Annotated in this window: 51 protein-coding genes, 2 tRNA genes, 1 pseudogene, 1 CRISPR repeat array and 1 riboswitch; of the genes and pseudogenes, 20 read left to right on the top strand and 34 right to left on the bottom strand. The window is 69.1% G+C overall.

The features are described 5' to 3' along the window. Positions 1-120: 120 nt before the first annotated feature. Positions 121-1644 carry a peptide deformylase gene (locus KIK05_RS49185; protein ID WP_308250282.1) on the top strand — a complete coding sequence of 508 codons (1524 nt, stop codon included), beginning with the start codon at positions 121-123 and terminating at the stop codon, positions 1642-1644. 379 nt (positions 1645-2023) lie between these two features. Further along, positions 2024-2351: a CRISPR direct-repeat array (repeat unit 37 nt; unit sequence CCCGCAATGAGGCCCAGCGGTGGAGCTGGGATGAAGC). Positions 2352-2561: 210 nt separating this feature from the next. Here the strand turns inward: KIK05_RS49185 and KIK05_RS47575 are convergent. The 4 genes from KIK05_RS47575 to cas7g are packed head-to-tail and all read right to left on the bottom strand — an operon-like array spanning position 2562 to position 8939. Next, positions 2562-3539 carry a type I-G CRISPR-associated protein, Cas3-extension family gene (locus KIK05_RS47575; protein ID WP_250564097.1) on the bottom strand — a complete coding sequence of 326 codons (978 nt, stop codon included), beginning with the start codon at positions 3537-3539 and terminating at the stop codon, positions 2562-2564. Further along, on the bottom strand, positions 3536-6403 hold the full coding sequence (gene cas3g / locus KIK05_RS37560; protein ID WP_250564096.1) for a type I-G CRISPR-associated helicase/endonuclease Cas3g: 2868 nt from the start codon (positions 6401-6403) through the stop codon (positions 3536-3538). The genes KIK05_RS47575 and cas3g overlap by 4 nt, the downstream gene beginning before the upstream one ends. After that, positions 6400-7785 carry a type I-G CRISPR-associated protein Csb2 gene (gene csb2 / locus KIK05_RS37555; RefSeq protein ID WP_214415628.1) on the bottom strand — a complete coding sequence of 462 codons (1386 nt, stop codon included), beginning with the start codon at positions 7783-7785 and terminating at the stop codon, positions 6400-6402. The genes cas3g and csb2 overlap by 4 nt, the downstream gene beginning before the upstream one ends. A 5-nt stretch (positions 7786-7790) precedes the next feature. Further along, a complete protein-coding gene (cas7g, locus tag KIK05_RS37550; protein WP_214415627.1) occupies positions 7791-8939 on the bottom strand; it encodes a type I-G CRISPR-associated RAMP protein Csb1/Cas7g in 1149 nt (382 codons plus the stop codon). A gap of 1751 nt (positions 8940-10690) precedes the next feature. After that, positions 10691-10801, top strand: a riboswitch (TPP riboswitch). Here cas7g and KIK05_RS37545 point away from each other — a divergent pair. Further along, positions 10792-12144 carry a purine-cytosine permease family protein gene (locus KIK05_RS37545; protein ID WP_214415626.1) on the top strand — a complete coding sequence of 451 codons (1353 nt, stop codon included), beginning with the start codon at positions 10792-10794 and terminating at the stop codon, positions 12142-12144. (Overlaps the previous riboswitch by 10 nt.) On the opposite strand, the gene KIK05_RS37540 is transcribed toward KIK05_RS37545, so the two are convergent. Continuing rightward, entirely contained in the window at positions 12141-12701 is a 561-nt protein-coding gene (locus tag KIK05_RS37540) for a methylated-DNA--[protein]-cysteine S-methyltransferase (RefSeq protein ID WP_214415625.1), read from the bottom strand. The two genes, KIK05_RS37545 and KIK05_RS37540, sit on opposite strands and share 4 nt — an antisense overlap. A gap of 231 nt (positions 12702-12932) precedes the next feature. On the opposite strand from KIK05_RS37540, the gene KIK05_RS37535 reads away from it, so the two are divergent. After that, complete coding sequence (locus KIK05_RS37535) at positions 12933-14828, top strand: PAS domain-containing sensor histidine kinase (RefSeq protein WP_214415624.1); 1896 nt, start codon at positions 12933-12935, stop codon at positions 14826-14828. 152 nt (positions 14829-14980) lie between these two features. After that, positions 14981-15415 carry an ATP-binding protein gene (locus KIK05_RS37530; RefSeq protein ID WP_308250281.1) on the top strand — a complete coding sequence of 145 codons (435 nt, stop codon included), beginning with the start codon at positions 14981-14983 and terminating at the stop codon, positions 15413-15415. Here KIK05_RS37530 and KIK05_RS37525 read toward each other — a convergent pair. The 4 genes from KIK05_RS37525 to KIK05_RS37510 form a co-directional block, all read right to left on the bottom strand. After that, positions 15398-16600, bottom strand: a complete 1203-nt coding sequence (locus tag KIK05_RS37525; protein WP_214415622.1) for an arginine deiminase — start codon at positions 16598-16600, stop codon at positions 15398-15400. The genes KIK05_RS37530 and KIK05_RS37525 overlap by 18 nt on opposite strands. A gap of 96 nt (positions 16601-16696) precedes the next feature. Next, the gene (locus tag KIK05_RS37520; protein WP_214415621.1) at positions 16697-17389 is read right to left on the bottom strand and encodes a YidC/Oxa1 family membrane protein insertase; all 693 of its coding nucleotides are present in this window, start codon (positions 17387-17389) and stop codon (positions 16697-16699) included. Positions 17390-17475: 86 nt separating this feature from the next. Continuing rightward, entirely contained in the window at positions 17476-17739 is a 264-nt protein-coding gene (locus KIK05_RS37515) for a DUF6412 domain-containing protein (protein ID WP_214415620.1), read from the bottom strand. Between the two features lie 2 nt (positions 17740-17741). Further along, positions 17742-17909 (bottom strand): hypothetical protein, encoded by a 168-nt coding sequence (locus KIK05_RS37510; RefSeq protein ID WP_214415619.1) that lies wholly within the window; start codon positions 17907-17909, stop codon positions 17742-17744. Between the two features lie 244 nt (positions 17910-18153). On the opposite strand from KIK05_RS37510, the gene KIK05_RS49180 reads away from it, so the two are divergent. Together KIK05_RS49180 and KIK05_RS37500 are read left to right on the top strand one after the other, a co-directional pair. Beyond that, positions 18154-18861, top strand: coding sequence for a response regulator transcription factor (locus tag KIK05_RS49180; protein WP_214415618.1), 708 nt, complete (start codon positions 18154-18156; stop codon positions 18859-18861). Between the two features lie 19 nt (positions 18862-18880). Then, on the top strand, positions 18881-20008 hold the full coding sequence (locus KIK05_RS37500) for a sensor histidine kinase (RefSeq protein ID WP_308250280.1): 1128 nt from the start codon (positions 18881-18883) through the stop codon (positions 20006-20008). On the opposite strand, the gene KIK05_RS47560 is transcribed toward KIK05_RS37500, so the two are convergent. Further along, positions 19924-20511, bottom strand: coding sequence for a hypothetical protein (locus KIK05_RS47560; RefSeq protein ID WP_250564094.1), 588 nt, complete (start codon positions 20509-20511; stop codon positions 19924-19926). The genes KIK05_RS37500 and KIK05_RS47560 overlap by 85 nt on opposite strands. Before the next feature lie 229 nt (positions 20512-20740). Here KIK05_RS47560 and KIK05_RS37490 point away from each other — a divergent pair, with 229 nt between their 5' ends. From KIK05_RS37490 to mptB, 3 genes and pseudogenes are all read left to right on the top strand, one after another. Then, positions 20741-21091 carry an STAS domain-containing protein gene (locus KIK05_RS37490; protein ID WP_214415617.1) on the top strand — a complete coding sequence of 117 codons (351 nt, stop codon included), beginning with the start codon at positions 20741-20743 and terminating at the stop codon, positions 21089-21091. 42 nt (positions 21092-21133) lie between these two features. Next, positions 21134-21868: a glycosyltransferase family 2 protein gene (locus KIK05_RS37485; protein WP_214415616.1), complete on the top strand. Its 735-nt coding sequence runs from the start codon at positions 21134-21136 to the stop codon at positions 21866-21868. Positions 21869-21922: 54 nt separating this feature from the next. Further along, a pseudogene (mptB, locus tag KIK05_RS37480) lies at positions 21923-23080 on the top strand (polyprenol phosphomannose-dependent alpha 1,6 mannosyltransferase MptB); the annotation flags it as partial. A 295-nt stretch (positions 23081-23375) separates the two neighbouring features. Here mptB and KIK05_RS49725 read toward each other — a convergent pair. Beyond that, on the bottom strand, positions 23376-25739 hold the full coding sequence (locus tag KIK05_RS49725) for a hypothetical protein (protein WP_443729134.1): 2364 nt from the start codon (positions 25737-25739) through the stop codon (positions 23376-23378). 184 nt (positions 25740-25923) lie between these two features. Here KIK05_RS49725 and KIK05_RS37475 point away from each other — a divergent pair, with 184 nt between their 5' ends. The 3 genes from KIK05_RS37475 to serS all read left to right on the top strand — a co-directional run bounded on the left by KIK05_RS37475 (position 25924) and on the right by serS (position 29569). Further along, positions 25924-27237: a glycosyltransferase 87 family protein gene (locus KIK05_RS37475; protein ID WP_308250278.1), complete on the top strand. Its 1314-nt coding sequence runs from the start codon at positions 25924-25926 to the stop codon at positions 27235-27237. An 87-nt stretch (positions 27238-27324) separates the two neighbouring features. Continuing rightward, entirely contained in the window at positions 27325-28245 is a 921-nt protein-coding gene (pheA, locus tag KIK05_RS37470; protein ID WP_214415613.1) for a prephenate dehydratase, read from the top strand. Between the two features lie 61 nt (positions 28246-28306). Beyond that, on the top strand, positions 28307-29569 hold the full coding sequence (gene serS, locus KIK05_RS37465; protein WP_214415612.1) for a serine--tRNA ligase: 1263 nt from the start codon (positions 28307-28309) through the stop codon (positions 29567-29569). Positions 29570-29727: 158 nt separating this feature from the next. Here the strand turns inward: serS and KIK05_RS37460 are convergent, their stop codons facing one another. Next, a complete protein-coding gene (locus KIK05_RS37460) occupies positions 29728-29931 on the bottom strand; it encodes a cold-shock protein (RefSeq protein ID WP_189164413.1) in 204 nt (67 codons plus the stop codon). Positions 29932-30168: 237 nt separating this feature from the next. On the opposite strand from KIK05_RS37460, the gene KIK05_RS37455 reads away from it, so the two are divergent. Continuing rightward, a complete protein-coding gene (locus KIK05_RS37455) occupies positions 30169-30981 on the top strand; it encodes an HAD family hydrolase (RefSeq protein ID WP_214415611.1) in 813 nt (270 codons plus the stop codon). On the opposite strand, the gene KIK05_RS37450 is transcribed toward KIK05_RS37455, so the two are convergent. Continuing rightward, positions 30972-31493, bottom strand: a complete 522-nt coding sequence (locus KIK05_RS37450) for a bacterial proteasome activator family protein (protein WP_214415610.1) — start codon at positions 31491-31493, stop codon at positions 30972-30974. The genes KIK05_RS37455 and KIK05_RS37450 overlap by 10 nt on opposite strands. A 15-nt stretch (positions 31494-31508) precedes the next feature. Further along, positions 31509-32465 carry an NAD(P)H-quinone oxidoreductase gene (locus KIK05_RS37445; RefSeq protein WP_214415609.1) on the bottom strand — a complete coding sequence of 319 codons (957 nt, stop codon included), beginning with the start codon at positions 32463-32465 and terminating at the stop codon, positions 31509-31511. Between the two features lie 114 nt (positions 32466-32579). Between KIK05_RS37445 and KIK05_RS47555 the strand changes: the two genes are divergently transcribed. Then, positions 32580-34979 (top strand): nucleotide-binding protein, encoded by a 2400-nt coding sequence (locus KIK05_RS47555; protein WP_308250277.1) that lies wholly within the window; start codon positions 32580-32582, stop codon positions 34977-34979. Positions 34980-35013: 34 nt separating this feature from the next. Here the strand turns inward: KIK05_RS47555 and KIK05_RS37435 are convergent. The 5 genes from KIK05_RS37435 to KIK05_RS37415 all read right to left on the bottom strand — a co-directional run bounded on the left by KIK05_RS37435 (position 35014) and on the right by KIK05_RS37415 (position 38687). Next, positions 35014-35103 (bottom strand) — tRNA-Ser (locus KIK05_RS37435). A 50-nt stretch (positions 35104-35153) separates the two neighbouring features. Continuing rightward, on the bottom strand, positions 35154-35888 hold the full coding sequence (locus KIK05_RS37430; protein ID WP_214415608.1) for a TIGR03943 family putative permease subunit: 735 nt from the start codon (positions 35886-35888) through the stop codon (positions 35154-35156). A 5-nt stretch (positions 35889-35893) separates the two neighbouring features. Next, positions 35894-36922, bottom strand: coding sequence for a permease (locus KIK05_RS37425; RefSeq protein ID WP_214415607.1), 1029 nt, complete (start codon positions 36920-36922; stop codon positions 35894-35896). 65 nt (positions 36923-36987) lie between these two features. Continuing rightward, positions 36988-37875, bottom strand: a complete 888-nt coding sequence (locus KIK05_RS37420) for an NUDIX hydrolase (RefSeq protein ID WP_214415606.1) — start codon at positions 37873-37875, stop codon at positions 36988-36990. 35 nt (positions 37876-37910) lie between these two features. Further along, a complete protein-coding gene (locus tag KIK05_RS37415) occupies positions 37911-38687 on the bottom strand; it encodes a M15 family metallopeptidase (protein WP_214415605.1) in 777 nt (258 codons plus the stop codon). Between the two features lie 338 nt (positions 38688-39025). Here KIK05_RS37415 and KIK05_RS37410 point away from each other — a divergent pair, with 338 nt between their 5' ends. After that, on the top strand, positions 39026-40207 hold the full coding sequence (locus tag KIK05_RS37410) for an ATP-binding protein (protein ID WP_214415604.1): 1182 nt from the start codon (positions 39026-39028) through the stop codon (positions 40205-40207). Between the two features lie 193 nt (positions 40208-40400). On the opposite strand, the gene KIK05_RS37405 is transcribed toward KIK05_RS37410, so the two are convergent. After that, positions 40401-41237 carry a MauE/DoxX family redox-associated membrane protein gene (locus KIK05_RS37405; protein ID WP_372455645.1) on the bottom strand — a complete coding sequence of 279 codons (837 nt, stop codon included), beginning with the start codon at positions 41235-41237 and terminating at the stop codon, positions 40401-40403. Positions 41238-41239: 2 nt separating this feature from the next. After that, positions 41240-42181, bottom strand: coding sequence for a hypothetical protein (locus KIK05_RS37400; RefSeq protein ID WP_214415602.1), 942 nt, complete (start codon positions 42179-42181; stop codon positions 41240-41242). 291 nt (positions 42182-42472) lie between these two features. Between KIK05_RS37400 and KIK05_RS37395 the strand changes: the two genes are divergently transcribed. Both KIK05_RS37395 and KIK05_RS37390 read left to right on the top strand, forming a co-directional pair. Then, entirely contained in the window at positions 42473-42997 is a 525-nt protein-coding gene (locus KIK05_RS37395) for a SigE family RNA polymerase sigma factor (protein WP_214415601.1), read from the top strand. Positions 42998-43066: 69 nt separating this feature from the next. Continuing rightward, positions 43067-44662 carry a long-chain fatty acid--CoA ligase gene (locus KIK05_RS37390; RefSeq protein WP_214415600.1) on the top strand — a complete coding sequence of 532 codons (1596 nt, stop codon included), beginning with the start codon at positions 43067-43069 and terminating at the stop codon, positions 44660-44662. On the opposite strand, the gene KIK05_RS37385 is transcribed toward KIK05_RS37390, so the two are convergent. Further along, positions 44643-45137 (bottom strand): MarR family winged helix-turn-helix transcriptional regulator, encoded by a 495-nt coding sequence (locus KIK05_RS37385; protein ID WP_308250276.1) that lies wholly within the window; start codon positions 45135-45137, stop codon positions 44643-44645. The genes KIK05_RS37390 and KIK05_RS37385 overlap by 20 nt on opposite strands. 104 nt (positions 45138-45241) lie before the next feature. Here KIK05_RS37385 and KIK05_RS37380 point away from each other — a divergent pair, with 104 nt between their 5' ends. Then, positions 45242-45805 (top strand): YceI family protein, encoded by a 564-nt coding sequence (locus KIK05_RS37380; protein WP_214415598.1) that lies wholly within the window; start codon positions 45242-45244, stop codon positions 45803-45805. 287 nt (positions 45806-46092) lie between these two features. Beyond that, positions 46093-46182: transfer RNA gene (locus KIK05_RS37375), tRNA-Ser, on the top strand. Positions 46183-46278: 96 nt separating this feature from the next. Here the strand turns inward: KIK05_RS37375 and KIK05_RS48470 are convergent. From KIK05_RS48470 to KIK05_RS37315, 12 genes are all read right to left on the bottom strand, one after another. After that, positions 46279-47628 carry a tyrosine-type recombinase/integrase gene (locus KIK05_RS48470; protein ID WP_214415597.1) on the bottom strand — a complete coding sequence of 450 codons (1350 nt, stop codon included), beginning with the start codon at positions 47626-47628 and terminating at the stop codon, positions 46279-46281. Further along, positions 47628-47834, bottom strand: a complete 207-nt coding sequence (locus tag KIK05_RS37365; protein WP_214415596.1) for a helix-turn-helix domain-containing protein — start codon at positions 47832-47834, stop codon at positions 47628-47630. Before KIK05_RS37365 ends, KIK05_RS48470 begins: the two co-directional genes overlap by 1 nt. Then, a complete protein-coding gene (locus tag KIK05_RS37360) occupies positions 47831-49507 on the bottom strand; it encodes a replication initiator (RefSeq protein ID WP_214415595.1) in 1677 nt (558 codons plus the stop codon). Before KIK05_RS37360 ends, KIK05_RS37365 begins: the two co-directional genes overlap by 4 nt. After that, a complete protein-coding gene (locus tag KIK05_RS37355; protein ID WP_214415594.1) occupies positions 49504-49659 on the bottom strand; it encodes a hypothetical protein in 156 nt (51 codons plus the stop codon). Before KIK05_RS37355 ends, KIK05_RS37360 begins: the two co-directional genes overlap by 4 nt. Continuing rightward, positions 49656-51098, bottom strand: a complete 1443-nt coding sequence (locus KIK05_RS37350) for an FtsK/SpoIIIE domain-containing protein (RefSeq protein ID WP_308250275.1) — start codon at positions 51096-51098, stop codon at positions 49656-49658. The genes KIK05_RS37355 and KIK05_RS37350 overlap by 4 nt, the downstream gene beginning before the upstream one ends. A gap of 73 nt (positions 51099-51171) precedes the next feature. Beyond that, positions 51172-51495: a hypothetical protein gene (locus KIK05_RS37345; RefSeq protein WP_214415593.1), complete on the bottom strand. Its 324-nt coding sequence runs from the start codon at positions 51493-51495 to the stop codon at positions 51172-51174. Then, positions 51492-51773 carry a hypothetical protein gene (locus tag KIK05_RS37340; protein WP_214415592.1) on the bottom strand — a complete coding sequence of 94 codons (282 nt, stop codon included), beginning with the start codon at positions 51771-51773 and terminating at the stop codon, positions 51492-51494. Before KIK05_RS37340 ends, KIK05_RS37345 begins: the two co-directional genes overlap by 4 nt. Next, positions 51773-52186 (bottom strand): plasmid replication, integration and excision activator, encoded by a 414-nt coding sequence (locus KIK05_RS37335; RefSeq protein ID WP_214415591.1) that lies wholly within the window; start codon positions 52184-52186, stop codon positions 51773-51775. The genes KIK05_RS37340 and KIK05_RS37335 overlap by 1 nt, the downstream gene beginning before the upstream one ends. A gap of 111 nt (positions 52187-52297) precedes the next feature. Further along, on the bottom strand, positions 52298-53029 hold the full coding sequence (locus KIK05_RS37330) for a GntR family transcriptional regulator (RefSeq protein WP_214415590.1): 732 nt from the start codon (positions 53027-53029) through the stop codon (positions 52298-52300). 348 nt (positions 53030-53377) lie between these two features. Beyond that, on the bottom strand, positions 53378-53734 hold the full coding sequence (locus KIK05_RS37325; protein WP_214415589.1) for a hypothetical protein: 357 nt from the start codon (positions 53732-53734) through the stop codon (positions 53378-53380). Next, complete coding sequence (locus KIK05_RS37320; protein ID WP_214415588.1) at positions 53731-54048, bottom strand: hypothetical protein; 318 nt, start codon at positions 54046-54048, stop codon at positions 53731-53733. Before KIK05_RS37320 ends, KIK05_RS37325 begins: the two co-directional genes overlap by 4 nt. A gap of 285 nt (positions 54049-54333) precedes the next feature. Then, on the bottom strand, positions 54334-55119 hold the full coding sequence (locus tag KIK05_RS37315; RefSeq protein ID WP_214415587.1) for a GntR family transcriptional regulator: 786 nt from the start codon (positions 55117-55119) through the stop codon (positions 54334-54336). A gap of 74 nt (positions 55120-55193) precedes the next feature. Between KIK05_RS37315 and KIK05_RS37310 the strand changes: the two genes are divergently transcribed. After that, positions 55194-55622, top strand: a complete 429-nt coding sequence (locus tag KIK05_RS37310) for an NUDIX hydrolase (protein ID WP_214415586.1) — start codon at positions 55194-55196, stop codon at positions 55620-55622. Positions 55623-55769 lie beyond the last annotated feature (147 nt).

Raw genomic sequence — 55769 nt, 5'->3', positions numbered from 1 at the left:
CGAAGCTGTCGTGGCAGTTCGTTCACGTCCACCATGAGACACGGAGGTCCAGGGTTGCCGTCAGGTTGATCTGGAATCAACCTCCATTCATTCCATTCACACCCCTGAGGACAAGAAGCCGTGAAGCGTGACGAGGATGAGGAAACACCCCAGGCCCTAAGCGCGTTCATTGCTGAACTTAGGCACTGGCGGGAAGTTACAGGCTTATCGCAAAAGGCGTTGGCGAGGCTGGTCGGATACACTCCCTCCTACATCAGCAAAGTCGAGCGGGGATCGCTCGTGCCGAGCCGAGAATTCGCTGAGAATGCGGACAGGCATTTGCGTGCAGGGAATGCGATCATCCGTCGATGGAAGGACGTTAATCAGACGCTCGGCGAGAATGCGGCCAAGGGGCACCAGCATGACACGCCGGTTCCTGTAGATGACCCACAGTCCAAGCCTAGCGCCGCGCTTGTCGTTGAGCATGAACGCGCAGAGTTGTCGTTCGACAGCGGGCTCTTCAAAACACGCATCCGGAGACAGTTGCGCAATGTCGGTGCTGAACCTGTAACGCGGTACCTAATCCGGATAGCCGTCGATCGGTACCCGGGTGATCCTGAGCGCTCGAATCAGCTTTACCGGAAGTTCCCTCTTACCTGGGAAGAGATCGGTCTATCGGCTGTCTGCGGTGACGAGCCGATGACGTGGCGCGTCCAGCATGACCGGGATGCGTTCAAAGAAGTATGGTTGCTCTTCGAAAACGCTGATGGGCGGTTTCCTCTTTATCCGGGTGAGAGCACCTGGATCGACTACGTATACACGGTGAGCGCGGACAAGTGGGGGCCCTGGTGGCAGCGCGCTATCCGCCTTCCCACGCAACGCCTGAGCTTGGCCTTGGACTTCCCGGAAGGCCTACAACCTGTCGTTTGGGGCATCGAGACCTCGATGACAGCGGAAGCTTCTCCGTTCAAGACTCCTATATACCGTGAGACGCGCGACGGTAGGGTCTATTTCACGTGGTCAACCGAAGATCCTCCGTTGCATGCGCGATATCGCATCGAATGGAAGTTCAAGAGTCCCAAAGAGGAGTCGTCACCGATGGAGACACTGAGCCCTAGTGAGCAAATGCGCTCGATCGGCATCGTGCAGGAGGGCGACCCCATCCTGACTGAGACCGCTCGTCCATTCGACCTGCCGACCGAGGCCGAGGACGCCCGCAGGGTGGTCGCCCAGCTCGTCTCCAACCTGGAGCGGGTTTCTCAAGTCCATTCTTTCGCCAAGGGAATGGGGCTTGCCGCCCCTCAGATCGGGATCGGAAGGGCTGCGGCGCTCGTGCGTACCCCAACCGGGGAGATAGTCACCCTTCTCAATCCTCGCGTCATCAATGAGTCGTCGGAGACTGATGAGCAGTACGAGGGATGCCTCAGTTTTTTCGATGTACGAGGTATGGTCCCCCGTCCGCTCTCCATTGAGGTCGAACATCAGGACATCGACGGAAACGCCAGAATCACTCTCTTTGAGGAGGGAATGGCGAGATTGGTAGGACACGAGATCGACCACCTGTACGGCCAGCTCTACCGTGTTCGGATGCGCGCAGGAGTTGAGCCGATACCAGTCTCGCAATACAAGGGAACAGGCCAGCAGTGGAACTATCCGACGCGTTGACGGTGCAGAGCCGACCAGGCCCCGCTGGAAGCACCGGCAGCTACGCCGGAATGGGGCCTGGCCGTGATCGAAACACCAGCTCTAGACCGGAGCCGTAATGAGGCCCGACGGCGGAACCGGGATAGAGCAGCAGCGGCCCATGGCGCCCGAGCGTGAGTCATACGACCCGCAATGAGGCCCAGTCGTGCAGCTGGGATGAAGCCGAAGTGCCCGCAGTGGTCCAACGCCTGCGGCAACCCGCAATGAGGCCCAGCGGTGAAGCTGGGGTGAAGCAGGCCGATGGCCACGAGGCCCCCCACGAACTTCTCCCCGCAATGAGGCCCAGGTGAAGCTGGGATGAAGCCGTTCGCCATGGAGACGCCGTGGAAACCGTCGAGCCCCCCGCAATGAGGCCCAGCGGTGAAGCTGGGATGAAGCGTGCAGGTCGCGGCAGCATGCCGGATCGGACTTGAGCCGCAATGAGGCCCAGCGGTGGAGCTGGGATGAAGCCAAGACCCACTACGGCCTCTCGATCACGCAAGCGGACCCGCAATGAGGCCCAGTGGTGGAGCTGGGATGAAGCCGGACTGTACGGGCGGGCCGTTGTACGCGTAGGTGAGCCCGCAATGAGGCCCAGCGGTGGAGCTGGGATGAAGCCGGTGGTGGCGATGATCCCTTCGTGGTACTCGCTCCCGCAATGAGGCCCAGCGGTGGAGCTGGGATGAAGCGCCTCCGAACAGGGGAAATAACTGACAGTGCTTGTGAAGGCGCATCTGAGCTGTCCGGTTTGTGGCAGGAGTGGCCTGATTGGGGTTAGGAGCCTCCCAGAGAAAGGGTGTGTGCTTGAGGTTCCGAACCTGACGCGCCAGGATGCATGAAGATCAGTGTCCGTTGTGCTGTTATCAAGGAACAAGCGTTCTGGAAGGACGGATAAGTGATCAGTTTGGCTCATTAGAGATGACTATCGGGGCAAGGACCCCAGCGCTCTTGCCGCCCTCTATCGGCTGACGTTCTGCTCCACAGACCTCGAAGACCCCCAGGGGGCGAAGGCGTCGGCGTTCGACGGTGATGGCCCTCCTCTGTCGCGCGGGCGCAGGCCGTAGGTACGGGTGGTCGAGCAGTGCTTGGACGGCGTGGATGTCGAGGGCGGGTTTCCACAGCGGCCACACCATCACCGTGCGGCGGTTGTGGCGGTGCCAGAGCGTGGCGGAGACGTTTCGGCCGTCTCCGGTGATGCGCAGTAAGGGCAGCGCCTGGGTAGCCAACCAGGTGGCACCGGGTACTCCAGCGGGGATGGATTTGCCCGATGGGTGATCGGCCGCGAGGCGTAGGGCTCGATGGTCGAGGTATTCGCCGGTGAAGCCGTCCACACGGCGCCATCCCGTCAAGGCTTCTACCAACTGGGAGGGTTCTTCGCGGACCATCTCCAGAGGTTTGCGAAAGAAGGTCCAGACGGTCTGCTTGCCGGCCGGAGCCATGTATGGCGTGAGCGCCGCACGTCCAGCCCGATCGACGGCCAGGTCTGTCACCAGGAACGACAACCACTTGACGGCCCTGCTTCCCAATGCCTCTACCCGGTCATGGAGTTGCTCGCCGTAGGCCGTGCGCGACACACGCATCGGGTCGCTCTCATCACTCTTCTCCGCGCCGGGTGTTCGACTCGGGGCAGCCGGCCGCAGCGGGAACTTCGGCCCCACCACGGGAAGCACCGCATCCTCGTCGATGGCCTCGACGATGCTTTGCAACGCGCCGGCGATCTCATCGGCGTCCCGGAGGGTGGTATGGATCTGGGCGCAACCAGTGACGTCAGAGAAACAGAGCCGTACCTCTTCTCCCAAGAGTCGCAGCAGGCCTAGGGCAGCGAGGAACCCCAGCGGGTCACGGCCATCCAGGGCGGGCAGTTCGACCACGTTCACAGCGTGGCCTCCTCTTCACGCTCAGAGCACCAGATGTCGGCCAATCGCACGATGCACTCCAGCAGGGCAAGTCCCCAGCGGCCGTAACGCTGATTGAGCTCGGCGAACCTGCGAGGAGCGTCCCAATCGAGGGTTTCCTCGGTACCGAGGGTTGCCGGCAACTCGTCGAGCTGGACGGTTTCGGGGGCGGGATCGGTGACGGGCGGCAGCAGGGGGCGGCTGCGGCCGTGGTGGGCGGCGACGAGATGGATCACGAGGTCGGGGTCGACATCGTAGGAGCCGATCTCCAGATACAGCCGGGTGATGCGTGCGGACAGAGCCTCGTGCCGCATCCCGTCCGGGTAACCAGAGATGAGCTTCGCCCGGCGGTGGGCGGCACGGTCAGCGGGGTCGAGCCCGGACTTGGCTAGTAGCTCTCGGTGAGTGCCGCTGCGCAGGACGCGAGGAGGGCGTCCGTGCAGCATCGCCTGGAAGCGGGGATCCCGCTTGCCTTCGTCATGCCAAAGTGCTGCGGCTCGTACGCTGTTGATCAGCACGGGCTCCAAACCGAGGTTGAGCGCGAACTCCTCGGCCCTGTTGGCGACGGCATGCTCATGGGCCAGCAAGGACATCTGTTTGCCCTGCCCAGTCACGGACGAACTCCAGGCGTCGGCGTCCCCCACCCATGCCCCGCCCTTGGCGGTCAACAGCGCGACGTAGGGTGCCTTCTCCGTGAACGTGATCGCGCAGCGGGTCAGCGCACGAAGGTTGCGGGTCAGTGGCAGCGGATCGTCCAGGTCATCGGAAGGCAGCAGGTCGATGATGCGCTGGAGCTCCTTGCGGTAGACGCCGACGGCGGGCGGAGTGTCGTCGGCAAGTTCAGCACGTGTCTGGTCGATCAGGTCTCGTAATGCTTGTCCAATGGAGGGAGATTCGCGGTGCGCGGCGTCGAGGACTGCAGGGCCAAGCCGCACTACAGGCCGACCGCCGCGATACGCGAGATCGGCGACATCCAGCACGGGGTAAGTGGAGGCGGGATTCCAGCCGTACTCGTCACAGCCACCCTGTTCGCAGGGCACCACGATCAGGTCACCCGGCCGGATCTCACCAGGGCTGATCAGTGTGGCATCGTCCCTCCCTCTGTAGCGCACCACATGCTCCAGCCGCCAGGTATGGCTCGGCACGCCCTCGCCCTCAGGCGTGCCTTCCACATCCCCCAAGGGCCCGGTGGGCTGGTCCTCAGACAGCCACTGCCGTACGGCGTGCAGAGACACCTCGACGGCCTCTTCCGTGGACGGCGGCACCTCCATGACCGTCGCTGGCCATCCCTGTGGATTCGCCCCGGCCAGCCCTGATCGCCAGACCACTGCGACATCTGCACTTCCCCGGTCAATGCCATGCAGGTAAGGAGCGACAGGTGGGTCAGGATGGGGAATGGGGGATGTTCGCACCCAAGCATCGAGTACCTGGCCGAACAGAACGGGCATGTACGGCAACGGCTCGCGCATTGTCTGCCGCGCAGCTGGGGCGACGGGCTCTAGGAGCGCGCGTAAGGCCAGTGGGGAGACGTCGAGGCCTTCACCCAAGTGGTCGGACTCCAGCGGCGTTGTGAGCGTGCTGAGCCACTGCCAGGTGGCCTGCCGGGCCGGGCCGTACACCGGGTCGTCTGGCCCGACACTCCCGTCATGGATCACCACGGCATCGGCCCGCATCAGCTTGCCGAGCCGGTTGAGCCGCCCTAACCGTTGGATCAGCGCCGCTAGCGACGCCGATTCGGTTACCAAGTGATCAGCGTCGATGTTGGCGCCGACTTCGATCGTCTGGGTGGCACACACGATCAACGGCCTTCCGCTGGTGCGGCTGCGGCCGACCTTCATCCGCGGATAGCAGCGCTTGAGCAGGTACTCGCGGTCGATCGGCCGGCTGCGGCCGATCAACAGTTCCACATCGGCGTCCGTACTCTGCAACAGGGTATGTACGGCACGCGCTCGGCCGACCGAGTTGCAGACGACGGCGACGACACGTCCTGATTGGGCATCACCAGCAAGAGCTTTCGCCCAGGTGGCCATCGTTGTAGCCACCACAACATCGGCGTTCTTCTTGGTGACCTCTGGCGCGAGCAGGTGAAGCCGGCGGGGAGCGGCCAACCGTTCGCGGGCTACTTGGTCCTGCTCGTCGGTATCGGCTCGATGCACCCTCTGCCCCTCGGCGGGAGGCGTGGTCGCCGACATAGTGATCAGCGTTGGCTGGGCTCCCACCCTGATCTGCGGGCAGTCCACGGTGAGGGTAGATCGGATCGTTTTGACCAGAGGCTCCGCCAAGTGAGCCTCATCGATCACGATCAAACTGTCAGTGCCGGTCAAAGCCGCGTCTATGGGACGCAGATGCTGGCCGACCTGGTAGCCGCGGAAGAGCAGGCGACTGCCGATCTGATCGACCGTCCCCACGACCACTGCATACCGGTCGGGACGTTCCAGCCACCGCCAGGACCATGTCACCCCACCGCGCATCCGGGTGACCTGGAGCGCCGGGCCGTCGTCGCCCTTCTGCCGCAGTGCTTGCGCAACGTGGGCGCTGATTGGCCCGGGTGGCTCGGCGAGGGCCTGGGCCAGTGCGCTGGCGTGGTCGTACGCCTCGTCGACGACCAGGCGGCGGTCCACCACGAAAAACATCCTGCGGCGAGCACACGCGACACCTGCGGCGGCCACGAAGACCGCAATGTCGATCATTGTGGTCTTGCCTAGACCGGTTGGGACGTCCAGGACGTCGGGCCAGCGCCCGTCCGTCAGCATGCCCTCGACCAGACGCTGCTGCCACGGGAACGGCTTTCGCCCGTGGACTTCCCAGAGGAAGGCGGGGAAGTCCGCTGCGGTCAACTCGTTCATGAGTTGCTCCTGTCCGGCATGAACAGCCCCAGGCCGAGATAGCGCATCGACCCTGCCAGCACAGGACCGATGACCGGCTGGGCGAACGTCACACGCGCGTGCACCATCGGACGAACCGGCCGCCCTTGTGGGATCGTGCCCTGGCGCGGTCTGCTTACGGCTCCCTGCGTCAATGCCGCCGGCGAGATCTCAACCTCTTCAGGCTCTGGGTAACCAGCCGTGGTCAGGCTCTGGAACACCAGGGAATGTGCGTCCTGCTTCCGTGAGGGATAGCGGTCGAGCATCAAGGGGGCGACAGTCACCCAACTACGGCTCCCCTGAGGAGCTGCCATCCACCATTCGGGTGTCAGTCGCAGCGGAGACGTCAGATAGGGATCGTGATCCAAAGCGATCGTCTGGTCCCGGCGGATAGTCAACCGGCGGATCGGATCGTCCACAGTCCGCGCTAAAAGTCGATCGAGAGCGTGAGGGGCCATCTCACGAGGAACTGCAAGCGCTACGCCGAGCACGTGACCGTCCGCGTCGTCGTGTCCGGAGTTGAGTAGGGCAAGGTAGCCCAAGTGCTTGCGATCATCGGCTCCGTGACCCGAGACCTCGGCCGGGACGTCGGTGCCGATGCGCTGAATGACTGCTTGACGGAGCCTGGCGGTCAACGTCAGGAGTGAGTCCCCGGCCGGCCGTACAACACGAGGCTCGAAGCGGAAGACCACCAGATCGGAGAACGGCCCCGCTGCCGCTGCAGGCTTCGCCGTGCTACCGGCGACGGTGTAGGGGATGCTGCGGGCTACGGCCCATGCGCGCTGGCCGTCGGCATAGGCCCGCTGGAGCTGGTCGGTATAGCCCGGGTAAGGAATCCGCAGCTCTGTGTGCGCGTGCTCCCCGATACGTGAAGGGACATAGCGCGTCCATTCCGGCCCCGGCAGGCCAATCTCGGGCGCCACGCTGAGAATCGCGGTCGAGGTCGCGCGCCCCACATACGGCACGCGCCGGGCAAGCCTGCGTAGTTGTGCCAGGGCGTCTGCGTCGGGGGCGACGTGTGCCCACACGACCGTGAATGCTGGCACTTGGGGGACCGCCGAGACCCGCGATCGAGGCCCGTTGGTACGTCCCGGCCAGAACTGGCTGCCGCCCTTCTGCTCGATCGCGTTGGTCACCACATAGCCGTCCATGACCTCCTGGCCAGCTGCTTGGCATGCCCACACCTCGGGGACACCTGCTGTCTCCAGCCAGCGCAGTACCGCCCAGTCGTCGTCATCCACCGCGGAGGCGACCAGGGCGCAGAACAGCCGGGCCGGGTGTGGAGGCCATTCCACATGGGAGGGGCGCATCCCTGCCGCCTCATAGCGGCCCGTCCGGAGGCGGACCGTGATTGCCACCGGCATTCGGCCTACTCCTCCGCCGCAGCCTTGGCCGTAGAGAACTCGATGGCCTTGGCCAGCGACGGCATCGGCACCAGCCGAATGGCATCGGTAGCCATCGACACACCTGCCGCTGCCGCTCGATCGCGCAGCTCGTGGAACACCTCGACGGCATCAGCAGCCGACACGCTGAACTGCTCTCTGGTATCGCCGTCCTGCTCGAAGGCCAGAACCTCAACCGACCGCACGAGGTCGCAGCCTGACCGAAGCCAGACGGACGGGCGGCCGAAAGCCAGCCGATCTCCGGCCAACGCCAACGCGACCAGGGTCGCCCGTGCCAACTGCGTGGCTTCTGGTGAAGCATCACCGAACCGCAGCCGTTCGATGGCCGCCAGCGAGATCCAGCCCGACCGTCGAGCCTCGGTGATCGAAACACCGCCGTGAGCGTCTCCTGGGGCGATATTGCCGTGCCCGATCTCGCTCAGCCGCTGGCCTTGCTTCTTCTCCTTCTTGTCGCCGACGGCCACGTACTCCCAGTCGGCCTCCGATTTGGCCTTGTCGTCTATCGCTCCTGTGAGGTTGAGCGGATCGACTCGGGTCGCCTTACGCTGCCCCTCCTGCGGGTCCAGGCCCACGATGGAGGAGGAGTAGATTCGTGCGAACTTCGGCCAACGGCCCCTCCGATGCGAGTCCCAGGCCCCGAACAGCAGGGAGCCAGGATCGCGCTCGTACAGAGGACGAACGTCCAAGGCGCTGACCTGTCGAAGACGCTGGCCCGGTTCGCTGCGGTCGAAACGCACGCCTTCCACCATGCTGTCTCGTAGGTAAGCGTCGGCGTAACGGTGCGGGAATTCCAGCGAGGTGAGGCGAAGCGGCCCGCGGCTGGTCTCCGCCATCATCTCGAACAGTGGAAGCTCGATGCGGCCGGCGTCTCGGGCTGCGAGTAACGCTTCCTCGACACGGTTGGCTTGAGAGGGCACTTGGTCCAGGACTACGACCTTCCTCGCCTCACCGCCCACCCATCTCGTCTCCATCAGGTACGGCCCGTTGTTACCAGGGAAGGAGGGAGGCATGACCTTGTCTCCGGCTGCAGGCCGGTAGACGCTCTCTATGCTGATCCCCGCATCCGCACGATCCTCGCTGACGGCCTCCAGCAGCCGTTTGACGATGTGCTCCACCACGTTCTCCGACCTCCGCCTGCCTCGGGCCAGTCATCTAGACGCGTACGCACTGGCCTGACCCTGATTCGCTTGTTTGCTCGTACTCGGGTCCCCAAGCCCGAACACGAGTGGAGGCTGACTTTACATAACGGAGCCGACAGTTCACGGCAGGTTGATAGAGGGACTGATCGCTCGAAGGCAGTTGTTCTCCCAAGCTGATCAATATCAATACCGGGTCGACGATCCAGATCTGTGTGACCTGAACCGTAATGAGGACAGGCGCGGAGGCCGGAGTGAAACTGTCACCTTCAGCGGCCCTCGGGCCGTCGATGACGAGCCAGCAATGAGGTCCCGCACGGAGACCGGAGTGGCAGTGCCGCCGAGACGACGATCGCATGCGAGTTCAGCATCGACCAGCAATGAGGTCCGGCGCAGACGCCAGAGTAAAAGGTCCGGCGGCCCAGTCCTCCACGGAGAGGCAACCATCCAGCAATGAGGTCCGGCGCGGAGGCCGGAGTGAAAGCCCTGGAACGGGTAGCCGCCGCCGTGGCCCCAGTACCAGCAATGAGGTCCGGCGCGGAGGCCGGAGTGAAACATGTCGCGCATCAGGGGGTCGCGGTGAGGGTTGCGCCAGCAATGAGGTCCGGCGCGGAGGCCGGAGTGGAACATGCCCTTCAGCGCGGCGGCCTGGGCGCGGGTGACCCAGCAATGAGGTCCGGCGCGGAGGCCGGAGTGAAAGCCGTACCGGCTGGGCGATCTATGACCCGACCTGGGCCCAGCAATGAGGTCCGGCGCGGAGGCCGGAGTAAAAGTCGGGTTGTCGGGGTCCTCCGGCGCCGGCGGAACCCAGCAATGAGGTCCGGCGCGGAGACCGGAGTGGAACGGTGCGCCGTCCCAGGCGACGATTTCGTACAGCTCGGTCCAGCAATGAGGTCGGGCACGGAGACTGGGTGGAACCGGTAGGGGCGCGAGCGAGCCTGCGGATACCGGTCACCAGCAATGAGGTCCGGCGCGAAGACGGGAGTGGAACCTGCGGGATGCCGTAGGCGTCGCTGATGGGGTTGTCGGCCCAGCAATGAGGTCCGGCACGGAGACCGGAGTGGAACCCGGGCGAACCACGCGGCATGCCAGGGCGTGTAGGCCCAGCAATGAGGTCCGGCACGGAGACCGGAGTGGAACCTGACCGGCAATTTCCAGTTCACGACTGCCCTTGTCCAGCAATGAGGTCCGGCACGGAGACCGGAGTGGAACCCGGCAAGGGTCTTAGAACCAACACCAGTAGAGCCAGACCAGCAATGAGGTCCGGCACGGAGACCGGAGTGGAACGGCATCTGACCAGCGCGAATAGCTGAGAGGGGGCAGAACTCGTGCTTGGAACTGCCCGATTTGTCTGCGTGACTGTCTGGTTGAGGTTCGGAACCTCGCGGAAGAAACACGGGCATTGGAGGTTCCGAACTGGGACGTCGAGCCTCGCAGGCAAGTTGTATGTGTTCACTTCAAGAAGCGACTGAGCCGAGAAGCTCCGAGAGCATCAGTCTGCCTCATGGCAGGCCGAAAGTCCCCTTCTCGGACACGCGGTCTGCTTCTGGCCTGAAGACGGGGTCTAGCAGCGTGTGACAGGAGGCTCCGTACAGCTAGAAAGTACAGCTACCTCTGCGCACTCAGCTGTACTCCTGCGGACGACGACGGACCAGAGAGTGAGACATACGTGATCCGTCTCACTGTGGTCAGAAGGCCTTTGATGAGGCAAGATGAGGGCGCAAACTGCACAAGCTGGACGCGGGAGCTCGGGGCGCCGGGCTGAGAGGGCAGCACAGCCGCTGCCGACCGCCTGAACCTGTCCGGGTAATGCCGGCGTAGGGAGCGTGCGATGGCGTATGTCGCCGACGAAGTCCCTCTGACGCTCGACGAGGCTCCTCCGAAGACCCTCGGGGTGCTCGACCAGGGCGCGTTCTGGGCCAACCTCGGGGTGAGCCTTCTCGGCTTCTCCGGCGCCCTGTACCTCCTCAACCCGCTGGGCCGCACGCCGCTGACGCTGACCGCCGCCGTCCTCGCGGCCGTGGTGGGCAGCCTGATCGGCACCGTGATGGTCGGCCTCGCTGCCATACCCGGGTCGCAGACCGGCGCCCCCGCGATGGTGCTGCTGCGCGGCCTGTTCGGGGCGCGGCTGTCGTACGTCCCGACGGTGCTGAACATCGTCCAGATGCTCGGCTGGGGTGCCTTCGAGCTGTGGGTGATCGCCACCGGCGCGCAGGCGATCTTCGGCAAGAGCGTGCCGTACCAGGTGTGGGTGCTGGTGGCGGGGCTGATCACCATCGCCCTGACGATCCGGCCGCTCGGCGCGATCAGGCTGCTGCGGCGGTTCGTGACGGTGGGCGTGGTGGTCGCGATGGTGTGGCTGGCCGTCGCCCTGCTGCGCGAGGGGCCGAGCCTGGGCGGCGGGAACTGGGACGGCTTCACCTCGGCCGTCGACTACGTCATCGCGCTCTCGGTCTCCTGGGTGCCGATGGCGGCCGACTTCGCCCGGCACTCGAGGTCGAGCCGCGCGGCCTTCACCGGGGTCGTCAGCGGGTACACCGTCGCGCAGGTCGCCTGCCTGCTCCTCGGCATCCTGGCGCTGGCGCTGGTGAGAAACGATCCCGACCGGGTGTGGGACGCGTTCGTGGCCGTTCCGCTCGGCGTTCTGTTCTTCGGCATCCTGGTGCTGCGGGAGGCGGACCAGTCGTTCGCGAACGTGTACTCCACCACGATGTCCCTGCAGAACCTCCTGCCGAAGATCGATCGGCGCGTCTTCTCGCTCGGGGTGGGTGTGCTCACCACGGTCATCGCGCTGTTCGTCGACGTCCAGTCCTACGGCGCGTTCCTCGGCGTGATCGGGGCGGTCTTCGTGCCGATGTTCGCCGTCCTCGCCGTGGAGTACTTCCTGCTCGGCGGTGCGGCGCGGTGGGACACCTCGCGGCACGCCCCTTCGCGGTGGGGCATGCTCGTGCCCTGGGTGCTGGGCTTCGCGGCGTACTGGATCGTCACGGCGACGCCGACGGTGGCCTGGTGGGACGACCGGTGGACGGCCGTCCGCACGGCCATCGGGTTCGAGCGGCAGCCCTGGATGAACGCCGCGCTGGCCGCGTTCGTCGTGTCCGCGCTGGTGACGCTGCTGGTGGCCGCCGTACGGCGCCGCGCCCGCGGGCGCGCGACCGTGGAGGACCGTCCCGCCTGGGACTAGAGCGCGCCCTCCAGCCGCAGCAGGTGCTCCTTGGCGGCGGCGCCCCCCGCGTACCCGCCGAGGAGCCCCGGGGCCTCGATCGCCCGGTGGCACGGCACGATCACGCAGACCGGGTCGGCGGCCAGGGCGTTGCTCACCGCGCGCAGCGCCTGGGGCCGCCCGATGCGTTCGGCGATCTCCTGGTGGGTCGTGACGCTGCCGTACGGCACGGCCATGGTCATCTGGAGCACGGTGCGGGCGAACGGTGTGGCCAGGCGGAGGTCGACCGGGGTGGTGAAGGCCCGCAGCCGACCGGAGAAGTAGGCGTCGAGCTCGCGGCGGACCGGGTCGAGGCGCCTGGGGTCGGGACCGATGAACGAGCCGATCTCGCGGGAGATGCGGGCGAAGACGACGTGCTCGTTCTCGAAGCTGCAGGCGACCACACCGCGCGCGGTGGCGGCGAGCGCCAGGGGACCGACGGGGGTCTGGGTGATGCCGAAGGCGATCTCGGGTGGGGTCTCGCCCACATACCCGGGAGCGGTCACCCTTACCAGGGCTTCGAGATCCCCTGCCGCCATCCCGCACCCCTTCCGGTCGCGCTACCGGCAGCGTATCCGAGTGAAGCCTCCCAACGAGCTCGGCGGATGAGGGGACGTCCATGTCGTCACGTTTTGGTAGCAACCGAGAGGCCGTACGGGCCGGGATCCCCGATGACAGCGGACGAAAAGAGTGACCGGCAGGCATCGCTCGGGCGAATGCGACTATTCGTACATCGAAACGGCCAAGACGGGCTTGCGAAAACGGGCACGATGGGGGTCATGAGTGACGACAGGGTAGAGAACACCGATGACGGTCTCGCCCGCGCTGTCATCGCGAGTTCCGCCAATGCCGTCGTATCCCTCGATCGTGATCTTACCGTCCTCACGTGGAACCCCGCCGCCGAGCGCCTGTTCGGCTGGAGCGCCGGCGACATGATCGGGCGCCGGGCGCCGATCGTCCCCGACGAGCTGGTGGCCGAGCACAACGCGGTGCTGGAGCGCGTGCGCACCGGCGGCCCGGTCTCGCTGCGCACCAAGCGCCGCCACAGCGACGGCTCCCTGCTGGACGTGGGCGTGGACATCAGCGCGCTCCGCTCCGAGACCGGTGCGCTGCTCGGGTACGTCTGCGTCTACCACTCGGTCGAGACCGACGCCGCCGCCCGCGAGCGAGGCGCCCGCAGGGCGATGCTCGTCCGGCGCCTGACCGACGTGGTCGCCGACATCAACGCCGAGCTGGAGCTCACACCCGTCCTGGACCGCATCGCGGCGAGCCTCGCCGATCTCACCGGCGCCGACGCGGGCGGGTTCGTGCTCATCGAGGACGGGCGCCTGCGGCTGGTCAGCACGCACGGCCTGCCCGAGGGGCTCAAGGGCGCCACCGCGGACCTGCACACCAGCCTCGTCGGCAAGCTGCTGCGCACCGGCAAGACCGTGCTGCTGGAGACCGGTGACCAGGCCGTGCTCGACGAGCTGATCTGGTCGGAGCTGCCCGGCCTGCACACCATCGCGCTGGGGGTCGCGGCGGTGGGCGGGCGGCCGTACGGCGCGCTCTACGCGCTGTTCGCCAGACGCAACGCCGGTCACATCGAGCTGGAACTGCTGGAGCTGCTGGCCGGGCACGCGGGCATCGCGCTCGGCAACGCGATGGCCTACCAGGACGCGGTCCGGCAGCGCGCCCACGAGCGGGCCGTCGTGGACGCCAGCGCCGACGGCATCGCGGTCCTCGACGGCGCGGGCCAGGTACGGCAGTGGAATCCCGCGGCCGAGGACCTGACCGCGGTGCGGGCCGCCGACGTGATCGGCGGCCCGCCGCCGTTCCCGCTGCCCGCGCCGGGACAGAAGCTCACCACCCAGCTCGGCTCCGGGCGCTGGCTGGACGTCGTCAGCGCCGAGATCGAGGAGACGGGCGAGACCGTCGTCGACTTCCGTGACGTCACCCGCGCCAAGGAACTGGAGGAGGCCAAGGATCTGTTCCTGGCCATGACCGGTCACGAACTGCGCACGCCGATCACGGTCGTGCAGGGGTTCGCCAGCACGCTCGACGCCCGCTGGGACAAGCTGCCGGACGTCGAGCGGCGGGCCGCCGTCCGCACCATCGCCGAGCGGGCCCGGGCGCTCGGCCAGCTCATGGACCATCTTCTGCTCGGCGCGCGGGCCGGCGCGGAGGAGCTCAAGGTCCAGATCGAGACTTTTGACCTGGGAGAACGTGTACGGGCGGCGACATTGGGAATGCCGGTCCTTTCCGACAGGCATCGGGTGGAAGTCGACATCCCACGTGATTTGCCATTGGTCGACGGGGACGCGCTGGCCACCGATATCCTGCTCGGCCAGCTTCTGGAGAATGCGTTCAAATATTCGCCGAACGGAGGGCTGATCCGTGTGCTCGCCTGGCCCGAGGGCGACCTCGTCGTGCTCGCGGTCGACGACGAGGGGGTCGGCATCGCGCCCGGCGACCGTGAGCGGATCTTCGAGAGGTTCGTCCAGGCCGACAGCGGTGACCGCCGCCGGTTCGGCGGTGTGGGCCTCGGTCTGTACATCGCGCGCAGCCTGGCGCGGGCGCAGGGCGGGGAAGTCACCGCCCATCCACGGCCGGGCGGCGGCACCCGAATGCGGTTCGTTCTGCGGACCGCGCCTGCCTATATCGGATCCGACACACCGAAGCGGTAACGAGCCGGTCACAGATGTGCTCGCCTATTGTCGAATCTGCACAAGCAATGATCGCCACGCGGTTTCCAGAACCATCGAACGGGGCATTTCGGTCGTACTGGGATGTGTTTTCCTCAGGGGGAAATGCAGGAGAACGGGGAAGTGAGGGCGTCGTGCTGTTGCCGTATGCGCCGACCAGCGTCGCCGTCGCACGCCGGCGTCTCAGCGCCGATCTCGAGGCATGGGGGGTGTTCGCCGCCGCGATCGAGGATGCCGTCCTCGTGGTGAGCGAACTGCTGAGCAACGCGTTGCGTCACGCCCATCCGCTCCCGTCAGGCCAGATCATGGCCACATGGGACTGGGCTGAAGGCCACCTCGAGGTCACGGTGAGTGATGGAGGAGCGACGACCGAGCCCCGCGCGGGACGGCCGGCCCTCTCCTCGCTCGGCGGGCGGGGGCTCGGCATCGTCGAGTTTCTCGCCGAGCGCTGGGGCGTGCGTCACGACGGTGAGGTGACCACGGTCTGGGCGATCCTCCACGCCCCAGTTGCTGTCCTTAATCCGCCAGTACGAACGCCCGAAATAGGGGCCCTACGAGAGTGCGGTTAGCCGTTCCCTGCTGATGGGGCACGACATGCAGCGCGGGCCGCCCCGGCCGCTGCCGAGTTCACTGCCCGCAATTCGGATTACCTTGACCCCCGCCGCCTCCAGCCGGGCGTTGGTCTCGACGTTGCGCTCGTAGGCGACCGCGACACGCGGAGCCAGGGCGAGGGTGTTGTTGCCGTCGTCCCACTGCTCGCGCTCGGCGGTGACCGGGTCGAGCCCGGTGTCGATCACCTTCACCCGCTCGATCCCCATGGCCTGGGCCGCCGCGTCCAGGAACGGGCGCGGCTCGAAGACGCGGACCTCGCCCTCCTTCTCCCCGGCGGTCACGGTGTAGGCCTGCAGCGAGTAGGCCACCGGCGGGTACATGACCACGGTGTCCACGTCGACCATCGTGCAGATCGTGTCCAGGTGCATGGTGGCGCGCTGCTGGGCGATCGGCACCGCGAGGACGGTGTGCGCCAGCCCGGCGGCGAAGACCCTCCGGCACAGCCTCTCCACTCCGGCCGGGGTCGTACGCTCGCCGGTCCCGACGGCGATCACACCCGGGCCCATCAGCAGCACGTCACCGCCCTCGACGTGCTCCAGCCACGGGTCGTACAGGTGCTCCACCCCCGCGAACCTCGGGTGGTAGGTGTAGATCAGACGGGTGAGCAGGCTCTCGCGCGTCCGCGCGGGCATGGCGAGGCTGGTCACCGCGACGCGGTCGCCGATCCACACGCTGGAGTCCCTGGTGAACAGCAGGTTGGGCAGCGGGTCGATGACGAAGTCGTGCCGGTCCATCAGGTCGTACACCAGGCCCCGGCCCGTCTTGAGCTCCTCGCGCGCCAGGCCGGCGATCAGGGTCTGGGTGAGGTCCTCCGGATCGAGGTCCTCCAAGTGACGGCGGGTGAGCTGGGTCAGCCGGTCGCCGAGCTGCCGCTCCGCCAGCACGGCGGGGACGATCTCCTCCCGCGCGTCCTCGTACTCCAGGGTGTCCTGCAGCAGCTCGGTGAGGTAGAGCACCTCGACCCCGTGGTCGCGCAGCGCCTGCGCGAAGGCGTCATGCTCCTCCTGGGCCCGGCCGACCCAGGGGATGCCGTCGAACAGCAGCTTGTCGTTGTTGCGGGGGGTCAGCCGCTTCAGCTCGGCGCCGGGGCGGTGCAGCAGCACCGTCTGCAGCCGCCCGACTTCGCTGTCGGCACCGTTCATCGTTCGGCCCTCCCGTTGAAACCAGTCCTGATGGAACACTTCCGACATTCAACGGTAACGGCGCGCAACCCCCCACAAGGGCACGAGGAGCAGTTGTCAGGCCGGCTTCGGGTACAGCAGTGCCCGCTCGACGGCCGTCCACGCCGTGCTGACCAGCAGATACAGACCTGCCGCCAGCGGGAGGAACGTCGCGAACACCACGGTCGCGTACGGCAGCAGCCGCAGCGCGCGGGGCTGGACCTCGCCCATACGACGCGAGACGATCCAGGCCACCACCGCGAGCAGCGCGAACAGGCCGACGAACACCAGGGCGGGGGCGCCGAAGAGGCCGCCGGTCGCTATCGCGGTGGCGAAGTGGTCCCCGAGCGGGACGCCGAGGGCGCTCTGCGCGAGCAGCAGGTTCGGGTGGCCCGCGATCGTCGCGGCGACGAACACCCGGTAGGTCACCATGAAGAACGGCGACTGCGCCAGGCCGGGCAGGATCCCCGCGAACATCGAGGTGCCCTCGGCGGCGTACAGCTTGGTCGTCTCACGGTAGAGCCGCTCGGGATCGCGGCCGAAGCGCTTCCTGAGCGCCTCGACCTTCGGCGCCAGGCGCATCCGCGCCTTCGCCGCCTTGGCCTGCCGGATGCTGAGCGGCAGGAGCAGCAGCCGTACGGCCAGGGTGAACAGGACGATCGCGAACCCCGCGCCCGTGAGCGAGGCGACGGATTCGATCAGCCGGTAGGCAGGGTAGATGACGGTGTCGAGCATGGCGGCGCGAAGCCCCTTCGTCTGGGAGACGGGCATGACGGCCCGCCCGCGGCACGGTGTCCGCGGGTGGACATGACGAAGGCGCCCGCCGGAGGCCGGCAGGGAAGATCGCTGACGGAACGCTAGGCGGGCGCGGGGCCCGCCGAAGGTGCTCTCGGCCGGGGACGGCCGGCGCTGTCGGGATGGCGCTGCCGCACGAACACCGAATGGGCGGCACGCGAGCGCAGGCCCGGCCGGGCGGCGACCGCGGGAACCGCGGCCAGCCTCCCGAGAGCCCAGGCGAACAGAAGGAGCGTGACTCCCACGAACCCGACCGCCGTCAACATGCCGGGGCTGCCCGCGAGCAGCTGCCCGAGCATCGCGACGGTGGTGTGGAAGGCGGTCATCTCTACTTCGAGAGCTTACCGACCAAGGTCACCGCGGCCATCACCACGAAGGCGATGAGAGCGACGACGAAGAGAAGCTTGAAGATCCCGAAGATGGCGGGGATCAGGAGCCCGAACACTACGTAGAGTGCGAGCACGACGCCGAGAATGGAGAGCACGATACGGGCCATATCCAGAAGGTACGTCCACGCGGGGCCGCCTGCGAGCGATTAACCGATCATTGGTCGAGATCGTGACTTTCCGGCCGCCCGCAGGGACGGCCTTCCGCGGGGCCTTACGAAGTGGTGACGGGAGTGCCCGGAACGGTCCCATCGGCTTTACGGTTGGACGTCGACGTCCTCTCACCAGGGCCGATCTTCGAAGGGTTCCTCAGATGCTTGTGCAGGCCAGGCGCGAGGCCGGGGGGTGCCGCCGGTGAGCGCGGCCTCCGCGACGCGGATCCTCGTGGTCGAGGACGACCCGACCGTGGCCGAGGTCGTCGTGAAATACCTCGAACGCGACGGCCACGTGGTCGAGAGCGTCGGCGACGGCGCCGAGGCGCTGCGCCGGGCGCTCGCCGACCCGCCCGACCTGATGGTCCTCGACCTCATGCTCCCCGGCATGGACGGCCTGCAGGTCTGCAAGAAGCTCAGGGAACGCCGTCCGGTCCCCGTCATCATGCTCACCGCCCTCGGCGAGGAAATCGACCGCGTCGTCGGCCTGGAGACCGGAGCCGACGACTACGTCACCAAGCCGTTCAGCCCCCGGGAGCTGGCCCTGCGCGTGCAGTCGGTGCTGCGGCGCGCGCGGGGCGCCCTGGTCACCACCGGCACCGGTGTGCTGCGCGACGGCGACCTGGTGGTGGACGTGGGGGCGCACGAGGTGCGGCTGCGCGACCTCGAGATCACCCTGACCGCCCGCGAGTTCGACCTGCTGGCCTATCTCATGCGCAACCCGCGGCAGGCGTTCAGCCGTACGGCGCTGCTCGACCAGGTGTGGGGCTGGTCGTTCGGGGACACCTCGACGGTCACCGTCCACGTCCGCCGCCTGCGCGAGAAGATCGAGACCGACCCGACCGCGCCCCGCCGCATCGTCACCGTCTGGGGTGTCGGCTACCGGTACGAGCCGGCGGTCGACACGTGACGGGTGTCGGGGACCGTACGTGATCACGCAGATCGTCGCCGTCACGGGCGGCCTGGGGCTCGCGCTGACGGGCCTCGGCCTCGTGCTGATGTGGCTCCTGCGGCGACGGTCGATCGGGCTCATGCTGGTCGTCGTGGCCGTGGTGACGGTCACCGCGACGGTGGCGGGAGTGGTGGTGATCACCCTAGAAATGATCATCCCTGGTCACGCCCGGGACGTCGCGCTCACCGTCAGTTACATCGCCGGCCTGGTCGGCATGGGCGTGGCGATGGCGGTGGCGCGGCAGGTGTTCGCGGCCAGCCGGCGGCTCGTCGCCGCCGTGGAGGCCGTGGCCCCCTCCCACGACTACGTTCCGCCGTCCGGTCCTCTTCCGGCCGAACTCCAGATCATCAGTGACGCCCTGCGGCAGGCGTACGAACGGCTTCGGGAGGGGCACGAGCGGGAACGAGCCCTCGAAGGCGCGCGGCGTGAGCTGGTCGCCTGGGTGAGCCACGACCTCCGCACGCCGCTCGCCGGCATGCGGGCCATGGCGGAGGCCCTGGAGGACGGAGTCGCCGCCGACGACGCGACCGTCCGGAGGTACCACACCCGGATCAGGCTCGAGGTGGACCGGCTGTCTCACATGGTGGACGACCTGTTCGAGCTGTCGCGGATCCACGCGGGAGCGCTGCGGCTCTCACCTCGGCGCATCGGCGTCGGCGACCTCGTGGCCGACACGCTCGCGGGCGCTGAGGCCCTGGCCGGTGCCAAGGGAGTGCGCCTGGTCGGCGAGGCCGGGCCGGTGCCGCCGGTGAACGCCGACGCCGCCGAGCTCGGACGGGCGCTGCGCAACCTCGTCGTCAACGCCATCCGGCACACCCCGGCGGACGGCACCGTGGTCGTCCGCGCGGTCGCCGACCACCAGGCCGTACGCCTGTCGGTGGCCGACTGCTGCGGCGGCATCCCCGAGGACGACCTGCCCCGGGTCTTCGACGTCGCCTTCAGGGGAGAGACCGCCCGCACCCCCGGCCCCGACCGGGGCGCGGGGCTCGGCCTCGCCATCGCCCGCGGCATCGTCGAAGCTCACCAGGGCGCCATCACGGTGGTCAACGAAGGAGCGGGCTGCCGCTTCGAGATCGCGCTGCCGCTCTCGGAACCGCCCGGCTGACGGGCGCCCGTGCCGCGCCGGCCGGAGGCCTCGTGCGCGCCCGTGACGGGCTCGGTGGGCGGCGACGCGTGGGACGCGCCGGCATGAGGGTCGTTCTCCCGCTCCGGCCCGGCGGACGGCTCGCCCGGGGAGATGCCGGCGAGCGCCTCCGACATCGCGCGGAACGTCGGGCAGGGCCAGCGCCACATGCAGCTCCGGCAGCGCAGGATCGGGTGCGCGGCGTCGCTGGTGATGCCGCCGGCGTCGCGGGGCTGGTGGAGATCGAGCAGCCGCAGGCCGAGCTCGGAGAAGCACAGCAGCTCCGTGCGGGCGGCGGCGAGCAGGTCGAGATCGTCCACCGAAAGGCGTGTCTTGACGGGGACGTACCCGTCGCGGTTGATCAACGATCGGAGCGGAAGGGCGGCGTCCCCCCAGGCGCGGGCCCTCTCGCTCCGGGTGAGGACGGCCTCCAGCCGCTCGCGCATGCACTGGCGCTGGGGATCCTCGGGTGTGTCACTGTTCATCGGCGCTGTCGGGCCCGTCGCGCTCCACGCCCGCCTCTCCATCTCGAAGTGACGACCGGACGCGGAGATTCCGGGCCTCCCCCCCTTCCGGCCGAGCCGGTGTCGCATAGCGTCAAGCTTCGCGCACTCACCGTTTCCGTGAGGCCGAAACGGGGAACAAAGGGCGAGCGACTCTTCGGTTATCGCGTAGAACGTGACCCGGCGGCGGTACGGCGCTAGTGTGCCCGCTGTGGAGCTCAAGGTCTCGACTCGATCACATGCCGGCCACGCCATCTTGACGGTCGTCGGCGAAATCGACCTATATACCGCGCCTCGTCTCCAGACGGAGTTCACCCGTCTGCTGGAGACCGGGCCCGACCGGGTCGTCATAGACATGTCCGGCGTGGAGTTCTGCGACTCCACGGGCATGAACGTCCTGCTGTCCGCTCTCAAGCGGATGCGAGAACGCGGTGGCATCCTCGAGGTGGCCTCGCCGCGCCCGGCCGTCCGCAAGATCCTCCAGGTGACGGGGCTCGACTCGGTGTTCACCGTGCACGACACCATCCCGGCGGAGTTGCTCACGGCGGAACATCCCGGCTAGCGTCGTTCGGTCGCCGAAGTCAGCGAAACCTCGCGAGGAGCGATGAGCGACGCACGTCCCGACACAGCGGTGATCGTCCCGGCCAAGGACGAAGCCCGGCGCATCGGCGCCACCGTGACCGCCGCCCTGGCCATCCCGGGCGTCGATCTCGTCGTGGTGGTCGACGACGGCTCGTCCGACGCCACGGGCAGGGTGGCCAGGTCCGCGGGCGCCCGTGTCCTCCGCCACAGCCGCAACCGCGGCAAGGCGGCGGCGATGGAGAGCGGCGCGGAAGCCGTGCGCCTGCTCGACGAGGACGGCAGCCGTCATCTGCTCTTCCTCGACGCCGACCTCGGCGAGACCGCCGGCAAGGCGGCGCCGTTGATCGAGCCGGTCCGCGCCGGTTCGGCCGACATGACCATCGCGACCTTCGCCAACCGCGTCAAGCTGGGCGGCCACGGCTTCGTGGTACGGCTGTCGCGCGAGGGCATCAGGCGCGCCTGCGGCTGGCAGGCCACCCAGCCGCTCAACGGACAGCGCTGCCTCACGAGGGCGGCCTTCGAGGCGGCGCGCCCACTCGCGCGCGGCTTCGGCGTCGAGACCGGGCTGACGATCGACCTGATCCGCGACGGCTTCCGCGTGGTCGAGGTCGAGGTCGACATGTCCCACCGCGCCACCGGCACCGACTGGCACGCGCAGGTGCACCGGGCGCGCCAGTTCCGTGACGTCGCCCTCGCCCTCGCCACGCGCGAACCGGCCGTCACCACCCTGAGAACCCTCCTCAGCGGCCCCCGCTGACTTTCCACAGGCAGGGGCCACAGGCGCCGGGTTTTCCACAGGGCGGCTCGGGCGATGTCGGTGGTGTGCTGGAATCGTCCGGTGGATCGGGACCTGTTGCCGGGACGTGACGCCGCTGCGCGGATCGCCGTCTCCGGCATCGCACTCAGCGTCGTCGCGACGATCGCCATCGGCCTGCTCGGGCCCTCGGCGGTCGTTCCGGCGCTGGCGGGGCCCGGATGGCAGCCGCCCTACTCTCTGAATCTCTCGCCCGCCGGCCACCTGGTCGTCGCCATGGAAGCGGCGGCCGTCCTGCTCGGCGGCATCGGGCTCGCCGCGGCACTGGTCGCGGTGCGTCGCGGCTGGGCGCCCGACCCCCGCCTGTTGCTGCTGGCCGGTTGCCTGGCCGCCGCCGTTCTGGCCTTCCTGCCGCCCTCCGGCTCCGCCGACCATCTCAACTACGCCGCCTACGGCCGCATGGCCGTCCTCGGCCACGATCCCTATTCCGCCGGGGCGGTCGCCTTGCCCGGCGATCCGATCGCCGACGCCGTGGAGAAGCCCTGGCGCGAGGAGCCGAGCGTCTACGGGCCGGTCGCGACCGCCGTGCAGGCGCTGGCCGCCCTGGTCGGCGGTGGCTCCGTGCGGCTGACGGTGTTCCTGCTCGCCACCGTCAACGCCGCCGCGTTCGTCGCCACGGCGCTGCTGCTCCACAGATTCGCGGGCCGCCATCAGGAGATCGAGGGGCAGGCGGGCCAGGGCGGCCGGGGGCGGCAGGTGCGGGCCGCGCTGCTGTGGACGGCGAACCCGTTGGTGATCTACCAGCTGGTGGCGGGCATGCACGTCGACACGGTCGCCATCGTCTTCGCGGTCGCCGCCCTGCTCGCGGGCGCCGAGCGGCGCCGGTGGGCGGCCGGGGTCCTGCTCGGCCTGGGCATCGCCGTCAAGGCGAACGCCGGCCTGGTGGCGATCGGGCCGGCGTGGGAGCTGAGGAGGTCTCCGCGCCGGCTCGCCGTCGTGGCGGGCGCGGCCACGGCCACCGTGCTGGTCGCCTACCTCCTCGCCGGGCCGCAGGCGCTGAACCCCGTGCTCCACGCCACCAAGTCGATCTCCTGGGCGACTCCCTGGCATCTCGTGCAGAAGGGCCTCCAGGCGGCCTTCGGTCCGGGGGCCTACCGCGTCTGGATCCAGATCGCTTCGTTGCTGGTCCTCGCGCTGCTCGCCACCGCTCTGCTCCGGGCTCTGCGCGTGCCGTACGGCCTGACGGGAGGGCTGCGAGGGCCGTACGACGATGGCCGGCCACCAAGGGCACGCCTGGCCGAGGCGGCGGGGGTCGCCGTCGCGGTGGTGGCGGCGTGGCTGTTCGCGACGCCCTACGCCCTGCCGTGGTACGACGGGCTGGGCTTCGCGCTGCTGGCGATGGTCCCGGCCACGGCGCTCGACGGGTTCATGGTCGCGCGTCTGACCGTGCTCTCACTGGCATACCTGCCCGCCCGGCAGGACCGTCAGCCGGCCGATCTGAGCTGGCTGTTCACTGTGCGGGGCGTGGTGGTTCCGGCGCTTCTGCTGGCGCTGACCGCCGTGCTGGCGTGGTGGGCACTGACGACCGCTGCAGGGCGCGGATCGACGCGGCCAGCGTCAACGGCACCGCCACCGTGAGGGCCATGGCCGGGATCGCGATGCCCGAGTCGTTGATCAGGAAGCCGACCAGCGCGGTGGTGAGCACGCCGAAGAGCGCGGCCCGCAGCGCCGGAGCCTCGGCGTAGGCCAGGCTCAGCGCCGAGGCGCCCCACTCCGAGGGCCGGGCCAGCACCAGGTAGAGGAACGCCAGCGCGGCGAGCGAGAGCAGTGTGAGTTGCCAGTTCCCGAGGGTGCCGAGCATCGCGCCGAGCTTGCGGCCGATCACGGGCAACCCCTCACCGTCGATCACCTGCTGGACGAAGGCCCCGAGATGTGTGCGCTGTTCGGCCGGGCGCAGCCAGTCGGCCACCGCGATCGCGCTGATCAGCACCGCACCGGCGGCGGCCACGATCACCAGTTTTCCGACGGTGACGCGCAGGCCCGCGAGCATCATCGCGAACACCGCGAACCCGAGCACGAAGGCGGGGACGCCGCCGAAGTCGGCCCCCCAGCCTGGCCAGCCGTCGGCGAAGATCGCGAGTAGTCCGTACGCCAGGCAGACGGCCAGGGCGATCACGCGCCGGCCACGCCGTATCAGCGCCTGCGCCACCGCGGCGAGGGCGAGGATGGTCCCGGTCGCGTACACCGCGAAGGCGATGTTGCTGAAACCGTAGAAGCGGCCGCCGGTGACGGGTTCGTACCCCGTGACCGCGTTCACCTGGAGACGTGACCCGGTGGCCACGTCGATCAGGAGGGCCAGCGACGTCAGCCCCCCGACCACGCCGAGCGGGCCGAGGACGTGCGCGCGCCACGGTCCGGCGAACGCGAGCGCGGCGAGCAGCGCGGCGAACCCCACGATGGTGGCGATCAGGGCGACCATCGGGTGGGCCAGGTTCCACCACGGCACGAGCTGTGCGAGGAAGGTGGACACCGCCACCGCGCCGCTGGCCACCGCCAGGACCTGCATGGCCACCAGGACACGCGGGCCTCCCCTGCGGCGGCGGACGGCGAGGGCGGCGAGCCCGTAGAAGATCAGCTGGACGGTCACGAACACCGCGTAGAACGGCGCACGCACCTGCACCAGGACTCGGCTGGCCAGGTCGGCGTCGGCCAGTTCCCGGACGGTGTCGCCCACCGCGGCCGGGGCGGAGCCGGCGGGCGTCCACGGGCGTCCGACCGTCCCTTCGGGGAGGGTGACGTCGAGCAGGTCCGCGACGGTGGTCGTCAGGTCGGTGACGGTGACCAGCGCCTCCTGGCGGGTGGAGGAGGCGGTGAGGTGGCCGTGGCCGTACGGCTTCCCGGGGGGGGACGGACCGGTGGCGAGGGCCGTGTGGAGGTGCGCGGCGGGTGAGGCGTCGGAGAGCCCGGCGACGAGGGTCGTCGCTCCGGCGGGGAGGATCTTGAGGATCTCGCCGACGCGGCGGTCGGCGCTCGCGGCCGCCTGGGCGCGGGCCTGCCGGGTGAGATCGGGGGCGGGAGCCGTCGTGGCGGCGGCCGGCTGGGTGAGCCAGGCGCGGGCGAGGTCGTCGACGTCGGCGACGATCAGGTTGTAGCGGGCCGGGTCGCCCAGGCCGCGCACGTCGTCAGCATATTTAGCGATTTTTCCGGACTTATCGGCTGCGCCCAGTGCGGCGCCCGCGCCGACCGCCGCCACGCTCCCGCCCGCGTCCCGCACGGCCTGCCCCAGCAGGCCGATCGCGGCCCGGTAGGAGGTCGCGGCGTTGTACGACGCCAGCTCCGCCCAGCCCGGAACGCTCGCCGAGCCGTCGGCCGCCACCTGCGGCGCCGACGGCAGCGCGCACTCGCCCGCCCCCGACCCGGCGCGCTGACCCGCCGAAACCGTCAGCCATCCCGCGACCGGGCAGGTGATCGGACGGTTGGGCGCCGGATAGGCCCGGGTCGACATCGACGCCGACGCCCCTCGCCCGACCAGCGCCCAGAGGTTCGGCGTCCCCGCCTGGCTGAGATCCGCCCACTGCAGCCCCGGCACACCGATCAGTAGGACATGCGCGGCGGAGCCGGGGAGACTCGTGGAGGAAGCCCCGGCCGTCCCTGACCGCGTCCCGTCGTAGGACGCCGTCGGCGAGCCGCCTCTTGCCGGGGCCCCCGCCGCACGCTCGCCGTCGTAGGCGGTCGCCCTGGCCGGGCCGGCGCCGAGCAGGACCATGGCCAACGCGCACACGAGGACCGGCCATATCGACGCCCACCCGCGGCGCCGCCGCAGGAGGGCCGCCCCGGCGACGGGCGCGGGGATCCCACGGACGGCCTCTCGCATGTCCAACAGGGCCCCTCGCTTTCCTGCGCCGACGGCTCGTCCTGAAACCATAGCCACTAGCCAGAGGCCTCTTTCACGCCCGCGAAACCGCCGGCACAGGTTCCGCCGTGTCCGGCGCCGCCGCCGTCCCGCGCCGGCGACGGGAGAGGGTGGGACGGTGAGGGAGGCGGTAGCCTGCCTCGTCGTGAGGAGTGGTGAGGCGGCGGTGGCCGGGCGGCGGTGGTGGGTGTGGCCGGTCGCGTTGCTCGTCGTCGGCCTGGCGGCCGTCCCGCTGGTGAGCTACTGGCTGACCAACCCCGCCGACCAGCGGCTCGTCGACCTCGACGTCTACCGCACCGGAGGCGAGAGCCTGCTGCGCGGCCTCCCGGTCTACGACGTGATCACCCCGGCGCCGCAACTGCTGCCCTTCACCTACCCGCCGATCGCCGCGATCCTGGCCGTCCCCCTGGCCATGATGTCCTGGCCCGCCGCGCAGTGGGTGTGGACGGCAGGCGTCCTCCTCTGCCTCACCGTGACCGTCTGGTACGCCTTCCGGGAGCTCCTGGCGCGCGTCCGGCGCCCGGCGTGGGCCCTGCCCCTGCTGTTCGGCGCGCTCGCGGCGGCGTGCACCTACCTCATGCCGATCAGGGACCAGGTCCGGTTCGGCCAGGTGGACATCCTCCTGGTGATGCTGTGCCTGGTGGACTGTCTCGCCCGCCGCCCCTGGTGGCCCCGCGGGATGCTCATCGGGCTCGCCACCGCGGTCAAGCTCACCCCGGGCGTCTTCCTGATCTACCTGCTGATCACCGGGTTCGGACGGGACGCGCTGCCCGAGCAGCGCAGGACGTTCTTCATGGCGGCCTTCACCACGGTGCTGCTGACCGTGCTGCCCTTCCTGGTCATTCCGCACGACGCCGCCGATTTCTGGTTCTCGGCCCTGCTCGACTCCGGCCGCGTGGGGTCCAACACCGCCACCACCAACCAGTCGCTTCGTGGAATGCTGCTCCGCCTCTACCTTCCCGAGACGCTCACCGCGCTGCTGTGGCTCGTGCTGGCCGCCGCCGTCGCGTGGTACGGCTTCCGCCACGCCCGTCGCGCCCTGCTGAACGGCGACCGGATGACGGCCGTGGCGCTGACCGGGCTGATGGCGGTGCTGATCTCGCCGGTGGCCTGGATCCACCACCTCGCCTGGTCGGTCGTGGCCCTCGCCGCGCTCGCGGGCTCCGAGCTGCGCCTGTGGAGGGCCGGCGGCCCGCCCACCGGTGTCCGGAGGTTCGTCCCGGCCTGGGTTCTGCTGCCCGCGGGGGTCTGGCTCTACTACGTGCTGCCGATCCCGTGGTGGGGGGTCTCGTTGCGTGCCGCCGAGATCCCGGTGCTCAGCCCGGTGGCCGGGCGCGTCGTCCAGGACGCCTTCGGGCTCGGCGCCATCGGCCTGGTGTGGCTGCTCGCCCGCCGTTCGCGACAGGCGTGCGCGGCGGCGGAGCGGACGGCCGCGGGGGAGCCCGTGTCCGCGTCCTGAGCCTCGCAATGCGGGGCCCGGCCGGCTCAGGGACGGGATCGAGCGTTGCTCGAGCGGTTCTCGAACCACTCCCGGTACCCTTTCGGTATGCCGAAAATCGCCTACCTCGGGCCTGAGGGCAGCTTCTCCGAAGCCGCTCTGAGGGCTCTCACGCCCGACGCCGAGCGCGTGCCGCGTGCCAATGTCACAGCGGCGCTCGAAGCGGTGCGTGCGGGCGAGGCCGACGGCGCCGTCGTCCCCCTGGAGAACTCCGTCGAGGGCGCGATCACCGTCACGCTCGACGAGTTCGCCTGGGGAGATCCGCTTCTGATCGTCGCCGAGCTGCTCCTGCCCGTGGAGTTCTCGCTGCTCGTACGCCCGGGCACCGGGATGCCGCACATCAAGCGGGTCTACACCCACCCGGCGGCGATCACCCAGTGCCGCAACTTCCTGGCCCGCGAGCTCCCCGACGCCGTGGTGGTCGCCGCGCCGTCGACCTCGGGCGCCGCGCAGGAGGTGTCCACGCCCGGCTCGCCGTACGACGCGGCGATCGGCCCGGCGATCGCGGGCGAGCACTACGGGCTGGGCGAGCTGGCCTCGCGCATCGGCGACCGCGACGACACGGTCACGAGGTTCGTGCTGGTGTCGCGGCCGGGACCGCTGCCCGAGCCCACCGGGGCCGACCGCACCTCGCTGGTCGCCTTCCTCCGCGACGATCACCCCGGCGCCCTGCTCGAGATGCTCAGTGAGTTCGCCGTGCGCGGCGTCAACCTGACGCGCATCGAGTCGCGGCCCACGGGTGACGGCATCGGGCGCTATTTCTTCCACTTCGACGCCGAGGGCCACATCGCCGAGGCGCGCGTCGGCGAGGCCCTCTCGGGCCTGCACAGGCTCTGCTCCGACGTGCGGTTCCTCGGCAGCTACCCTCGGGCGGACCGGGTCGCGCCGCAGCTCAAGCACGGCACGGGCGACTCCGACTTCGCCGAGGCGGCCGACTGGCTGGCGAGGATGCGCACCGGAGAGGTGTAACAGATCACACACGCCGCGAATAGCCGCGCGAGCGCCCGCCGGACATCGGTAGCCTTGTTGTGTGATTGACCTGCGTACCCTTCGTGAGGACCCCGACCGGCTACGGGCGTCGCAGCGTGCCCGCGGTGAGGACGACTCCGTCGTCGACACGCTGCTCGACCTCGATGAGCGACGCCGTGGCGCGCTGAGTGCCTACGAGGCGCTCCGCGCCGAGCAGAAGAGCGTCGGCAAGTCGGTCTCCGCGTCCTCCGGTGACGAGCGGGCCGCGCTTCTCGCACGGGCCAAGGACCTCGCCGCCGACGTGAAGGGCGCCGAGGCGGAGGCCGAGCGGCTCGCCAAGCAGCTCGACGAGCTGCTGGCGAGCGTGCCCAACCTCGTGGAGGAGGGCGCGCCGGTCGGCGGCGAGGACGACTACGTCGTGCTGGAGGAGGTCGGCGAGCGGACCTCGTTCGACTTCACCCCGCGCGACCACCTCGAGCTGGGCGAGATGCTCGGGGCGATCGACACCGAGCGCGGCGCGAAGGTGTCGGGCGCGAGGTTCTTCTTCCTCACGGGCGTGGGCGCCCGGCTGCAGCTCGGCCTGCTCAACATGGCGATGCAGCAGGCCATCGAGGCCGGCTTCACCCCGATGATCACGCCGGTGCTGCTCAAGCCCGAGGCGATGGCCGGCACGGGCTTCCTCGGCTCGCACGCCTCCGAGGTCTACCGTCTGGAGGCCGACGACCTCTACCTCGTGGGCACCTCCGAGGCCCCGATGGCGGCCTACCACTGGGACGAGATCCTCGACGGCCGGTCGCTGCCGCTGCGGTACGCCGGGTGGTCCTCCTGCTTCCGGCGCGAGGCCGGGTCGTACGGCAAGGACACCCGGGGCATCATCCGGGTCCACCAGTTCGACAAGGTCGAGATGTTCTCCTACTGCCGCCCTGAGGAGGCGCAGGAGGAGCACCAGCGTCTGCTCCGGTGGGAGAAGGAGATGCTGGCCAAGGTCGAGCTGCCGTACCGGGTGATCGACACCGCGGCGGGCGATCTCGGCGCGAGCGCGGCCCGCAAGTTCGACTGTGAGGCCTGGCTCCCGACGCAGAACCGCTACCTCGAGCTCACCTCGACGTCCAACTGCACCGAGTTCCAGGCCAGGCGGCTCTCAGTGCGTTACAGGGACACCGACGAGAAGCCGAGGACCGTCGCCACCCTCAACGGCACCCTGGCGACCACACGGTGGATCGTGGCGATCCTGGAGAACCACCAGCAGGCCGACGGCTCTGTGGTGGTGCCTAAGGCGCTGCGGCCATATGTCGGACTCGACGTGTTGGAGCCGGTCAAGTAGGCGTTTCTCACATTCAGTAAGCCGCTTATCACGAAAGGGATAAGCGGCTTACTGTTGTGCCTTGTGCCACATTGTCCGCTTTGTCAGGTCAATAGGCCTATATATGACACGAAGGCGGGGTTCGCTGGAAGCGAACCCCGCCTTCTGTGTGTCAGTGGTCAGACGGCGCGGACCTGCGACGCCTGCGGGCCCTTCTGGCCCTGCGTGACCTCGAACTCGACCCGCTGGCCGTCCTCGAGGCTGCGGTAGCCGTTCCCGACGATCTCGGAGAAGTGCACGAAGACATCCGGAGCGTCGCCGTCCGGGGCGATGAATCCGTAGCCCTTCTCAGCGTTGAACCACTTGACGGTTCCCTGAGCCATTAAAGCTCTCCCTGCAATTGATCTTGGGGTTCACACCTCGCGAACCCCGGGTTGTGTCGCACAGCTTCCCGGGGCCGCTCAGACAGTCAAGCTGGTTCTGCACATCGGGTTCAGCTAATACAACGCCACCACATCTAACACTATCGGAGCGCCTTTGTTCCCGCTCCTCGCGAGAATCTTTTTCTCCCAGGGCTGAGGCGGGCCCCGGTCCCGCCACAGGGCAAACTAGAGCTTGTTATGGCCAGCCCGAGACTCGTCGCCACCGACCTGGACGGCACAGCCCTGCGCTCCGACGGCACCGTCTCCCCCCGCACCGCCGCCGCGTTCGAGCTCGTCGAGCGGGCCGGGGCGGTCCTGGTGTTCGTCACCGGCAGGCCCCCTCGCTGGATGGGCGCCGTCGCCGGAGCCGTACGGCACCACGGGCTCGCCATCTGCGCCAACGGAGCCCTCGTCTACGACCTGCACACCGAGACCATCGTCGAGTCGCACCTCATCGATCCGGAGATCCTCTCCGAGGCCGTGGCCCGCCTGCGCGACCGCCTGCCGGAGCTGAGCTTCTCCGTGGAGTACGAAGGCGGGTTCGCCCATGAAAGCGGCTTCAGGCTCGCCTCGGCGGACAGCAGAGAGGTCTCAGGGCTCCGCGTGGGCGTCTCCACGCTGACCTCCCAGCCCTGCGCCAAGCTCCTGGCCTTCCACCACAGCATGGACGCCGACCCGCTCCACGTCCTGGTGCAGGAGGTCGTCGGCGACCTGCTGACGGCCACCCACTCCAGCCGCAGAGGACTGATCGAGATGAGCGCGCAGGGAGTCACGAAGGCCTCCGCGCTCGCCGCGCTCGCCCACCGGCACCGCATCACCGCCGAGGATGTGGTGGCGTTCGGAGACATGCCGAACGACCTGCCGATGCTGTCATGGGCGGGCAGGTCCTACGCCGTGGCGAACGCCCACCCGGACGTGCTCGCCGCCGTCAGGCACGTGACGGCGGCGAACGACGACGACGGCGTCGCCCGGGTCCTCGAAGAGCTGTACGGCGGAACCGGCTACAGGTAAGGGCCCGAGGAGCGGTGGGGCTGCTGGTCCTCCTGGGACATGCCCTGAGGCAGCGCCCGCCGCATCTGCTCCAGCTGCGCCCTGGCGGCCATCTGCTGGGCGAACAGCGTGGTCTGGATGCCGTGGAACAGACCTTCGAGCCAGCCGACGAGCTGGGCGTGGGCCACCCGCAGCTCCGCGTCGCTCGGCGGGGGACTGTCGTCGGCGTCGGCGAACGGCAGGGACAGCCGTTCGAGCTCGTCGACGAGCTCGGGCGCCAAGCCGTCCTCGAGCTCCTTGATCGAGCTCTTGTGGATGTCCTTGAGGCGCTTGCGGCTGGCCTCGTCGAGAGGCGCCGCGCGCACCTCCTCGAGGAGCTGGCGGATCATGCTGCCGATGCGCATGACCTTCGCCGGCTGCTCGACGAGCTCGGCGACGGAGCGCTCCTCCTGCTCGCCATTGTTGCCCCCCTCGACCGTGAGGCCGTTGGGGCCCACGACCACGATGTGCGGGGTGCTCTCCTCAGCGTTCATGCCATTCAACCTAGCTCACCTGGCCAACAGGACTTTGCCGATGTGCTCACCGGATTCGAGGATTCGGTGGGCTCGGGCGGCCTCGGCCATCGGCACGATCTCGTGGATGACCGGGCAGACCGCTCCAGCGCTCACCAGAGGCCATATATTCTCGCCGACGCCCCGCACGATCGCGCCCTTCTCGGCCACCGGCCGTCCCCGCAGGGCGGTGGCGTGGAGCGAGCCGCGCTTGGCCAGCAGCGCCCCGAGGTCGATCTCGCCCCTGGTGCCGCCCTGGAGGCCGATCACGACCAGGCGTCCGCCGGTCTTCAGCACCTCGATGTTCTGCCGGAGGTACTTGGCGCCGATGATGTCGAGAATCACATCGGCCTTGACCTTGGTGGCGAAGTCCTCCTCGCGGTAGTTGATCGCCTCGTCCGCCCCGAGTTCGAGGCAGCGGGCCACCTTCTCGGGCGTGCCGGCCGTGGCGACCACGTACGAGCCGAGTGCCTTGGCCATCTGGATCGCCATGGTGCCGATGCCGCTCGTGCCTCCGTGGACGAGGAGCGTCTCGCCGCGCCGCAGCCGTCCGATCATGAAGACCTTCGACCACACCGTGCACGCGGCCTCGGGAAGCGCCGCCGCGTTCACCAGCGGAATGCCGGACGGGGCATGGAGCACCTGCTCCCATGGGACGGCCACCTTCTCGGCATAGCCGCCGCCGGTCAGCAGCGCGCACACCTCCTCCCCGGCGGTGAACTTCGAGACTCCCTCGCCGACCTCGACGACCACTCCGGAGCATTCGAGGCCGGGCAACTCGGAGGCGCCCGGTGGAGGCGAGTAGAGTCCCTGCCGCTGCAGCAGGTCGGCGCGGTTGACGCCCGCGGCGGTCACCTCGATCACCACTTCATCCCGAGCGGGGCGAGGATCTGGAACCTCACGCCACTCCAGTACCTCGGGTCCGCCGGGCCGGGAAATAACGATCGCGTGCATGTGACCAAACTATCCGGGTAGCCAAGTCGCCGGTTGCCCCTGTTCGCCGAGATAGCGAGCGGTAATCTTCCTTCTATTTGCTGCCCCTTTAGCCCAGTCCCGAGGGGGAACACGGTGGCAAGACACGATCGTGAGGATCCTCATTCCCTCGAAGAGCAGCTCGCCTGGCTCGACGCGATCAAGGAGAACGAGGACACGCCTCTCGCGGTGAGCGCCACCGCCGACGACCCCGCGGTCTCGCCCTACCCTCCCGACCCCTGGGCTCTGGTGCCGTCCGAGCCTCCGGCCGCCCCGTCGCCGATGTTCCGCGCCGCCGGCGACCCCGCGCACGGCGCCAAGCAGCCCGACGACGGCCCGGGCGACCGCCCCGGGAGGGACACCGGCGGTGTCCGCCCCGCCGAGCCCGACGGCCTCGACCGCTGGGCCAAGCCCGCCGACCCGGCCCCGTCCACCGGTACGGGCGCGTTCGGGGAGCGCCCCGCCTCCACCGGCACCGGCGCGTTCGGCGACCTGCCCGCGCCCGGCGGCACCGGCCCGTTCGGGGAGCGTCCCGCGTCGACGGGGGCGTTCGGCGGTCTCTCCTCCTCCGGAGGGGCCGGTGCGTTCGGGGAGCATCCGTCCTCCGCGGGCGCCGGCGCCCTGGATGAGCGGTCCTCCACCGGCGCCTTCGGCGAGCCTTCCGCGTCCACCGGCGCCTTCGGGGAGCGGTCTTCCTCCGCGGGGATCGCCTCTCCGGTGGAGACGCCGCCCGGGGACGAGACCGACAGCTTCACCTTCGGCTCTCTCACCGAGCAGTCCGGGAGCAGGTCGTCCTCCGGCTGGACGGCCCTCGACCCCCTCGGCGCCGGCAAGAGCGACCCGCCCGCGCCCGCGGTGGAGAAGCCCGAGCCCGGCACGGCCGGCGAGCAGCCGTTGCGCGGCTGGCTGGAGGCCGCGCTCCCGGCGGCCGAGACCGCCCTGCCCGTGGCCGAGACCGCCGAGCGCGACCCGGAGCAGGAGCGCTTCGACGCCTTCGCCTCCGGCGGCGTCTCCGACACCGAGGCGGTGGTCGTGCCCGCCGTCGACCACCCGCTGTACGAACGGTCCCCCGAGGCCCAGCCGGAGCGCGGGGAAACGGAGCCTTCCGCCGAGTCCTCGGCCTCCGGCCCGGCGTCTCTTCCCGTCTCTCCCGTTCCTCCCCCTGTCTCTCCGGCGCCGGCGCCCGCCTCTCCTCCCGTTCCTCCGGCCTCGGCTCCCGCGGCCTCTCCGGGGGCCTTGGGCTCCGTCCCACCGCCCTCCTCGATCCCCGAGCCCCCCGCCGCCCAGCCGTCCCCGGTCTCCTCGCTCTCCGCGGCCCCGCCCCGGACGCTTCCCGAGGCTCCCCCCGCCTCCCCGCCGTCGCCGGTCCCCCCTGTCGCGCCTGCCGGTGGCGGCGCTCAGGAGCAGGCTCCGGAGGAGCGCGAGCCGTACCGTCCGCGCCGTGGGCGGACGCCCCAGCCGGCGCCGTCCCTCCAGCCGTCCTTCGGGGCGCCGGCCGGGCAGCGGGCCGGCCTCAAGACCACGGGCTCCAAGGCGGTGGCCATGGCCGCGAGCGGCGCGCGGCAGACGGCCGACAGCCTCGACCCGGTGTCGCTGCTGCGCGGCCGGAGGAACGCCCCCGCCGGAGGCTGGCGGAAGGTCATCTACAAGGCGTCCGCCGGGTTGATCAAGCCGGGGGAGTCGCCGGAGGTGCGCCGCCGCCGTGAGCTGGTCGCGCGGGCGCGTACTCCCGTCGCCACCGGGCACCACAGGGTGGCCATCCTGAGCCTGAAGGGCGGCGTCGGCAAGACCACCACCACGGTCGGCCTCGGCGCGACGCTGGCGTCCATCCGCGGCGACCGCGTGATCGCCGTCGACGCCAACCCCGACCGCGGCACGCTGTCGGACAAGGTGGAGCTCGAGACGTCCGCGACCGTGCGCGACCTGCTGAACGAGCGGCAGCAGATCAAGCGCTACGTCGACATCCGGGCGTTCACCTCGCAGGCGCCCTCGCGGCTGGAGATCCTGGCCTCCGACAGGGACCCGTCGGTCTCGGAGGCGTTCAGCGCCTCCGACTACCAGGCGGTGGCGCAGGTCCTGGAGAACTTCTACTCGATCTGCCTCACCGACTGCGGCACGGGCCTGCTCCACTCGGCGATGTCGGGGGTGCTCGGCCTCGCCGACCAGCTCGTGCTGGTCAGCTCGCCCTCGGTCGACGGCGCGCGGGCCGCCTCGGCGACGCTCGACTGGCTGGAGGCGCACCACTACGCCGACCTGGTGAAGGCGGCCACCGTGGTGCTGTGCAGCGTGCGGCCGAGGTCGAAGTCGAAGGTCGACCTCGACAAGCTGGAGGCCCACTTCGCGGCGCGCTGCCGGGCGGTGATCAGGGTGCCGTACGACCCGCACCTGGAGGAGGGCGCCGAGATCGACCTCGACCGCCTGCAGACGGCGACCAGGGACTCCTACCTGCAGCTGGCCGCCTCCGTGGGCGACGGCTTCGGCGGGTTGCGCGGCTGAGGCGGCCGGCCCGCGCCGGCCGCCGGCGTGCGGATGGCGGAGGGTGTGGGATTCGAACCCACGAGGCCGTCGCCGACCTGGCCGCTTTCAAGGCGGCTGCACTCGTCCACTATGCGAACCCTCCAGTGCGACATCAACGATAGCGGTGCCGGGACCGGGCTCGCGCGCGAGTCGTCATTCGTACGGCTCGGCGGGAGGGGCGACCTTGGTGACGCCGGTCGCCTTCATTTCGGGGGCCACGGTGCCCTTGGGCAGCTCGTCGTAGTCGACCGGCACCCAGGTGCCCGTCACCTCGACCCAGGTGTCCCGTGGGGGCGAGGGGACGCCGAGCACGGCGACCTTCAGGGGGAAGGCGTCGGCCGCGCAGCACCTGAGCTGCATGCGTGCGAGGTACCACTGGCCCTTCTTCCTGGAACGCACGGCGAAGCCGGTCAGCTTGACCTTCCTGTCCCGCAGTGAGGTGTTCGCGTCGCTCCAGGCGCGGCCGATGAACTCCCCGAGCGGCATGGCGTTCACCTGGTCCGGGGGCAGCGCGCCGTACCCGTCGAGCGCCACGGGTTTCGGTTGCGGCGTCTCGTCCCGCTCGGCGGCGAACGATCCGAGGGCGGGCGGGGCGATGAGGAAGACGGCGATCACCGGAAGGCAGAGCAGCCAGGCCACGCGGGGCCCGTGCGGCTCGTGGTCGTGTCCCGGCTCGGGCTCCGGCGCGGCGTCCGCGCGGCCCTTCGGGACGTACGGCTTGCGCCACTCCTGCATCAGGCCGTGCACGCCCAGCGCGAAGATCACCAGTCCTGCCGCGATGAGCGGGAACCGGAAACCGGGTTTGACGTAGTTCAGATAGCTGTCCGACAGCAGGGAGATCCGCAGGATGGCGCCGCCCACCAGGGTCGTCACCAGGCTCTGCGCCATCCGGTTCACAGCAGTACCCATCCGGTCAGCACGCTCACCAGGACGGCGAGCGCGAACGTCAGCGGGACGAACCGTGCCACGAAGGCCCGGCCGAACGTCCCGGCCTGCAGCGCGATCAGCTTCAGGTCGACCATCGGGCCCACCACGAGGAACGCGAGCTTCGCCGTCGGGGAGAACGCCGTGAGCGACGCGGCGACGAAGGCGTCGGCCTCCGAGCAGATCGACAGCACGACCGCGAGCACCGCGAGGACCGGCACCGCCAGCCAGGGGACGTCCGCCACCGACGACAGCCACGTGCGGGGCACCACCACGTTCAGCGTCGCGGCGGTCAGCCCTCCCACGACGAGGAACCCTCCGGCGTGCAGGAAGTCGTGCCGCATGGCCGACAGGAAGGACGCCCAGCGCCCTCCGTCCCCGGCCGGGGCGCGTGTGGGGACGCGCAGGGGAACGCGGCGGCCGAGCGCCTGCCACACCCAGCCGGCGAGCACGGCCACCAGCAGGGACGCGGTGAACCGCGCCACCACCATGACCGGCCGGCCCGGGAAGGCCACGGCGGTCGCCACCAGCACGACGGGGTTGACGGCCGGGGAGGCCAGAAGGAAGGCGAGCGCGGCGGCCGGGGTCACCCCGCGGGACATCAGCCCGGACGCGACCGGCACCGACGCGCATTCGCAGCCGGGCAGTACGACCCCGGCCAGGCCCGCGACGGGCACGGCGGCGTACGGCCGGCGCGGCAGCACCCGGGTCCAGAACGACGCGGGGACGAAGGCCGTGATCGCGGCCGACAGCGCCACGCCGAAGATCAGGAAGGGGAGGGCCTGCACGCAGACGGCCACGAAGATCGTGGACCAGGTGCGCAGCGCCGGAGCGGTGAGCCGTGGCGCGAGGAGGACGTTGCCGAGCAGCAGGAAGCCCACCAGGGCCGCGAACACCCAGGGAAGGACCTGTGCCTCGGGGGCCCGCCGTCCCCAGGTCGGCGGCGGGATGGGACTGTCGGGCTCAGTGGGCCAGTCGAGAGTGGTTCGGTCGCTCATGAATGACTAGGCACATATTTCTGCAAATGTGGGGATAGGGGTTGGTGGCGGGTCGCTTTCCGACGCTACACCCGTCCTCTTGCCGGGAGTTGCTGAAGGAGCCAACTCGGGCCGATCACCTCGGCTGCCAGCTCCTTGACCCGGCGGCGCAGCTCCCGGTCGGCCGTGACGACCAGCACGGGCTCCCACGGCCTGTCCTCACGGATCTCGCGCACCGTCTCGACGATCGCGTCGTCCCCGCTGCGAGGGGCGTCGACGACGCTCACCGACCCGTCGCCGCGTACCCCTCTGGCCTCCCCCTCGACCACCGTGATCACCCTGGGGAACCACTGCGCCGGCGCGGGGAACCCGTCCGGCGGGCGCAGGCCGCGCGGGAGGGCCCGCTCGACGTCCTCCAGCAGCCGTCCGGCGGCCCCGGGCCGGTCGCGCCACCAGCCGTGCTCGGCACGCGCGCCGATGATGTTGGCCGCGTCGAGCACCAGCCAGGACGGCGGGAGCCCGGACATGATCACCGGCCAGGTCTCGGCGAGACCCGGGTGCAGCTCCATGCCCGGGACCTCGTCGGCGGGCAGCCACCGTATGTCGTCGCTCTCGTCGTTGGCGGGGGAGGCGGGGAAACGGTGCTCCGCCTCCGCGATGACGGTCTGGAACGACCAGCCGCCGTGGTCGTCGACGTGGACGCCGAGGACCCGCAGCCCGTCACCGCTCAGCGCGACCTCCTCCAGGGCCTCCCTGAGCGCCCCGGCGACGGCGTCCTCGTGGCTGTCGAGAGCGCCCCCGGGCAGGCCCCAGGTGCCTCCGTGATGGCTCCACAGGGACCGCTTCTGCATCAGGATGTGCGGCGTGCCGTCGACGTCGTAGTGGACGGCCAGCAACCCGGAGGCCCCGTGCACCCCCCAGTGCCTGTGCCCGCGCGCGCAAAGCGCCCACCCGTCGCCGTCCTTGGCCGCCATGCCTCTATCGTGCCCCAGGCCCCGGCCCTACGGGCTCAGCCGCCGCCCTTGGCGAAGTGCTGGTAGTCCTTGGCATCGTTGAAGTATCCGCCCCACTCCCAGCCGTACTTCTCGAACAGCCGGACCACGCGGTCGTCGGCGTTGATCACGCCCGGCTTGTGGAGGGGCCGGTCGGCGAACTTCTCGGCGTTCGGGTGCGCCACCGAGCCGTCAGGCTCGACCCACGGGTTCTCCCGGGGGTTGATGTCGATGGCCTTGCCGTACGAATGCTTCGACCAGCTGCTCGCACCGGTGGTCCTGCGGCAGTTGAACGCCGAGGTGTTGTCGGCGTCGATGGAGTCGAAGTCGCTGCCCTTGTAGGCGTCGATCGGCTCCATGCGCGTGATCGGGTACCGCCAGGCGTACAGCTGCTCGAACACCACGGCCACGTCGTCGGTGACGGCGCGGTTGACGATCAGCTCTCCGGTGTGGGCCTTCTTGTCGAACCCCCAGTAGGTCATGGTGACCTTGCGCAGCTCGTCCGGGGAGACGGGGCAGCCCGGGTGCCAGGAGCCCTTCAGCTGCCCGGCCGTCACCTTCGAGACCTTCGCCGAGAAGGCGGGTGGCCCGGACGGCTCCGGGCTCGGCGTCGCGGACGGCGACGGTGACGGCGCCGCGGTGGGGGTCTCGGACGGCGCTGCGGAGGCCGTCGGGGAGACCGTCGCGGATTCCGCGACCACGCCGGAGCCCGCGCCGCCGCAGGCCGTGAGCGTGGCCGACGCGCATGCCAGGGCGAGAAGGCCCAGGTGGCGAAGCTTTCGAATGTCGCGCATACGTCAGCGTAAGGCCATGCCGGCAGCGTTCGTGACGAAATTGTGACGTAGCTCGGTACGGGCCGCCGCGGCGTCCGCGTGCCGGATCTCTGTCGCGGCTTTTACTCGAAAGACCTCGCGCACATGTTCGAGGGCGCGCTACAGTCTTGGGCGTCTGATCGAACAAGGGTTCGGTCCGAGGGGTCCAGGTGAGGGGTGGTGTGCCAATGGCGTCGCTCACGGCACCCGCGCGGCAGGCGGCCGGCAGGGCGCGCTCTCCCCGGCCGTCGGCGACACGCCGTAGACCTTTCTACGGAAATCTAGGACGGCCGCTATATCCGGTCATACAGTCCGAGAGCGTGGACCCCGTGCGCAATCCCTACGCCCCCGGTGCGGGGCAGCGCCCTCCCGAGCTCGCCGGGCGTGATCGCGAGTTGCAGCAGTTCGAGGTCGTGCTCGAGCGGGTGGCCCGTGGCCGTCCCGAGCGGAGCATGGTCCTCACCGGGCTGCGCGGTGTCGGCAAGACCGTGCTGCTCAACACCTTCAAGTCCATGGCCATGCAGCGGCTTTGGGGCACGGGCAAGATCGAGGCTCGTCCCGAGCAGTCGATCCGCCGCCCGGTCGCCGCCGCGCTCCACATGGCGATCCGCGAGCTGGCGCCCCGGCATCGCGCGCCCGAGCGCATCGAGGAGTTCCTCGGAGTGCTCAAGGCGTTCGCCATGCGCGACCCGGCCGCCGCCAAGGGCACCTCCCACTGGTCCCCTGCCATCGACGTCCCCGCCGGCCGGGGGCGTGCCGACTCCGGCGATCTCGAGATCGACCTCACCGAGCTCTTCGTCGACGCCGCCTCGGTGGCCACCGACCTCGGCGTCGGCGTCGCCCTGTTCATCGACGAGATGCAGGACGTGCAGCCGCCCGACATCTCCGCGCTCTGCGCCGCCTGCCACGAGCTGTCCCAGAGCGGCGGGCCGCTGATCGTGGTGGGGGCCGGTCTGCCCCACCTGCCCAGCGTGCTGAGCGCCAGCAAGAGCTATTCCGAGCGCCTGTTCCGCTACGCCCGCATCGACCGGCTCGACCGCGACGCGGCCGACCTCGCGCTCATCGCCCCCGCCGAGCGCGAGCAGGTCGAGTTCACCCCCGAGGCTCTCGACGCCCTCTACGAAGCCGCCGACGGTTACCCCTATTTCGTCCAGGCCTACGGCAAGGTCGCCTGGGACGTCGCGCCCAGGAGCCCCATCACGGCCGACGACATCAGGGTCGCCGCGCCCGAGGCCGAGGAGGAGCTCGCCGTCGGGTTCTTCGGCAGCCGCTACGAGCGCGCCACCCCCGCCGAGCGCGACTACATGCACGCCATGGCCTCGGTCGGGGACGAGCCGGTGCCCACGGCCGAGGTGGCCGAGCTTCTGGGGCGCAAGCCGTCCAGCCTGTCTCCCGCCCGCGACAGCCTCATCAAGAAAGGCCTGATCTTCAGCGCCGAGCGCGGCCTGATCGCCTTCACGGTGCCGCACTTCGGCAAGTTCCTCCGAGCGCAGCCGCTGTAGGAGCCCTCGCGCGGCGGCGCGCTCGTCATTGACCTCTCTACGGCTTTCTAGAGGGGAAGCTAGAGAGCCGTAGAGAGTCGGATTCGCGGTGCCGGGCGGCCGGGCTCGCCCGCCCGGCACCGCGATCGACCTCGCCCGCCGCCGTACGGCCGACCGGCCGGTCGCCGGGCTCGCTCGGGTTGTATAGCGCTTTCTAGTGTTCAGCCGATACGCCGATAGATTCCTGGAGAATCCCTCCGGCGTCCTCTGACTCCACCACCGCGGCCCGCACCGCCGGGCGCCGTCCGCTGAGGTGGACCGCGAAGACCACGTCGGCCTCCGCGCCCGAGGCCGTGCGGCCGGGATAGACGAAGAACCGCCAGCACAGCTCGCGCCAGCTGTCCGACGGCTCCCCGGACGTCAGCAGCGCCTCGTGCGATCGCCACTCGGCGCTGGACCGCAGGCGGACGAGCGCCTTGGCGGGCGAGGCGGGGCGCTGCTCGCAGGGCGCGCGGTACCTAAGGCGCGCGACCGCCTCCTCCAGCTCCGGAGACAGCACGGCCAGCACTACCAGCCCGGCCGCGAGCGCGAGCGCCAGGTCCGGCAGGGGCGCCGAGAGCAGATCCGCCCCGGAAACCGGGACGAACGCCACGAGTGCCGCCATCCCCGCCAGCACGACGGCCCGGCCGATCGAGCGGACGCCCACCGGGGTTCCGCTCGCCTCGCCGAAGCAGCCGCACCCGGCGTCCGGCCGCCGGCGGCGCAGCTCCACCAGCACGTAGGTCGCCACGGCGAAGAACAGCGCCGTCCACCACCGGAACAGCGGATGGCGGGTGAACAGCAGCCCGGGCGCGAGCACGAACTCGACCGCGGCACAAAGGATCAACATGGACCTGCGCCAGTGCTCCGGCACCAGCACCGCCGGGCCGAGGCGCGAGAGGCCGCCGGGCTCGGCGTCACGGCCCGCCGTCACGAGCTTGGCCGCGCCCCCGAGCACCAGGAGCAGCACGAGCAGCCCGAGCGCGGCGGCGGCGAACACTTCAAGATTCACGGTCATCCCAATCCGACGCGGGCGTTGAAGCATCCCTTCACGAGGTCGCCGCCGAGCTCGACGAAGGAGGCCGGGGACAGCTCCGCGACGCGTCCCCGAGGTGAGGTCCCGCACTCCACGCACCGGTCGCAGAACCGCCCGGCCACGCACCCGCACGCGACGATCGGCAGCACCGCGGCCCGCCCCTCGCACACGTTCCCGACATGGAGCATCGAACCGAGGGCGAGATAGGGAAGCCCGGTGCAGGAGACGCCCGCGTCGTCGCACTCGGAGTCGGCGCGCTCCAGCATCGGGTACGCCACCCCCGCCTCGCCGTCGTCGAAGGCGTCCGACCAGACGGCGGTACCGGAGATCCTGGACTGCACCCCGCTGTAGGCGGGCGGGGGCGGCGGGACGGCGGTGGCACGGTAGGCGGGCTGCGAGGTCGCGGGGAGCTGGGCGAACGTCACCCCGTCCACTCGGGTGCCGATGGCGTCGAAGAGGTAGCCCGGCTCCAGCTTGGGGTAGCGCACGCTGATGCGGCCGGAGGCGGCGTACGGGATCACCACGGTGCGCCTGCCCCGGTGCGGGCCGCAGTCGAGCTCGATCGTGCGGTCCCTGCGTTCCCCGCCGAGGGAGACGATCACGCCGGTGACGCGGGTGATGTCCCCCCAGACGCGCTCGGCCACGCGGCCGGACTGCCGGGCGCGGACGACCACGCGGGCGCCGGTGGGCAGGTCGGCCGGGGCGACCGGCCTGCCGTGCCACGCGGTCGCCCACGGCGCGATGACCAGACGCTCCTCGACGCCGTCGCTGTTCTCCACGATGATCAGATGCGGGCTGACGTCGACGATCTCGCCCATGATGCCGGTCAACGGCGGGGGTTGCTCCGCCTCCGCCTGCGGTGGCACGGTGCTCCGGCCGAGCACGGCGGACGCCAGCGCATGGCGACGCTCCACTCTCATCGGCCCTCCTGGTCGCCGCCCTGAGAACTGCTCGGTGACAGCGTCACATGGTTCGCCGATGACAAGCGCCCCGGACGGGACGAAGAATTCCTCCCGCGCCGGTGCGGGTAGCAAATTACCCACTCCCGGATGAAGTAGTCGCCGCCTCCACGTGCCACCCGACTGTAACGATCTTTGCCGTTGGCGGAGCGAAACCTGGATGAAGGTTCAGCCGCTTTATGCGGTCCGGCTGCGATTCTGACCTCGAGATCCGAACGAATCATGGCCCTTCGTCACGGCACCGGTGATCGCATGAGCGGTAAAGACGAGGAGTTCCGCGAGTACGTCGTCGCCCGCGGTCCCGCACTGTTGCGCGTGGCCTACCAGCTGACGGGCCAGCCCGCGGACGCCGAAGACCTCCTCCAGGCCGCCCTGGCCAAGACGTATCTCGCCTGGGACCGCATCAACGACCGGGCCTCCCTCGACGGGTACGTGCGCCGGGCCATGGTCAACATCAACATCTCCTGGTGGCGGCGGCGGAAGCTGGAGGAGTACCCCTCGGAGGAACTCCCGGAGACCCCGGTCCGGGACGGCCCGAGCGCCTCGGAGATCCACGAACTGCTGGAAGAGGCCATCAACCGGCTGCCCACCCGGCAGCGCATGGCGATCGTCCTGCGCTACTACGAGGACATGAGCGAGCTCGAGATCGCCAGAGCGCTCGGGATCAGCATCGGCACCGTCAAGAGCACGGTCTCGCGGGCGATGGCGAAGCTCCGGGGTGATCTGGTGGTCGTCGAGCCCAGGCAGCCGGAGATTCCCGTACAGGCCCCCTTGTGACGCCTCCGCGGGCCGAACCTTGTCGCCGGCCGGGCGCCGGATCAGACTCGGAAGCCGGAGGTGGTACTGATGCGCAGCACCATGCCCGATTTCCCCCTCACGATCACCTCGATCATGCGCCATGCCGCCGGCGTCTTCGGTGACCGCGAGGTCGTCACCTACACCGGGGACGGCTACCGCCGGCTGTCGTACCACCAGCTGGCGCGGGAGGCGGCACGCCTGGCCGGCGCCCTGCGCGGGCTGGGCGTGGACGCCGACCAGAGGGTCGCCACCTTCTGCTGGAACACCACCGAGCACCTCACGGCGTACCTCGCCGTCCCCTCCATGGGAGCGGTGCTGCACACGCTGAACATCAGGCTCTTCCCCGAGCAGATCGCCTACATCGCCTGTCACGCCGAGGACGACGTGGTGATCGTCGACGCCTCCCTGGTCCCGCTGCTCGCACCGATCCTGCCGGAGATGAAGACCGTGCGGCACGTCATCGTGGCCGGTGAGGCCGACACCGCGCCGCTGGCCCCGGCGGGCAAGGACGTGCACGACTACCGCACTCTGCTCGACGGGGCGCCCGACGGCTTCGAGTGGCCCGAGCTGGACGAACGCGCCGCCGCCTCGATGTGCTACACCAGCGGAACGACCGGGAACCCGAAGGGCGTGGTGTACAGCCACCGGTCGACCTACCTCCACTCGATGAGCGTGTGCACGGCGAACGCCATGGGCCTGTCGGCGGACGATCGCGTGCTGCCCGTCGTGCCGATGTTCCACGCCAACGCCTGGGGCCTGCCGTACGCCGCGCTGATGGCCGGGGCGTCGCTGACCATGCCCGGCCGGTTCCTCCAGGCCGAGCATCTCGCCCGGATCATCGCCGAGGAACGGCCGACCGTCGCCGGCGCCGTGCCCACGATCTGGGGCGACCTGCTGCGTCACGCCCGCCGGCACGGAAGCGACCTGTCCTCGCTGCGGCTCGTGCCGTGCGGCGGCTCCGCCGTACCGGAGTCGCTGATGCGCGCCCTGGAGACGGAGTTCGGCGTCCGGGTCGTGCAGGCGTGGGGAATGACGGAGACCTCACCGCTCGCGACCGTGGCGCACGGCGACTCCTGGGACCTGCGGGTCACCCAGGGCCGGCTGCTGGCGGGGGTGGAGGGCCGGCTCGCCGGGATCGGTGACGCCCTGCTTCCCTCGGACGGCGTCGCAGTGGGCGAGCTAGAGGTGCGCGGGCCCTGGGTCACCGCGTCGTACCACCGGGACGAGGACGGCTCGCGGTTCCACGACGGCTGGCTGCGCACGGGGGACGTGGGACGGCTCGACCCGCGCGGCTATGTGACGCTGACCGACCGCGCCAAGGACGTCATCAAGTCGGGCGGTGAGTGGATCTCGTCTGTGGAGCTGGAGAACGCGCTGATGGGCCACCCCGCCGTGGTGGAGGCGGCGGTCATCGGGGTGCCGGACGAACGCTGGGGCGAGCGTCCGCTGGCGTGCGTGGTGCTTGACGGCGATGCCGGGGTGGGGGAGCTCCGGGAGTTCCTGTCGGGCAAGGTGGCGCGTTGGCAGGTGCCCGAGCGCTGGGCGTTCGTCGAGGCGGTGCCGAAGACGAGCGTGGGGAAGTTCGCCAAACGGGCGCTGCGCGAGATGCACGCCCGGGGCGAGCTCACGGTCGTCGAGGGGTGACCTCCCCGGGCACGGAAGCGCCCGCGGTCGCGCAGGGCCGTACGACGTCGCGGATGAGCCGCAAGGTGTCCAGCAGCGTCTCGAGCTGCTCGGAGGTGAGCAGGCCCGTGAACCACTCCTCGATGTCCTCCAGGTGCTTCGGCAGCACGGCCTCCAGCCGCGCCATGCCGGCATCGGTGAGCGTGGCGTAGGACGCGCGGCGGTCGCTGGCACAGGCGATGCGCTCCACCAGTCCCTCGCGCTCCAGCCGGTCGACGACACGCGTCACACCGCTGGTGGACAGCGAGGTCTGGGCGGCGAGGTCGCTCATGCGCAGGGCACGGCGGGGGGACCGGCCGAGGCGGATCAGGGTCTCGAAGTCGATTTCGGACAACCCGGACTGGGCGAAGGCGGCGCTCATCTTGCCCGAAAGGCCGGTGTAGACCTCGGCGAGCAGGCCCATCGCGGTGAGCCTGGGGTCGTCGGTTGGGATCACGTTCACAGTCTAGATGACGTTAGTTGACGAGTGGAATATTCCTCAGGTAGACATCTGTTGCAGCGAACATCCGCACGGCAACTACCTCAGTCACGGAGATGGAAATGAGCACTCGCACCTGGGAAGGTCTGACGATCCCGACCACCGGCACCTTCGACCTGGATGTCGCGCACACCCGCATCGGGTTCGTCGCCAAGCACATGATGGTGAGCAAGGTCCGCGGCTACTTCGGCGACTTCTCGGGAAGCGTCACCATCGCCGAGAACCCCCTCGAGTCGTCCGCCGAGGTCACGATCAAGACCGCGAGCATCGAGACCGGCAACCTCGACCGTGACAACCACCTGAAGGGCGACGACTTCCTCTCCGCCGAGAAGTTCCCGGAGATCACCTTCCGCAGCACCAAGGTCGTCAGCCACTCCGGCGACGAGCTCGTGGTCCTGGGCGACCTCACCATCCGTGACGTCACCAAGGAGGTCACCCTCAAGGTCGAGTACGGCGGCGCCGGCACCAACCCGTGGGGCGCGGAGCTCTTCGGCTATTCCATCGAGACGGAGATCGATCGCGAGGAGTTCGGCCTGACCTGGAACGTCGCCCTGGAGACCGGCGGCGTCCTGGTCGGCAAGAAGATCAAGATCGAGATCGAGGGCGAGGCCACCCGCCGCGCCTGACCGGGGGCCATGCGCAGCATGCCGAAGGGCGGCCGCGCATCCGCCGTACCCGGCGGGCGAACCCCGCCTGCGGCGGCCGGGCCGCCCACACCCTGTGTCCACAGCCTGTGGACACAGGGTGTGGGAAACCTCTCCCACCTGGTGGGCGAAGCCCTTCCAGCCAGGGGATCCGCGACCTTCCGCCGATGTCTTGGATCGCCACGCCCAATCCACTTTGCCGCCCAGCATCAAGGCCGGTACTCTGTGCTGAGCCAGTCGGGCTACCACCAAGCCGATCATGGCTACCAGGAGGCTTCGCCTAGTCAGGTCTATGGCGCCGCACTGCTAATGCGGTTTGGGTCTACAGCCCATCCGGGGTTCAAATCCCCGAGCCTCCGCACTTCAGAGGCCCTCTCCCGAGTTTCGGGGGAGGGCCTTTCTGGTGCCTCTGGAGGGCCGTAGTTGCAGTTCTAGTTGCAGTTGCTCGCCGAGGGCTATCCATCGCCCCAGAGAGCCGACCCCATACGCTCACTCGCGTCCCGCATCAGGGCGCCGGCCACGTGGGTGTACCGCTCGGTCGTGGTGACCCGCGCGTGCCCGAGGATCTCTTGGACGACGCGGATGTGCACACCCTGTTCCAAGAGGAGCGTAGCGGCGGTGTGCCGGGCGTCGTGGAGCCGAGCATCACGGACACCGGCCGCCTTGAGGATGGATTTCCACACCTTGTAGTCCTCGCTCCGCTCCATGGGTCTCCCCCGCTGCGTCGCGAAGACGAGGTCATGATCCTCCCAAAGGTCACCCGCCTTCTCTCGCTCGCCCGCCTGCCACTCGCCGTGAGCCCGCAGGATGGGCAGCAGTTCCGGCGGGCACTGGAGGGTCAGCCGGCTCTTACCCTTCCGCTGCCGAAAGACGAGGCCGCCCCCATGCCGTTGTGGGCAGCGCTCCGCGTGACCGGTGCAGTCCTTCGGGCATGTACGGGTCGGGCAGAGGTGTCCCCGCGCCTTGCACCCCTCCGGGCAGTCCTTGCGGTGCTTGTGCTCGCCGCAGCGCTTCTTACAGGGCCAGCGATGCCACTCCTTGCCGCAGGTGTGGGGATCGTCGCAGCCGTGCTCCCAGGGACGACGCTGGACCTGATACCAAGCCTTGATCACTCCGGTGTCGAGGTCCAAGAAGGACCACCGCAGCCCGAGCGCTTCGCCCTGGCGGATGCCTAGCGAGAGGGCGACCGACCACCGTGCTCCGTTACGCCGAGTTTTCGCGGCCTCCAGAATTCTCCGCGCCTCCTCGCGGCTCAGCGGTTCGATGTCGGGATCGTTCGCCACCGGTGCGTCGATCAGCGTCGCCACGTTCGTGGTGATCTTTCTCCGACGTACGGCGATCTTCAGTGCTCGCGACAGGATCCGATGGATCTTGAGCACCGTGCTTGAGGACAGACCCTGTTCGATCATCGACGCGTACGCCTGGTCCAGGTGCTCAGGCGCGAGCTTGTCGAGGCGGTGACGGCCGAGCAGGGGGATGACCCAGTGCCGCGTCTTGGAGCGGTAGTCCTCCAGGGTGCGGGGAGCCAGCTTGCCGGAGGTCACGAGGCGCTCGCAGATGACGTCGAGATATTCGGCCATCCACTCGGCGACGGTGGGAACCCGGCCGGGCTTGCTGACGTGCCCCGTTTCCCGCTTGCCCTCCAGTTCTCGAACCTTGCGCGTCACCTCGGCTTCTGTCTTGGCCATTCGGTGCCGGCGATCGGGGGAGCCGTCCGGCTTGGTGCCGACCACGACCCAGCCGTGCCAGTAGCCGTCATTGCCGAGATAGATGGATGACCGGCCGTTAGGCTTACGCGCTCCCATCAGGCCACCTCACGGTGTGTAAGACCGGCTTCAGCCTCCAGGGCACGGGCGTAGTCGCGAAGCGCCCAGGCAGGGAGCAGGCGGTACCCTTCCCGCTTGATCGACTGAAGCTCACCGGTCTTGATCAGCCGGAAGACGGCTGTACGGCTGATGCCGAGGGCGATGGCCGCCTCGTTGGGACGGTAGAACAGCTTTTCCACGCTCACGCCGCCTCCTGCACTGCCGAAAGATCTGCGTTGGGGTGTCCGTCTGCTCTGGCTTGGGCTTGTTTGAGCGCCGCCCGCCATTGGTGGCGTTTGGCCAGCTCATCCAGGAGCCGTTTCGCGCGAGGGGGCACGCCGCGATCGGCCGAGGTGACCGGTCGCCAGATGTACCGGTACGGGTCGACGGGTTCGGCCGGGTCGTCGGTTGCCGAGAGGCCGAGCTGTTCCAGGACCCAGGCGCGTCGGTCCTGCTTGTGTTCGGCGAGGGTCTTGCCCGACCACTTGCGGGAGACCAGGACGCGGCGTCCGGCGTAGCCGAGGTGTTCGGGCTTGTGTGCCTTGCCCCGGCAGGATCCGGGCCGCATGCCGGGTTTGGCGCCTTTGGGCTGGATGCCGTAGCGCAGCCAGTTCGGGCACGTCGGCGCGCAGGGCTCGTAGCGGAGCACGGTCATGAGCCGTTCCAGGTGCGCCCGCTGGGCGTCGCTGGTGGCCTGGTAGCAGTCCGACAGGGACTTGGTGAGGTACTTGGTCAGGTAGTACAGCCCCTTGTCGGCCCCGGCCGAACCGGCGAACACGCCCTGGATGTCGATCTGGGGGCCGAGGCGGACCACGTGCAGCGGTTCGGCGTCCTGGTCGGCGTCGAGCAGGTCGAGGGCTTGTTCCCAGGTGGGCAGGACTTCGCCGGTTTCGGGGTCAAGGTAGTCGCCGGCCTGCCCGTCCTCCCGCTCGTCGGCGTTCTCGTCGCCGGCCCACACGGGCAGGTGTTCGCCCTCGAACCGGACCTCGTCACATGGTGGCCACCACACTTGGTGATAGGTCGCGGCTGCCACCGCCCGCACGTCGGCTTTCGGGATGGTGCCGCGGACTGCCATGTGGAGATGCGGAGCCAGCCGCTTTTGGGGTTCGACCGTGGCGAAGTACTGCACGTCGTATCCGGCGACGCGGCGGAGGTTCTGCACGAACCGGTCGACCAGCTTGGGGAAGTGGATCGCGTCGCGGGCGGCGCGAACGTAGTCGTAGGTCGAGGGGTCGACGGGGGTGCCGTCGTGGCGGACCTTGCCGTAGGTGTCGCAGGTGAGGGTGATGAACAGCGATGGTCGGTAGACCCTGCCGTCGGGGGCGGTGTAGGTGCGTCCAACGGTGCGGTTCTCCCGCTGCCGCTTGGGCAGATCCGGGGCGTCCTGTCGGCGACGGGTCGAGCGGACCCGGCGGGGCTTGCTCTCGCCAGGCAGGACGCTGCCCCGCACTCCGGAGTCGGCGAGCTCGCTCTCCAGGGTGGTGATGACCTCGTCCCAGACGGCGAGGTCTCCGCCGGCCTGTTCGGCTAACTCCCGGAGTTCTTCGGCGTCGGCGCGTTCTTCGACGAGCCAGAGCTGACGTTCGGTCGGGGCGTCGCGTTCGGCGACCGGTTCGGCTTCCAGGTGCCAGCCCTCGCGGGCTTGGGCCTTGCGGAGCTGCACGGCTCGCTTGGCGCACGGTTCGCACTTGGCTTCGAGGGTGGCGCCGCAGGGGACGTTGACGTATTCGGCCTTGCCGGTGGCGGTGTCGATGCGCTTGAGCACCACCGGGCGCAGACAGACCCCGTTGGCCTTGCACGCCTCCTCGATCACCTCCATGGCCAGGGGCATGGCTGCTCGGACGGCGCGGGGGATGTTGCGGTCGTTGGGGTTGGTCACGCGGCCTCACCCCGGTCGACGGCCGGGAGGGTGAGGGCGATCTGGTGGCATTCGCGGCACTCGACCAGGCCTCGCACCGGATCCAGCCACAGCACGTCCAGGCACCGGCATACCTCGCAGCGCAGGCCGTCGAGCAGGTGAACCAGGCTCATCGGGCATCACCGGCCTCGGCGTACTCGGCGACCATGGCGCGGATGTCTGTGTCGGAGACGTAGGCGGCCCGGACGCGCACCGGTTCGGGGGAGGCTTCCAGCCGCACGTAGCCCACTCCCGCGCCCGTTGCCGGGTCCGAGGAGATCTGATCCGCTAACGCGCCCCGATCACGTGCCCCGTCGCCGAGCACGAGATCCACCTGAGGCGACTCATCCAGCCGAAGCGCGATCTTGTCGGGGAACAGGTTGCGGATGCTCAGGACCTCTTTGCGGGGGTCCTGAAGCGCCGCCAGGACCCCGACGCCGACCGCCCGGCCTTGGGTGGTGAGCGTGGCGAGTGCGGCCGTGATGCGTTCTTTCAGCTTGCGGTCGGTCTGGTAGGCGGTCAGGAACGCCACCTCATCCACGACGATCAGGATGAACGGGTCCTCGATCGTTGGGAGGTGGTTGCGCTGCACGCCCGCGAACCGGCCTGCCCGCTCCTGCATGACCTTTACGGCCGCTTCGAGCAGCTCGGCGCACGCCTCTGGAGTGGCGGCGTACCGGTTGAACAGCTCATGCCCGTAGGACAGTTCCATGAGCTTGGGATCCAGCGCCCAGATCTCCACCAGCCGCGCCCGCTTGGCGGGGAGTAAGCCGCGGATTGCCGACCACAGCCACGAGCCTTTGCCGGAGCCGGTCGCGCCGGCCACCAGCACATGAGTGCCGTGCAGCTTGAGCCGATACGGCGTGCCGTCCTCGCGCAGTCCGATCGGCACCTCCGACACGCGGACATCGCCCCACACGGGCAAGGCCGATATCGGCGTGGCGAGCAGATCCCGCCGAGGAAAGAGCAGGGTCACGCGGCCGGGCTTGTCGAGCTGCACCCGGCATTCGATCCCGCCGAAGCCATGGGCGAGGTTGTCGGCCCGATCCTGCCACTCGGCGACCGACTGACCGGACAGCATCTTGACCCGCACCACATCAGCGGTCGCCGTACAGGTCACCTTGAGCAGGCGGGGCAGGTACTCCCGGCCGCCGAGGTGTTTGGCCAGCCCGGATACGACCATGACCGGTTGCCAGTGGCGCCGGTAGTTCCACATCCACCGCCACCAGGCGCGCAGCCGTAACCCGACGCAGACGTTGAAGGACCACGGATCGGTCAGCCGCCACCCGACTAGCGCCGAGACGGTGGCGACGACGAGCACCAGGGGGATACGCCAGCCGAGGGTCACGGCCAGGGCGACCGGGGCGGCGACGGTCAGGCAGGCGATCGGGTGACGCCACACCATCCGGACCAGGCCCACGACCGTGCGGAACAGCATCGAGCAGATCGTGAAGATGGCCGGGGTGTTGACCACGACCGGCCGGAAGACGAGGGAGTTGGGGACGGTGGAGACGATGTCGCGGGTGTAGTCCCCGGGGAGTTTGCGCAGCATAAACTGAACGCCTCTTCTCATCACATGCGGTGTAGGGGAGAGATCCGGGGGCCGCCGGAAGTTGCCGCCTCCAGCGGCCCCGCTCGAAATCCGGTCAGGCAGCCTTGCCGGGCTCGACCTGCTCGGAGGAATCGCCGGCGGCGTGTTCGTCGCGCAGCCGCTCGCAGTCGGCCAGGAAGGCCGCCGCAGCGTTGAACAGCTCGCGGGCGAACTTCACCTGGGCGTCGGTCACGCTCGTGTCGCGGGTCAAGCCGATGTTGACCTGTGAGTCGGCGAAGTCGATGCCGATGAAGGCCGCCGGGGTGTCCCGTGGCGGGAAGTAGCGAACCGTGGCGGTCTCGTCGGGATAGAGGTGCATCCCGACCCGAGGCGATTCCCCCGGCACCATCGTGATGGTGGTGTAGCTGTAGCCGCTCACGCCATGCTCTCCTCTCGCCTGGACTGACGGGTGATCTGGATGTGGTGCAGCCGCTCGACCTCCTCGGTGAAGGCCCGCGCCTGCTCGGCCAGCTCGCGGGCGAACAGCAGCGAGGCGTAGTCGATCCGGTTGGCGTGCAAGGTGACCTTGACGATCGAGTTACCGGCCGACACCTCGAAGATCGGTGTGCGGTGCGGGTAGACGAAGCATGCCGACCGGCCCCGCCCGTCCACGTGCAACGCGGTGGTCTGCCAGGATCCGTTGACTCGCCCGCCCATCACGCCGCGTCCTTGGCACTCGCGGCGGGCTTGGAGACCGAAGCGCCGGCCCGAGGAGCACGCATGTCCCGCGCCCGAACCGAGTAGGCGATCCGCTGCCCGTTCAGCCACGGCGTGACGGTGAGACCGTCGAACTCGACCGGGATGAACGGCAGGCCCTGGAGCGGTGCCGGGGGGACCGGCTGAACCGCCGAGCTGACCTTGATCTTCACCATCTTCTCGCGGGCCTCGGGGTCGCAGTCCACGACCGTGACCTGCCAGATGAAGTCACCGGTGTCCTTGTCCCGTGCCCACACCGGCTTACTCGCCGTCGACGCCTCGAAGTCCTTGACCTGCTCGACCTCACCCACCATGTAGCAGCCGTGCGGGAACATCTCGCCGAAGTCCACGCGGAACGCGCGAGGGATTGACATTGCATACTCCTGTCGCTCTGTCGACAACTCGTATTGTCGAGATCGAATGTAACTCCGTCAACGCTCACTCGACAATACGAGTTTCCGTCTATGTGTGTGACGTGCGTCACATCAAAGTGAGTAGGCGTCCTCCAACTCGTGAAGGGTGCCGGGAAGCGCGATGTCAATGACGAGAGCGACCCGGCCCGCCGTGTCGAAGACGCGAGCAAGGACGCCGAGAACAGCAGCCGTCTTGCTCAGCCCGAACACCTCGATCTCGTGGGGCAGAGGGTGACGTGCCGCAAGGCGCTCCAGGACGTGATCAAGGCGTAGCCCCTTGATGCTCTGCAAGTGCTGCCGGACGCTGATGGGCAACGGCTCTTTCCTGCCCAGGTCGGTCCCTTCGGCGAGTTCGATCGGACACCAGAAGGTGACCAGTTCGCAGGGCTCGTCCGCCTCGCTGAGCAGTACGCGACGCATCATGACGGGTGTGCCTTCCGGGAGGGACAGCACTGCCGCTACGTTCGCCGGCGCCGGTTGCGTGCCAGCGTGAAGGATCGCGCCGCCCGCGCTGCCCTCGATTCGATCCAGAACGGCGCGGCCGGGCCGAGAGGTGTCCTCTTCCGAGACAGGCGGGGCCTGCTTCACGTAGGAGCCGCGGCCGTGCTCACGCTCGATGATCCCGCGAAGCTGCAAGACCTGGAGCGCCCGTACAACGGTCGGGCGACTGACCGCGAATTCCCGAACCAGTTGGGTCTCGGACGGCAACTGCGAGCCGGGCGGGTATGTCCCATCTGCGATCTTGCGCCGGATCGCGGTCACGATCTGGGCATACTTGGGAGGCGCGTACTGCTCATCCGACATTACAAGAACCCAACTACTCGACTTGTCGTCAGCATAGACAGCAACGCCCAGCCAGGAAAGCTGGGCGTGACCTTGTGTTGCTACGGGTTGGATCTACGTGCTCACGCAGGAGCCTCGGCGGGAGCAGCACCCGGAAAGACGGCAGCCCGTTGCTCGATCTGCGCTTCGCAGAGCAAGTGCTGCCCCAGTTCTTCGAGCGTGTCGGCGCATCGGACGTTCGACAGTCCGCGATCAAGTGCTCTCTTCGACACACCGTGACGCCGTACGGCGATCCACCCACCCCCGGCTGAATCCATGATCTCCCAGTGTCGGCCGTACTTGGCCGTCAGCGCACCGAGGCTCACCGGCTCAGTGCGCCCCATGCTCACCGTCCGTGGCACGCGAGAGGATGCGTTCAGCCACCGCCTTGGTGTCCTGGATGTCGCTCAACTCGGCCGGATCGTCACCGGGCCGGATCACAGAGAAACGCGACCTACGGCCCATGCGCTCCACGACAGAAACGGTGGCGCGGAGCCCCTCCCCGTCACGGACCTCCATGTACGGCGCCTGGTAGTCGACCGTCCACCACCGAGGCGCCACGGTCAGACGGATCGGCTCCACGATCAGACAGCGCACCCCATGGTCGATAAGGATCTCGCGCAGCCCGGCCAGCGCTTCAAGCTGGGACTTGACCTGCTTACGACTGAGTCCCTGGATCGGCATCACGACGCCACCGCCACCCGGGCCGAAGCCTCCGCCTCACGCATGCCCTGCCGCAGTTGATGCGGGGAGCACGCCTCAACGCGAGCAGGCACGGCCAGACCCGTCAGGCAAATGGCAAAGAATCGACGACTGTACTGGCCGTACCAGACCAGCCAACCCGGTTCGAGCTGATCGAGCTGCACGGCCTGCGCAGCCGAGACGGCATCGAAGACCCGCCCGGTCACGGCCATCGGACGGTAGCCCGCGCTGTGACGCCCACATGTCCGCTGGCCCGACCGTCCCCCGCCCGCACTCATCATGCGCCGCCAGCTCTTCACGTTGCCGACTCCTCAACCACCGACGACCCGCCGCGCCAGCACGTGGAGCACGGCTCCCGAACACGACGAGCGGAAGCGCTACCACCGGGCACGGCGAGCAGCCCGCGCCGAGGGCTTACGTACTTCCATCCGCGCCCTTCACAGGACGTGCACAGGTCAGGTGGCATGAGGCTCGACTCCGCCCGGTTGGAGGATGCAATGACCCGCTCTCACTTAGGCGTCTACTCGCCTAGAGGAGTGCTTTGCTCAGTCATTTATGACTCCTCTAGAGGAGTTCGTCAAGCCCTACCGGGCAGGCAGTTCGTACGACAGCACGTAGGCGTCACTCGACATCACCGTGTCGCAGACCTCGACCGGCTTGCCAGCCGTCGTGTACGCGGTTCTGACCAGGTGAAACACCGGGACACCAGGGGCGAGCTTGAGCGCCCGCATCTCCTCCCGCAGCGGCATACGCGACTTGATCTCCTCCACGAAGTGATCCAGCCGGTACCCCAACTCCTCTATGCGGGCATAGATGCCACCCGGCCCGCTGTCCGCCTCAGCGATCCGCGTACCGCGAGCGATCTCCGCCGGGATATAGGAGACCGCCGTCTCTACCGGCTGACCGTTGATCAGGTACCGGCGAGAACGGCGGATCACCTGATCACCTTCACTCAGCCGAAGAAGCGCCGCCACGTTCGCCGGAGGCGCCTCCTCCGTGATCTTTATCGAGTCCACGGTCGGCTTCCCGCCGGCCCCTTCCGTCTCGGCGATGAAAGCGGCCTTACCCTGCTCACGGTGACGACGCGCGAACCGGTCCGAAGCCAGCCGCCGGACCGGAGGATGTGAGCGGACGAAGACACCGCGCCCATGCTCAGCGACCGTCAGCCCTTCACCTTGAAGGACCTGGAGAGCGTTGCGGATGGTCATCCTCGCGACGCCGTAGTGTTGCATGAGCTGAGCTTCCGAGGGCACCTTCTCACCCTCGGCCAAGGTGCCTTGCTCGATCGCATCGCGGATGTGATCGGCGATCTGACGGAAGACCGCCCGATCGCTGGTCGGGTCCAGATCCGGCAACGGCAGCTCGGCCATGACCCGACTCCTCAACTTGTACATACGTGTACTACGGTCGAGGATAGCGACCCGAACGGCCGGAGGTAATCCCGATGGATCACCAGAACACGCACTCTGTCAGCGTGGCAGGCGTGATCATCGACGACCAAGGCCGCGCCCTGCTCACCCAACGCCGCGACAACGGCCACTGGGAAGCCCCAGGCGGCATACTCGAACGCGACGAGGACATCATCACCGGCCTACTCCGCGAAGTCCGCGAGGAAACCGGCCTCGACGTCGAACCCGTCACCCTCACCGGCGTCTACAAGAACATGACCCGAGGCATCGTCGCCCTGGTCTTCCGCTGCAAAGTCATCGGCGGCCACCTCACCGAAACCGACGAGACCCGCTCATACCGCTGGGTCACCGCAGACGAGGTCCGCACCCTCGCATCCGAAGCCTTCGCCGTCCGCGTCCTGGACGCCATGCGCGACGACCACACGCCGGCCATCCGCCACCACGACGGCACCCACCTGCTCTGAACCAGCCGCCCGGACGAGCATCGGGAATCTTGCCGAATTGTGCTTTTAGGTATCAAGGCGACGGCGCTCCGCGCCGCCGCACGGCCCGCCGCCCGCTCCGCCCGGCCGGGCGTGCGGCGTGGACGCCGGTCCCGGCCGGCGGCGGGA

Source organism: Sphaerisporangium fuscum, from assembly GCF_018531465.1.
Lineage (GTDB): Bacteria > Actinomycetota > Actinomycetes > Streptosporangiales > Streptosporangiaceae > Sphaerisporangium > Sphaerisporangium fuscum.
Note: the sequence above shows the minus strand (reverse complement) of the source record. Positions and strands in the feature narration are given on the sequence as shown.

Bases quoted from the DNA above. Each gene is read 5' to 3' on its own strand.
- cas3g (WP_250564096.1), bottom strand. From the start codon at position 6,403: ATGAACGAGTTGACCGCAGCGGACTTCCCCGCCTTCCTCTGGGAAGTC.
- csb2 (WP_214415628.1), bottom strand. From the start codon at position 7,785: ATGCCGGTGGCAATCACGGTCCGCCTCCGGACGGGCCGCTATGAGGCG.
- KIK05_RS37545 (WP_214415626.1), top strand. From the start codon at position 10,792: ATGGCGTATGTCGCCGACGAAGTCCCTCTGACGCTCGACGAGGCTCCT.
- KIK05_RS37540 (WP_214415625.1), bottom strand. From the start codon at position 12,701: ATGGCGGCAGGGGATCTCGAAGCCCTGGTAAGGGTGACCGCTCCCGGG.
- KIK05_RS37535 (WP_214415624.1), top strand. From the start codon at position 12,933: ATGGGGGTCATGAGTGACGACAGGGTAGAGAACACCGATGACGGTCTC.
- KIK05_RS37525 (WP_214415622.1), bottom strand. From the start codon at position 16,600: ATGAACGGTGCCGACAGCGAAGTCGGGCGGCTGCAGACGGTGCTGCTG.
- KIK05_RS37520 (WP_214415621.1), bottom strand. From the start codon at position 17,389: ATGCCCGTCTCCCAGACGAAGGGGCTTCGCGCCGCCATGCTCGACACC.
- KIK05_RS37515 (WP_214415620.1), bottom strand. From the start codon at position 17,739: ATGACCGCCTTCCACACCACCGTCGCGATGCTCGGGCAGCTGCTCGCG.
- KIK05_RS37510 (WP_214415619.1), bottom strand. From the start codon at position 17,909: ATGGCCCGTATCGTGCTCTCCATTCTCGGCGTCGTGCTCGCACTCTAC.
- KIK05_RS47560 (WP_250564094.1), bottom strand. From the start codon at position 20,511: ATGAACAGTGACACACCCGAGGATCCCCAGCGCCAGTGCATGCGCGAG.
- KIK05_RS37485 (WP_214415616.1), top strand. From the start codon at position 21,134: ATGAGCGACGCACGTCCCGACACAGCGGTGATCGTCCCGGCCAAGGAC.
- KIK05_RS49725 (WP_443729134.1), bottom strand. From the start codon at position 25,739: ATGCGAGAGGCCGTCCGTGGGATCCCCGCGCCCGTCGCCGGGGCGGCC.
- pheA (WP_214415613.1), top strand. From the start codon at position 27,325: ATGCCGAAAATCGCCTACCTCGGGCCTGAGGGCAGCTTCTCCGAAGCC.
- KIK05_RS37460 (WP_189164413.1), bottom strand. From the start codon at position 29,931: ATGGCTCAGGGAACCGTCAAGTGGTTCAACGCTGAGAAGGGCTACGGA.
- KIK05_RS37455 (WP_214415611.1), top strand. From the start codon at position 30,169: ATGGCCAGCCCGAGACTCGTCGCCACCGACCTGGACGGCACAGCCCTG.
- KIK05_RS37450 (WP_214415610.1), bottom strand. From the start codon at position 31,493: ATGAACGCTGAGGAGAGCACCCCGCACATCGTGGTCGTGGGCCCCAAC.
- KIK05_RS37445 (WP_214415609.1), bottom strand. From the start codon at position 32,465: ATGCACGCGATCGTTATTTCCCGGCCCGGCGGACCCGAGGTACTGGAG.
- KIK05_RS37430 (WP_214415608.1), bottom strand. From the start codon at position 35,888: ATGGCGCAGAGCCTGGTGACGACCCTGGTGGGCGGCGCCATCCTGCGG.
- KIK05_RS37425 (WP_214415607.1), bottom strand. From the start codon at position 36,922: ATGAGCGACCGAACCACTCTCGACTGGCCCACTGAGCCCGACAGTCCC.
- KIK05_RS37420 (WP_214415606.1), bottom strand. From the start codon at position 37,875: ATGGCGGCCAAGGACGGCGACGGGTGGGCGCTTTGCGCGCGCGGGCAC.
- KIK05_RS37415 (WP_214415605.1), bottom strand. From the start codon at position 38,687: ATGCGCGACATTCGAAAGCTTCGCCACCTGGGCCTTCTCGCCCTGGCA.
- KIK05_RS37400 (WP_214415602.1), bottom strand. From the start codon at position 42,181: ATGAGAGTGGAGCGTCGCCATGCGCTGGCGTCCGCCGTGCTCGGCCGG.
- KIK05_RS37395 (WP_214415601.1), top strand. From the start codon at position 42,473: ATGAGCGGTAAAGACGAGGAGTTCCGCGAGTACGTCGTCGCCCGCGGT.
- KIK05_RS37390 (WP_214415600.1), top strand. From the start codon at position 43,067: ATGCGCAGCACCATGCCCGATTTCCCCCTCACGATCACCTCGATCATG.
- KIK05_RS37380 (WP_214415598.1), top strand. From the start codon at position 45,242: ATGAGCACTCGCACCTGGGAAGGTCTGACGATCCCGACCACCGGCACC.
- KIK05_RS48470 (WP_214415597.1), bottom strand. From the start codon at position 47,628: ATGGGAGCGCGTAAGCCTAACGGCCGGTCATCCATCTATCTCGGCAAT.
- KIK05_RS37355 (WP_214415594.1), bottom strand. From the start codon at position 49,659: ATGAGCCTGGTTCACCTGCTCGACGGCCTGCGCTGCGAGGTATGCCGG.
- KIK05_RS37350 (WP_308250275.1), bottom strand. From the start codon at position 51,098: ATGAGAAGAGGCGTTCAGTTTATGCTGCGCAAACTCCCCGGGGACTAC.
- KIK05_RS37340 (WP_214415592.1), bottom strand. From the start codon at position 51,773: ATGGGCGGGCGAGTCAACGGATCCTGGCAGACCACCGCGTTGCACGTG.
- KIK05_RS37335 (WP_214415591.1), bottom strand. From the start codon at position 52,186: ATGTCAATCCCTCGCGCGTTCCGCGTGGACTTCGGCGAGATGTTCCCG.
- KIK05_RS37330 (WP_214415590.1), bottom strand. From the start codon at position 53,029: ATGTCGGATGAGCAGTACGCGCCTCCCAAGTATGCCCAGATCGTGACC.
- KIK05_RS37315 (WP_214415587.1), bottom strand. From the start codon at position 55,119: ATGGCCGAGCTGCCGTTGCCGGATCTGGACCCGACCAGCGATCGGGCG.
- KIK05_RS37310 (WP_214415586.1), top strand. From the start codon at position 55,194: ATGGATCACCAGAACACGCACTCTGTCAGCGTGGCAGGCGTGATCATC.